The organism is Flavobacterium fluviatile (assembly GCF_010645065.1).
Lineage (GTDB): Bacteria > Bacteroidota > Bacteroidia > Flavobacteriales > Flavobacteriaceae > Flavobacterium > Flavobacterium fluviatile.
In genome coordinates, this window is record NZ_JAADZW010000021.1 from 1 (window position 1) to 57,671 (window position 57,671).

At 34.0% G+C, this 57,671-nt stretch carries 50 protein-coding genes, 1 tRNA gene and 3 pseudogenes (1 of these 54 running past the window's edge); 38 read left to right on the forward strand and 16 right to left on the reverse strand.

Annotated features, from left to right (window positions below; translation table 11 throughout):
- Nucleotides 1-174: 174 nt before the first annotated feature.
- The 3 genes from GXM17_RS17300 to GXM17_RS17310 all read left to right on the forward strand — a co-directional run bounded on the left by GXM17_RS17300 (nucleotide 175) and on the right by GXM17_RS17310 (nucleotide 2,585).
- On the forward strand, nucleotides 175-720 hold the full coding sequence (locus GXM17_RS17300) for a hypothetical protein (RefSeq protein WP_244307429.1): 546 nt from the start codon (nucleotides 175-177) through the stop codon (nucleotides 718-720).
- A gap of 105 nt (nucleotides 721-825) precedes the next feature.
- Nucleotides 826-1,542 (forward strand): hypothetical protein, encoded by a 717-nt coding sequence (locus tag GXM17_RS17305; RefSeq protein WP_163400633.1) that lies wholly within the window; start codon nucleotides 826-828, stop codon nucleotides 1,540-1,542.
- Nucleotides 1,543-1,607: 65 nt separating this feature from the next.
- A complete protein-coding gene (locus GXM17_RS17310) occupies nucleotides 1,608-2,585 on the forward strand; it encodes a CBS domain-containing protein (RefSeq protein ID WP_163400634.1) in 978 nt (325 codons plus the stop codon).
- Between the two features lie 289 nt (nucleotides 2,586-2,874).
- Here the strand turns inward: GXM17_RS17310 and GXM17_RS17315 are convergent, their stop codons facing one another.
- The 5 genes and pseudogenes from GXM17_RS17315 to GXM17_RS17335 form a co-directional block, all read right to left on the reverse strand.
- Nucleotides 2,875-4,125, reverse strand: coding sequence for a type II toxin-antitoxin system HipA family toxin (locus tag GXM17_RS17315; RefSeq protein WP_163400635.1), 1,251 nt, complete (start codon nucleotides 4,123-4,125; stop codon nucleotides 2,875-2,877).
- Nucleotides 4,126-4,213: 88 nt separating this feature from the next.
- Nucleotides 4,214-4,504, reverse strand: a complete 291-nt coding sequence (locus GXM17_RS17320) for a helix-turn-helix domain-containing protein (RefSeq protein WP_163400637.1) — start codon at nucleotides 4,502-4,504, stop codon at nucleotides 4,214-4,216.
- 315 nt (nucleotides 4,505-4,819) lie between these two features.
- A pseudogene (locus GXM17_RS17325) lies at nucleotides 4,820-4,995 on the reverse strand (histone H1).
- Nucleotides 4,996-5,071: 76 nt separating this feature from the next.
- Entirely contained in the window at nucleotides 5,072-5,905 is an 834-nt protein-coding gene (locus tag GXM17_RS17330) for a helix-turn-helix domain-containing protein (protein WP_163400639.1), read from the reverse strand.
- A 343-nt stretch (nucleotides 5,906-6,248) separates the two neighbouring features.
- Nucleotides 6,249-6,746, reverse strand: a complete 498-nt coding sequence (locus GXM17_RS17335) for a hypothetical protein (protein ID WP_163400645.1) — start codon at nucleotides 6,744-6,746, stop codon at nucleotides 6,249-6,251.
- A gap of 330 nt (nucleotides 6,747-7,076) precedes the next feature.
- Here GXM17_RS17335 and GXM17_RS17340 point away from each other — a divergent pair, with 330 nt between their 5' ends.
- The 21 genes and pseudogenes from GXM17_RS17340 (at nucleotide 7,077) to GXM17_RS17425 (ending at nucleotide 23,905) form a co-directional block, all read left to right on the forward strand.
- Entirely contained in the window at nucleotides 7,077-7,766 is a 690-nt protein-coding gene (locus tag GXM17_RS17340; protein WP_163400647.1) for a hypothetical protein, read from the forward strand.
- Nucleotides 7,767-8,069: 303 nt separating this feature from the next.
- Nucleotides 8,070-8,957, forward strand: a complete 888-nt coding sequence (locus tag GXM17_RS17345) for a helix-turn-helix domain-containing protein (protein WP_163400649.1) — start codon at nucleotides 8,070-8,072, stop codon at nucleotides 8,955-8,957.
- Between the two features lie 34 nt (nucleotides 8,958-8,991).
- On the forward strand, nucleotides 8,992-10,182 hold the full coding sequence (locus GXM17_RS17350) for a hypothetical protein (protein ID WP_163400651.1): 1,191 nt from the start codon (nucleotides 8,992-8,994) through the stop codon (nucleotides 10,180-10,182).
- 96 nt (nucleotides 10,183-10,278) lie between these two features.
- Nucleotides 10,279-10,476: a YqaE/Pmp3 family membrane protein gene (locus GXM17_RS21955; RefSeq protein WP_167522128.1), complete on the forward strand. Its 198-nt coding sequence runs from the start codon at nucleotides 10,279-10,281 to the stop codon at nucleotides 10,474-10,476.
- A 261-nt stretch (nucleotides 10,477-10,737) separates the two neighbouring features.
- Nucleotides 10,738-11,190: a hypothetical protein gene (locus GXM17_RS17355; RefSeq protein ID WP_163400653.1), complete on the forward strand. Its 453-nt coding sequence runs from the start codon at nucleotides 10,738-10,740 to the stop codon at nucleotides 11,188-11,190.
- Nucleotides 11,191-11,323: 133 nt separating this feature from the next.
- Complete coding sequence (locus GXM17_RS17360) at nucleotides 11,324-11,662, forward strand: DUF4134 domain-containing protein (RefSeq protein WP_163400654.1); 339 nt, start codon at nucleotides 11,324-11,326, stop codon at nucleotides 11,660-11,662.
- 103 nt (nucleotides 11,663-11,765) lie between these two features.
- The gene (locus GXM17_RS17365; protein ID WP_163400656.1) at nucleotides 11,766-12,080 is read left to right on the forward strand and encodes a DUF4133 domain-containing protein; all 315 of its coding nucleotides are present in this window, start codon (nucleotides 11,766-11,768) and stop codon (nucleotides 12,078-12,080) included.
- 33 nt (nucleotides 12,081-12,113) lie between these two features.
- A pseudogene (locus GXM17_RS17370) lies at nucleotides 12,114-14,582 on the forward strand (TraG family conjugative transposon ATPase).
- A 13-nt stretch (nucleotides 14,583-14,595) separates the two neighbouring features.
- Nucleotides 14,596-15,285 carry a conjugal transfer protein TraI gene (locus GXM17_RS17375; protein ID WP_163400658.1) on the forward strand — a complete coding sequence of 230 codons (690 nt, stop codon included), beginning with the start codon at nucleotides 14,596-14,598 and terminating at the stop codon, nucleotides 15,283-15,285.
- A gap of 14 nt (nucleotides 15,286-15,299) precedes the next feature.
- The gene (locus tag GXM17_RS17380; protein WP_163400660.1) at nucleotides 15,300-15,914 is read left to right on the forward strand and encodes a hypothetical protein; all 615 of its coding nucleotides are present in this window, start codon (nucleotides 15,300-15,302) and stop codon (nucleotides 15,912-15,914) included.
- A gap of 11 nt (nucleotides 15,915-15,925) precedes the next feature.
- Nucleotides 15,926-16,564 (forward strand): annotated as a pseudogene (locus GXM17_RS22035) (TerB family tellurite resistance protein).
- 2 nt (nucleotides 16,565-16,566) lie between these two features.
- Nucleotides 16,567-17,766 (forward strand): conjugative transposon protein TraJ, encoded by a 1,200-nt coding sequence (gene traJ / locus GXM17_RS17390; protein ID WP_163400661.1) that lies wholly within the window; start codon nucleotides 16,567-16,569, stop codon nucleotides 17,764-17,766.
- A 30-nt stretch (nucleotides 17,767-17,796) separates the two neighbouring features.
- Nucleotides 17,797-18,405 (forward strand): conjugative transposon protein TraK, encoded by a 609-nt coding sequence (gene traK, locus GXM17_RS17395; RefSeq protein ID WP_244307432.1) that lies wholly within the window; start codon nucleotides 17,797-17,799, stop codon nucleotides 18,403-18,405.
- 5 nt (nucleotides 18,406-18,410) lie between these two features.
- Nucleotides 18,411-18,863, forward strand: a complete 453-nt coding sequence (locus tag GXM17_RS17400) for a hypothetical protein (protein WP_163400665.1) — start codon at nucleotides 18,411-18,413, stop codon at nucleotides 18,861-18,863.
- Between the two features lie 4 nt (nucleotides 18,864-18,867).
- Nucleotides 18,868-20,160, forward strand: coding sequence for a conjugative transposon protein TraM (gene traM, locus GXM17_RS17405; RefSeq protein WP_163400667.1), 1,293 nt, complete (start codon nucleotides 18,868-18,870; stop codon nucleotides 20,158-20,160).
- A 16-nt stretch (nucleotides 20,161-20,176) separates the two neighbouring features.
- Nucleotides 20,177-21,010, forward strand: a complete 834-nt coding sequence (gene traN / locus GXM17_RS17410) for a conjugative transposon protein TraN (protein WP_163400669.1) — start codon at nucleotides 20,177-20,179, stop codon at nucleotides 21,008-21,010.
- A 28-nt stretch (nucleotides 21,011-21,038) separates the two neighbouring features.
- The gene (locus tag GXM17_RS21835) at nucleotides 21,039-21,242 is read left to right on the forward strand and encodes a hypothetical protein (protein WP_244307433.1); all 204 of its coding nucleotides are present in this window, start codon (nucleotides 21,039-21,041) and stop codon (nucleotides 21,240-21,242) included.
- 10 nt (nucleotides 21,243-21,252) lie between these two features.
- The gene (locus GXM17_RS17415; protein WP_244307434.1) at nucleotides 21,253-21,840 is read left to right on the forward strand and encodes a hypothetical protein; all 588 of its coding nucleotides are present in this window, start codon (nucleotides 21,253-21,255) and stop codon (nucleotides 21,838-21,840) included.
- 2 nt (nucleotides 21,841-21,842) lie between these two features.
- Nucleotides 21,843-22,127: a hypothetical protein gene (locus GXM17_RS17420; RefSeq protein WP_163400671.1), complete on the forward strand. Its 285-nt coding sequence runs from the start codon at nucleotides 21,843-21,845 to the stop codon at nucleotides 22,125-22,127.
- Nucleotides 22,128-22,187: 60 nt separating this feature from the next.
- On the forward strand, nucleotides 22,188-22,352 hold the full coding sequence (locus tag GXM17_RS21590; RefSeq protein ID WP_167522127.1) for a hypothetical protein: 165 nt from the start codon (nucleotides 22,188-22,190) through the stop codon (nucleotides 22,350-22,352).
- A gap of 2 nt (nucleotides 22,353-22,354) precedes the next feature.
- Nucleotides 22,355-23,905 (forward strand): recombinase family protein, encoded by a 1,551-nt coding sequence (locus tag GXM17_RS17425; protein ID WP_244307435.1) that lies wholly within the window; start codon nucleotides 22,355-22,357, stop codon nucleotides 23,903-23,905.
- Here the strand turns inward: GXM17_RS17425 and GXM17_RS17430 are convergent.
- Nucleotides 23,865-23,937, reverse strand: a tRNA-Met gene (locus GXM17_RS17430). The genes GXM17_RS17425 and GXM17_RS17430 overlap by 41 nt on opposite strands.
- A 117-nt stretch (nucleotides 23,938-24,054) precedes the next feature.
- On the opposite strand from GXM17_RS17430, the gene era reads away from it, so the two are divergent.
- From era to GXM17_RS17445, 3 genes are all read left to right on the forward strand, one after another.
- On the forward strand, nucleotides 24,055-24,936 hold the full coding sequence (gene era / locus GXM17_RS17435; protein ID WP_163400672.1) for a GTPase Era: 882 nt from the start codon (nucleotides 24,055-24,057) through the stop codon (nucleotides 24,934-24,936).
- A 386-nt stretch (nucleotides 24,937-25,322) separates the two neighbouring features.
- Nucleotides 25,323-26,633: a ribosome biogenesis GTPase Der gene (der, locus tag GXM17_RS17440; RefSeq protein ID WP_163400674.1), complete on the forward strand. Its 1,311-nt coding sequence runs from the start codon at nucleotides 25,323-25,325 to the stop codon at nucleotides 26,631-26,633.
- Between the two features lie 154 nt (nucleotides 26,634-26,787).
- Complete coding sequence (locus GXM17_RS17445) at nucleotides 26,788-29,565, forward strand: outer membrane beta-barrel protein (protein ID WP_163400676.1); 2,778 nt, start codon at nucleotides 26,788-26,790, stop codon at nucleotides 29,563-29,565.
- A 130-nt stretch (nucleotides 29,566-29,695) separates the two neighbouring features.
- Here GXM17_RS17445 and GXM17_RS17450 read toward each other — a convergent pair whose 3' ends face one another.
- The 8 genes from GXM17_RS17450 to GXM17_RS17485 all read right to left on the reverse strand — a co-directional run bounded on the left by GXM17_RS17450 (nucleotide 29,696) and on the right by GXM17_RS17485 (nucleotide 37,265).
- Nucleotides 29,696-30,439 (reverse strand): DUF2490 domain-containing protein, encoded by a 744-nt coding sequence (locus tag GXM17_RS17450; protein WP_163400677.1) that lies wholly within the window; start codon nucleotides 30,437-30,439, stop codon nucleotides 29,696-29,698.
- Between the two features lie 159 nt (nucleotides 30,440-30,598).
- A complete protein-coding gene (locus tag GXM17_RS17455) occupies nucleotides 30,599-33,166 on the reverse strand; it encodes a TonB-dependent receptor (protein ID WP_163400679.1) in 2,568 nt (855 codons plus the stop codon).
- Nucleotides 33,167-33,415: 249 nt separating this feature from the next.
- On the reverse strand, nucleotides 33,416-33,829 hold the full coding sequence (locus GXM17_RS17460) for an RrF2 family transcriptional regulator (RefSeq protein ID WP_163400681.1): 414 nt from the start codon (nucleotides 33,827-33,829) through the stop codon (nucleotides 33,416-33,418).
- A 162-nt stretch (nucleotides 33,830-33,991) separates the two neighbouring features.
- On the reverse strand, nucleotides 33,992-34,822 hold the full coding sequence (locus tag GXM17_RS17465) for a TPM domain-containing protein (RefSeq protein WP_163400683.1): 831 nt from the start codon (nucleotides 34,820-34,822) through the stop codon (nucleotides 33,992-33,994).
- 3 nt (nucleotides 34,823-34,825) lie between these two features.
- Nucleotides 34,826-35,263, reverse strand: coding sequence for a TPM domain-containing protein (locus tag GXM17_RS17470; protein WP_163400684.1), 438 nt, complete (start codon nucleotides 35,261-35,263; stop codon nucleotides 34,826-34,828).
- A 27-nt stretch (nucleotides 35,264-35,290) separates the two neighbouring features.
- Complete coding sequence (locus GXM17_RS17475; RefSeq protein ID WP_163400686.1) at nucleotides 35,291-35,875, reverse strand: LemA family protein; 585 nt, start codon at nucleotides 35,873-35,875, stop codon at nucleotides 35,291-35,293.
- A gap of 33 nt (nucleotides 35,876-35,908) precedes the next feature.
- Nucleotides 35,909-36,241, reverse strand: a complete 333-nt coding sequence (locus GXM17_RS17480) for a MerR family transcriptional regulator (RefSeq protein WP_163400688.1) — start codon at nucleotides 36,239-36,241, stop codon at nucleotides 35,909-35,911.
- Nucleotides 36,242-36,287: 46 nt separating this feature from the next.
- Complete coding sequence (locus GXM17_RS17485; protein ID WP_163400689.1) at nucleotides 36,288-37,265, reverse strand: M23 family metallopeptidase; 978 nt, start codon at nucleotides 37,263-37,265, stop codon at nucleotides 36,288-36,290.
- A 262-nt stretch (nucleotides 37,266-37,527) separates the two neighbouring features.
- Here GXM17_RS17485 and alaS point away from each other — a divergent pair, with 262 nt between their 5' ends.
- Entirely contained in the window at nucleotides 37,528-40,164 is a 2,637-nt protein-coding gene (gene alaS / locus GXM17_RS17490) for an alanine--tRNA ligase (RefSeq protein ID WP_163400691.1), read from the forward strand.
- A gap of 107 nt (nucleotides 40,165-40,271) precedes the next feature.
- Nucleotides 40,272-40,649 (forward strand): GxxExxY protein, encoded by a 378-nt coding sequence (locus GXM17_RS17495; RefSeq protein ID WP_163400693.1) that lies wholly within the window; start codon nucleotides 40,272-40,274, stop codon nucleotides 40,647-40,649.
- Nucleotides 40,650-40,706: 57 nt separating this feature from the next.
- Here the strand turns inward: GXM17_RS17495 and GXM17_RS17500 are convergent, their stop codons facing one another.
- Complete coding sequence (locus GXM17_RS17500; protein ID WP_163400695.1) at nucleotides 40,707-42,452, reverse strand: ABC transporter ATP-binding protein; 1,746 nt, start codon at nucleotides 42,450-42,452, stop codon at nucleotides 40,707-40,709.
- Between the two features lie 135 nt (nucleotides 42,453-42,587).
- Between GXM17_RS17500 and GXM17_RS17505 the strand changes: the two genes are divergently transcribed.
- The 5 genes from GXM17_RS17505 to GXM17_RS17525 all read left to right on the forward strand — a co-directional run bounded on the left by GXM17_RS17505 (nucleotide 42,588) and on the right by GXM17_RS17525 (nucleotide 52,833).
- Nucleotides 42,588-43,547, forward strand: coding sequence for a GSCFA domain-containing protein (locus GXM17_RS17505; protein WP_163400697.1), 960 nt, complete (start codon nucleotides 42,588-42,590; stop codon nucleotides 43,545-43,547).
- 182 nt (nucleotides 43,548-43,729) lie between these two features.
- On the forward strand, nucleotides 43,730-48,832 hold the full coding sequence (locus GXM17_RS17510) for a translocation/assembly module TamB domain-containing protein (protein ID WP_163400699.1): 5,103 nt from the start codon (nucleotides 43,730-43,732) through the stop codon (nucleotides 48,830-48,832).
- Nucleotides 48,816-51,131 carry a translocation and assembly module lipoprotein TamL gene (gene tamL, locus GXM17_RS17515; RefSeq protein WP_163400701.1) on the forward strand — a complete coding sequence of 772 codons (2,316 nt, stop codon included), beginning with the start codon at nucleotides 48,816-48,818 and terminating at the stop codon, nucleotides 51,129-51,131. The genes GXM17_RS17510 and tamL overlap by 17 nt, the downstream gene beginning before the upstream one ends.
- 143 nt (nucleotides 51,132-51,274) lie before the next feature.
- Entirely contained in the window at nucleotides 51,275-52,546 is a 1,272-nt protein-coding gene (locus GXM17_RS17520; protein WP_163400703.1) for a DUF2851 family protein, read from the forward strand.
- 59 nt (nucleotides 52,547-52,605) lie between these two features.
- Nucleotides 52,606-52,833, forward strand: coding sequence for a PspC domain-containing protein (locus GXM17_RS17525; RefSeq protein WP_163400705.1), 228 nt, complete (start codon nucleotides 52,606-52,608; stop codon nucleotides 52,831-52,833).
- A gap of 61 nt (nucleotides 52,834-52,894) precedes the next feature.
- Here GXM17_RS17525 and GXM17_RS17530 read toward each other — a convergent pair whose 3' ends face one another.
- Complete coding sequence (locus GXM17_RS17530) at nucleotides 52,895-54,343, reverse strand: amino acid permease (protein ID WP_163400707.1); 1,449 nt, start codon at nucleotides 54,341-54,343, stop codon at nucleotides 52,895-52,897.
- Nucleotides 54,344-54,588: 245 nt separating this feature from the next.
- On the opposite strand from GXM17_RS17530, the gene GXM17_RS17535 reads away from it, so the two are divergent.
- The 4 genes from GXM17_RS17535 to GXM17_RS17550 form a co-directional block, all read left to right on the forward strand.
- Nucleotides 54,589-55,476: a ComEA family DNA-binding protein gene (locus tag GXM17_RS17535; RefSeq protein WP_163400709.1), complete on the forward strand. Its 888-nt coding sequence runs from the start codon at nucleotides 54,589-54,591 to the stop codon at nucleotides 55,474-55,476.
- 13 nt (nucleotides 55,477-55,489) lie between these two features.
- On the forward strand, nucleotides 55,490-56,632 hold the full coding sequence (locus GXM17_RS17540) for an acyl-CoA dehydrogenase family protein (RefSeq protein WP_163400711.1): 1,143 nt from the start codon (nucleotides 55,490-55,492) through the stop codon (nucleotides 56,630-56,632).
- A gap of 134 nt (nucleotides 56,633-56,766) precedes the next feature.
- Entirely contained in the window at nucleotides 56,767-56,961 is a 195-nt protein-coding gene (gene rpsU / locus GXM17_RS17545) for a 30S ribosomal protein S21 (RefSeq protein WP_095954821.1), read from the forward strand.
- Between the two features lie 120 nt (nucleotides 56,962-57,081).
- On the forward strand, nucleotides 57,082-57,671 hold the 5' portion of the coding sequence (locus GXM17_RS17550; RefSeq protein ID WP_163400712.1) for a tyrosine-type recombinase/integrase. 304 nt of this gene lie beyond the right edge of the window; 590 of the gene's 894 nt are visible here — the first part of the coding sequence; it begins with the start codon at nucleotides 57,082-57,084; its stop codon lies beyond the right edge, outside the window.

Sequence of the window (57,671 nt, forward strand, 5' to 3'; positions counted from 1 at the left end):
ATTTTTTGAGCTTTTTAAAAGAGCTCAAATATTTTTCAGAATAACTTTTCAACTTACACAGTTAGTGAGACACTACCGAAATTTTGAAAACAGGTATTTATACCTGTTTTTTTTATGTTTTTATAAACTTATTTTACAGAGATTTATAAAAGTAATTTTTATAGTCTTTAAAAGATGCAAAATTATCAAACAAAAACTATGAAGATATTATATCAATTATTTTTAGCTTTTAATTCAACTTGGCTAATAGTTGTCGTTTTTTTAGTTAAAGAAAAATTTAAGTTTGATTTTTTAGACGAATACTCCATTTATTATTCGTGGGCCATTTTTACAGTTATTCCAATTATCTTAACGGCCTTAAGTTTTCTAATTGCAATTACTTTACCCAAGGATATATTAAATGCTAACTCGGTTAATGAAATTGAATTAGCAAATAATAATTTTCTACCAACATATTTAGGGTATTTTTTTGTATCTCTGGGAATAGAAGATATTCCTACTTTGATTGTAGTTTTCGCAATTATATACATTTTTACATTTCTCTCTCAAACACTTTATTTTAATCCTATTTTTTTGCTTTTTGGTTATCATTTCTATTTTATTAAAACTTCTCGAAACGTCAAAATTTTCTTAATTACAAGAAAGCATTTGAAAACACCCGGAGAAAATAGTTTTGAAAAACTAAGAAGAATTAATAACTATACATTTATCGAACTCTAATTAATTTCATATGGCAAATTACATTTTTGGAAAGGTTAAAAGAAAACAGAGCATGTTCGTATTATTGAAACAGAAACTGAAGTTTACAATACTGCCCATTTAGTTTTGAACGGTGTTGATTATAATCCAGCAACTCTAATAGAGAATGAAGAGCTGTATCAACTTAAAAGTTTTTCTAACTCAGAGTATATTTTAGATTTTCTTAGGCATGAGTTAGACACAGTTAATCAAGATCAAATATCAAAAGCAGATTTAAAGAAGCTGTCCTTCATCTGTACCGTACAAGCCAACCTTTATTTTTTCCAAATTATAAATTCAAGTTTTTTTATTAGTAAAAAATGGTTCTCAATTGAGGAATTGACTTTAGAAACTGAAAAACCAATTATTACTATAAATCCTTTTGCGGATGCTATATATGACAAAAATAGTGATATATTATATTTTAAAAAATTACCAGCCGCTCAAAAAATATTTAAGGGAATGGATCAATTATATAAAGAAGCGACAGAGGGTGAGACTCAAACATTCTTGGATAATGACTTTCTAGATGTAAATGTTGCCTTCGTTGCTAAAAATGTTACAGTTCCAAATAGAAAACGCATAGCTTTAGTAAATGAAACATTAAATAATTTATCCAATGATGAAAAACTAGCGATCTATGATTATACGAATGAATATGCGCAAGTAACATTCCAAGATGGTAAATTTAAAATTGAAAGCGATGATGATTTGAAATTTGTTTTATGGGGAATTGAGCAGAGGTTTTACACTACGAATATTGGTGGTGAAAAGAGAGTAGCTAATTCAATAATTAGTATTTAACTACCATCTTTATACAAACAATTAAATTGAGTGTTATCATAGATTTTTAATCAAACAACAAATATATGCCTAAAGATGAATTTCTTGAACTTGTTAAAGAAATCAAGGAAAACGAAAAAGAATTCGAAATTACTCCCAGAGAACTTTTGTATTTTTTCGGCTGTGAAAAAAGAACTTCCGGAAACATTGCTTACATAAATAGATTTCTAAATGATAATCAATTAGAAACTTCTCCCAATTTTGTAAATGGTTGGATGGATGGCAATATAGTCTTAAAGCATAAAAAGAAAGCGACCACAAAAAATGATGTTGACCCAATTCAAAGGATAAAATTACTTCCTTCATCAAACCGAGAACCAATTTCAATCAATCGTGATTCTTCATTAAAAGAGGCTATTACATTAATGATGATGCATAGTTATTCCCAATTACCTGTTTTGAATAGTCCTAGAAATGTTATTGGATATGTTAGCTGGGAAACTATTGGATATGCCGTAGCTAATGGGTGTCAGTCTAAAGACGTAAAAGACTACATAAATAATGATGTAGCATTAGTAAGCTATGAAACACCATTACTAGAGGCAATTTCAACTATAATTGAAAAGGAATTTGTTTTAGTTTATAAGAGTGATAAAACAATTACAGGTATCGTCACTATTGCCGATATAAGTTTTCAATTTTTATCAGTTACTGAGCCATTCATTTTACTTGAGCAAATTGAAAATCACATTAGACAAATTTTGAATAAGAAATTCCTTGTAGCAGATTTGAAAGAACTTTGCAAAATTGGAGAAGTCGAAAGAGATATTGAATTTATTGACGACCTTAACTTCGGAGATTATATTCAAATTGTTGGTAAACAAGAAAATTGGGATAAACTAAATCTCGCAATTGAACGCTCACATTTTATCAAGCAGTTAGATAAAATTCGTCAGATTAGAAATGATGTTATGCACTTTGATCCAGAAGGAATTACTCAAGAACAAAGAGAAGACTTAATTAAAATGGCCAAATTTCTAATGGAACTTCGCAGATTTAATTAATCAACAGCTATTCGAAGTGTTCCATTTTAACGCTATCCAAATTTTTCCGACGTGCAATTTTTTAAAGTTCTTTTAAAGTCAAACCCTTTTAAAGTCTCCGTCTTTAAATAATTGTTTATGCAATTTACCTTTGTTAAGTAGGGTAGAGGAATTTAAAGATTCTTTTGGTGGTTTGTAATACAACTGGCGCTCGTTTGCAACGATTACCAACAATCACATAAGATTCTGACTAATTTATAAATAAGACAAACAATGTGATCTGCGAACTGTTATTGCATTTTAAGGAAGTTTAAAAGCGAAATGCATTATTCATTAATTCCTGTTCAGCTCTTGAAATTCCTATTTCTTTAGCAATAGTTTTCCAAGCGCTTGTTGCCTTAAGAACTTCTTCCATAATAGCTTCCATTTGTTGCTTATTTAAACGGAAATATTCGCCAACGCTTTTTGCTAATTCAAAATCAAGGGCGTTATTATCAGTATCTATGTTTAAAGCCAAACCGTCTTTGTCAATAGAGGGATTAAGATCGTATGCCGGTGATAGTATCCAGCCTTCTTTGGTTAATATGAAACCGTGGTTTCTTAAATGGTCGTCTGTATTGGAAATAGCAATATTGAATATTATTCTGCGCCATAATTGGTGTAAATTTGCTTCGATGTTTGCACCGTAGTTGCTAATAAATTCAGCGATGTCCAAATAACTTGCGTGATTGTCACGAATCGTATCTTCATTATTAGCCGTCATTGTCATGGCAGAAGCAAAATGGATTCTTTCTCCGTTTTCACGGTCAAATCGTTTTGTGAAAAAGGTATTATAATTGCCCATTATTTTTTCTATTCGGCATGGTGCCATTTCTATTCCGGCATTTATTGCCAGTTGATAAGCCAGAAATTCCCATGCAGCTTTATCTGTCGTATCAGTTTTAGAAGGAAATTTAGCAATCCAAAGACTTTTATCTGTGTCTAAAACATTGGCTTTTGGCCTTGCTCCCCCCAATGAGGAACCAGGAGCCATTAAAACGGACAACCATTTTTTTGTCTCATCACTATCATCGTCATTTTCAAAATTGGCTGCCGCATTTTGCAGCTCACGAATCGATGACCAGGGCGGGGTAGAAGCTGTTTTATTATTGTCCAGAAAATCTTCTTCGGGCTTTATCTTAAAACGCAGTGCTCCCATTCGACTTTCATCGTACACTCCTAAAAGAAAATCAATATCGTAGAGTGTTTTAGGTTTTTCATTATTTTCTCTTGCTACCTGGGCTTCTCTGCGTTTCATTAATGTTTTTCCCCAAGTGTCGGGCATACTGTCGAGAAAAATACCAAAGTTTTCTTTTTGGTTTGGGTATTGTGGACCGCCGTACAATTGAATATCAGGATCAAGTATAAATTTTTGTTCAGATTTGAGCCAACTCGTATCGTATTCAAAGCTGAATGCTTTTTTACCTTTGGCTTGTTGTGCGGACAAGACACCAATTATTTTTGGTTCGGGCATTCCTTTCCAATGTGCGTAAACGTATATGTTGGTTTTATTAGTGGACATTTTGGATCATTTAAATTATTTGATGGTTTCAGGAGATTGGCTAACGATGTGTTTTCTTTGCTTAGGGTGCTTGGTTCCTGCAATGAAATTATTTCAGCAGTTCAAGATCCTGTAGTTTTCTTCCTAATTCATCATCTGAAGCTAGTTTAAGAAAATCATCCTGAAGTCCTAATACTCGAAGTACATTAAAATAAGCACCAATAGCAACACCAGGGTTACCTTTTTCTATTTGATATAAAGTAGTCCTAACAATATCTGCTCTTTCTGCTAATTGAACAGCAGTTAGTTTTCTTCTTTTCCTTGCTAATTTTATATTTTCTCCCATCTGTTCTAATATCAGTTGGTGCTTAGGAAAAATGGTTTGTTTTTTGCTACTCATTTTATTTATGTTTATTATTATGTACAAAAATAGCATTTATGTTCATAATAACATACATTATGTGTATTTAGTTTCATTAGTAATATCATTTTAAGTAGGAATAGCAGCTAGTATTTCAAGTATTCTTTTATTATCAATTATATCTTCATACTTTATTTACTCTTATTATATGATGTCAATTTTTGTATTGTTTTATCAATAATAAAAAATGCGGCAATACCTTAATAGTATCACCGCATTTTGCATTTATTATATTGGCTATTAAAAAAAGATACTTCTCAATTTAAACAGCTTTCGCTTTCCTATAAGATCTGGCTATTTTTTTGATTCCGCAATAGAAACTTTTCTAAACTCCTTTAAAAGTTTTTCAATTTCTAAAGAAGATTTACGGGCTCTTGCTCCTGCTGCTTTCACACCTTTTTCGGATAGTGATTCAGCTTCTGTTTAAATGTTTCGATTTCAGCGTTGATTTTTGCGATTAGATCTTTCATGGTTATTGCTATTTTAAAATTACCATCCAAATGTAAATGTTTATCGCAAATATTGAAAACACTTTTCAAAAAATAATCAAAGTTGTTCTTTTCGGATCTGCCTGATGAAAAAACTAGGCGGCATTCCGGTCTTTGCTAAAAAAGCATTGGTGAACCTCTGCGTGCTGCTAAAACCTGCTTCTTCTGCCAAAGCAGTATATGTGTAATTGCTAAATTTTCTTTCAGTATAAAGAAGTGTAGTGATGTAATCAATGCAAATTTCATTTATATAATCTGTAAAGCCCTTCTCTCTGTAATGACTTATGATGCTGGATAAATACTTTGGATTTGACTTTAAGGCAGCCGCAAGTGTTACTAAAGTCCAGTCCCTTTCAAGAAATTTTTTATCTTTTTCAAATTTTTCAAGCTGTTTTAAAACAGCTGAAACTGTATCGGGGTTGATATTAAGAATTTGTGGTTTTTCAGGTATAGCAGTTGGGGTATTTTTAGCATTTACGAACTGAGCTTTTTGCTTCTTGTAGTTGTTTTTGTAACGATTTCTGTTTTTGGTATAGCGATATGCAAACCAAGTTGCAACGATAAGGATAATTGAACTTATACTTATCATAATGATTGTATAATATTTCTGTCTAAGAGTTTTGTTATCTATTTTTTCTTTTTCAGCAAGAAGTTTTTCTGTGCTGTATTCTTTGTGTATTCCTATCAAATATTTGTAAGTGTCATCCAGTACGGCATCTACTTTAAGAAGCTGATTAATATAATACAATTGTGTTTTATAATCATTTTTATCTTTATAATATTTTATTAAAAGCTCATACATCTCCCTGAGATCGGGGCGTAAATAATTTTTATTGTTAAAGGTCTGATCAACTTTTACAAAATACGGAAGTGCCAAATTAATCTTTTTCATGGCCCAATAACTTTTTCCTATATAAAAGTGGCTGATCGATTCAATTGCAAAATTCTTGCTTTTTCGGATACTATCCAGTGATTGTTTAATTTTTGATATGGATAGGCTATATTTTTGCTTAAAGAAATCATTTATACCATCCGAGTTTATAAAATAAGGTTCCATTTCTGGAATTTTTAGTCTTTTGCATTCTGAAAGTCCCCTGATGTTCGTTTTTGAGCACAACTCGTAGTTACCGGTTCTATTGTAACAAAGGCCTAAAGAGTGAAGTGTATTTATATATGCTCTGGGATTTTCATTTTTAAAATAATCTAAACAGTCACGAAATAATGAAGTTGCCTCATCATAAAAACCAAGGTAAAATTTGATTTGGGGCCATCTGATGTTTTACTTTATAGATGAGATATTTATCACCGGATTTAGATATGTAATTGTTTGCAATACTATAGTTGTCAGACGCGAGGTCATATTGTTTACGTCCATAAAAAGCAATTCCTTTCGATAGATATGCTGACCCAATAAGTCCATTATCATTTGACTTTTTGGCTGCATAAATCATGCTGTCTGCATATACCAATTTTAATTTTTCAGGAGATTGATGTAAAAAATTCTGGTAAGCATGTACAACTTCTTTCCAGTTTTTTTCATTTTTAGATTTATGGAGATAGGCAAGCAGGTAAATGGCTGCCATTTTATTGTCGTCCCTAAATTCATAAATTTTATCATCTAAATAGGTGTAATTTTTCTTTGCTAAAGAATCTGGAACTTTAAAAGTATTTTTTTGCGGAATTCCAAAGTAAGGAACGCATAAGCACATAACAAAAATTAATTGCAGTTTCATAGGTTAATATTTTTTGGGTAAATCTTTTTTGATAGATTGATCCTGAAAAAAAAATTCTTATCTGAGAGGATAATCTTATAAAAGATTAAATCAAAAATAAGATAAACAATTGGTTTTTAATGATTTATATTGTTAAAACTATGGAATTCTGTGTATTCCATAGTTTCAATACTCGCAATCCATACAAATTGTGTTGCAGGACGGTTTGCATAGAAATAGATTTGCTTCGAATTCAATAGCAAAATGTTCAGCATGGTGCTGAATAAAAGTTCTGCTTATCCGGATGAAATGAACTGAGAAGCGATTCTCATTCACATTCAAAATTAAAACATGAAAAATTTTGTATTATGTATTGTAGCCCTTTTTTTAGTATTCGCTTGTTCGCCTGATGAAGATGTAAGGCCTGAAGAAAATAACAAGCAAAGTTCGACATTGATGAGTGAATCCTCAATTGCGCAAAACCTGGCAAATCCCTATGAACAAACAGGTATAGACTATTATAATCAGCTGAATTTATACACTAAGAGTCATGGATATCCTAACTCTGTACAGCAATTGACAGATCAAATGCTTTATCTTTCAAATAATTCAAGGAAAGATACTAAGTTTAGTAAAAGTGCTATCACTATTACCCCTGAAATGATAGCATTAATATTAGCTGAACCCGAAGTTAAACTTGCTGAACTCATTGAGAATTCTTCCCTTAGTTTAGAAGTAAAAAGTAACTTAAATGGATTTGTTTCCGACCTGATTGAACAGCAAGAAGATGATTATGATGAGGTTTGCAGTTTTATAATTTCTTATGAAACAAGCGTGATTGAGAATATACTGTTACAAGAAGATGAAAAAGATACCATTCTAAAGGTTGCTTCTATTTCCAGATATTCATTGTATGCCGAGGCACGTCGCAGGGACAGGGACTGGGAAACCGCTATTACCACAAAGCCAACTAAACCGCTTTTTGATGGTGATGAGATTACCATAATTGCCCTCGCGGTACTTTTTAATACACTTCAATAATAACTTTTTATTAATAAGGTATTGTCAAATGAAACTTAGAACCGTTTTATCTTATTTCTAATCATGGTTAATGGTTAATTTGTTCAGTCTCTATTTCATCATAGCTAAAAAGAGCTATGATGAAATAGGAGGCTATTTTAAAATGGCGAAAGGAAAGTGAAGTCTGTTTAGAGAATTTCATACTTGCTCTATATTACAACTTTATTAAATCTCTATTTCTTGTATTATATAATTAGAAATTCTTTTAAGAACGAATTATATCAGTCCGGTTTTTATTCTTTTCCACCTTTATACTTAAAGATCATGATGAAAGATCTGTTAAATATTGAATTAAAGGGGTTGCCAATTGAAGGTTTGGATATTCATATTATTAAAAAGTATGTAGTCAAAACTCCTTCTGATCAATCTTTTAACGTTAAGAATTTATCTATTTTGTTAATTAAAGCAGGCAGGTTTAAGATTCAGTTACAAGAAGCCGTTCAGGATTTGTATCCCCGTGACATAATTGTCATCCCAAAGAATTCATTCTGTACTTTACTGGAGGTGCAGGATAAACTACAATTTTTTTTGATCACTTTCTCATCAGAGTTTGCGATAGAGAATTGCCTAAACAAGAAGCTGTTAGATTCCTTTTATTTTTTCATCATAAAGGAATCATTGAAAATTACTTTGGATGAAAAGGAATTTCTTGTCCTTTCACTTATTTATAAGCTTATTTATTTTTTGAGTAAAGATGATAAACTAAGTCGTTTTGATTACGACCTGCAACGCATCAGCTTTAGTCTGTTCTTATATGAATTGAAGTTTATTTATGCCAAACATGATACAATGGCAGCATTAAATTTTTCCAGAAGAGAAAGTCTTGCAATGGGGTTTCTAACAGTTTTGTCCATCCATTGCAGAAAACAGCACCACGTGAAATTTTATGCAGGAACTTTATCTGTGACTCCCGCACACTTGAGCAAAATTGTTAAGTCAATTACAGGAAAACCAGCTAAAATTTTAATAATAGAAGCAATAATAATAGAAGCCAAAAATCTGCTGGATAATTCCCAATTATCAATTTTGGATATTGTAGAAGAATTAGAATTTGACTCCCTGTCAAGTTTTAGCAGTTTTTTTAAAAAATACACTTTCTTTTCTCCATCTGAATATCGTTCGAATGCTATCGAGAGGTTTAAGAGTCGTTAGTTTTCGCTGTATCAACTACAATTAAAACAATAAAATGATGAATAATAAATATCCTTTAGAATGGCTGGATTCGTTGATATTGCAGCATTTTAATCCTCGCAAAGCAGATATGAAAATTTTATCAGAAACTGATCTGAGGCTTATCGCAGAAACTGTTTTGAAAGAATCGAACAGAATTCAGGTTCGCATTAAAAATGAAATTTTTTCATTAAGAAAGAAGAGGCAGATCCGTCTGCAGATTAGGAAGTATCATTCGACTTTAATATTTCTTCTTGATAAGATTGTGGAGCACAATAAAAGTAAAGAATTCAAGATTCCGGGTTTGTCTAAAATTGCCGAACTTATTATCCGAATTCTTGATGAATTGCTGTCATTTATTGAAAACAGATTTTCAATGTATTTAAGCCTTGATGAAAGAGTGCCAATAACTTATTTGGCGGTTTCCAGAAATGAATTGCAATTTAAGCTTAAGAAACTAAAATCAATGGAACTAAATTCAGAACAAGATAAAATTACGTTAGGAATTATCGTTAATAAATTGTCAAACGCAAACACTATAAAGACCAACTATAAAGTTACTTTTAGACAGATTGTCTATGAAAGAGCTCTTTTAAAAAACCTGGAGCAGATGGATAATCTGGAAGTAAACGCAACTATTTTTTCGATATTGGATACCGTGTTAATTGCTATGAACTTCAATAGCCCGGATTATATCCATATTCTAATTAATCGTTTCTTTAATCAGTTAAATAAAATTGAAACTCCCTCTCAAAAGTTATCGGAAATATTACTTTACTTCAAAGAATATAGCCAGTTAAACCTAAATGAAAAAATAACTTTTGATGCAAGTCAGCAAAACATAAAAACGGTACTGGATAATTGGTTTAAACATGAGATCGCTTATTTGGAAAGACAAATGGAATTAACAGGAAATCCGAATATAAAATCCGTGATAAAAAATGATAACCCGGAAAATAAACTGCAATGCGATTTATCTGCAGATCAAATTGGATTAATACTAAGAGCGGCGGACGAAGCAAGAATAGTAAAATCCCGATCAATGAGTTTGGTTTTTAAAACCATTGTACCTTATTTGTCGACAGCTTTTAAAAGCGAATTATCGTACCAGTCAGTTCGAAGCAAATCCTACAATGCTGAGGAAATTGACAAGAATGTGGCTATTAAGACTCTGGAGAAGATTATCAAAAAAATTGAGTCCTACTAGGTAGGGAAGTATTAAGTATTAAATTTGAACAGATCAAAACTCATATTTTTACGAATTTTAGAATACAAAATTTCAATTATAAATCAATATATCATGATGACATTAATCGCAATATTTTTTCCGTGTATTTCTTTTCTTTTGAGAGGGAAGATCTTCACTTGTATCATCTGTTTAATTTTGCAGATAACACTTATCGGCTGGATTCCTGCCGCTATCTGGGCAGTTCTGTCTTTACAAAATTCAAGAGCAGATAAACGCAATTCGAAATTAATAAAAGCCATGAGAAACAGGTAAAATATTTTGTTTCCCATTAATAATACAGCCTCTGAAAGCATATCATTGCTTTAAGAGGCTTTTCATATAATATTGATTTATTTTATTATGTCGCTTTCCTCTTTGAATTTATAACCTAATATTTTGGGGTACAAAAGGGTACAACAAAAAGTTGTACTTGTAGAAAATGCATTCTAATCGTTTCTTTGACCTGTAAATAAATCACAAGTTCAAATGATTTATTTAACAGTAGATGAAGTTTAACGATTAATGAAGATGATTATGCTATCAACAATTTCATGGAGTGATTACACCATTACAGTTTTAATATTGCTTTTAGTCTGGTATATTTATTTGATATTCAGATTTTATTCTTCCCAAATTAAAGATTTTATAAACGGGAAAAGAAAGATTGACTTTTCGAAAAAAAGAGGAAATTCAAATTCTTTACAAGACCATTTATTCTCTGAGTTTGCAGCACCTTTTGATACTTTGGATGATGCCAAAGAATTATCAGAAAAGCTGATAAATGCAATTGAAGAAAGTGCAGAAAGAAATTTATCTCAAAATGAATTTCAAAATTATATCATATTTATACTTAATGAATATCCGTATGTAAAGATCTCTGCTTTACGTGAAAAGATAAATCAATTAGCAGTCTCTGAATGTAAAAAACATCCTCAGTTGGTTTTAACTTATGAGCTGGTGGATTCACTGTGGGAAGAGACTATTTAATAAAATAGAGTGGAGGAATGCTTCCCTGTTCTGTCTGGTGCGGTATGGCTTTATGTGACAGGAAATAGAGTTGTAACAGCGAAATTCCTCTGCTTTATTTTCAAATGAAATAAATCTTTAAAATTAATGTGTGATGAAAAAATGTAATTGGAGGTTAAAGGATTTAAATAAGAAAAAGGTGCTGTCTTACGGTATTTTGGTTTTGTTGCTAGTCTATCAATTTAAGGTTTATGGACAAGATGGTGTAGCCGGAATCAATGAAGCGAACCAGAAGGTCAGGAGTTATTTTGATGCCGGCACAGAACTCATGTATGCTGTTGGAGCCTTGCTCGGATTAATTGGTGCCGTGAAGGTTTATCAGAAATGGAATGCCGGTGATCCTGATACGGGAAAAGTGGCGGCAGCCTGGTTTGGAAGCTGTGTTTTTTTGGTGGTGGTTGCTACTGTAATCAAATCATTCTTTGGAGTTTGACGCCTTATTTTAATTAAAGTATAAGTTTTAATAAATGTCACAAAGTACTGTTGTTTAATATTTTAATAATAAACAACAGTTTTTGTTTATAGTAGTTAATTACATGAGCAACAGTGTATATCAAATCAACAAAGGAATCAATCAGAGCATTGAATTTAAAGGTTTAAAGGCTCAATATATTTGGTACCTGGGTGGGGGAGTAGTGGGCTTAATGATCTTGTTTGCTATTCTTTATATTATTGGAATTCCTTCAATTTTCTGTGTAGGTTTTATTGGGATTTCTGGTGCATTATTAGTTTTCAAAATTTATAAAATGAGTAATCAGTATGGAGAATATGGAATGATGAAAGCGTTGGCCAAAAAACAAATTCCAAAACATATTAAAGTGTACAGCAGAAAAATATTCGCAGAGATATAGCTATTAGACGTTAATGATGAAAATGAAAGAAAGATGGAGAAAAGGATGGATGACGTTTTACCAATTATGGCTGTAGAGCATGATTGTATTTTATCAAAACAAGGGGATATAACAGTAGTTTTTAAAGTTGAGCTTCCTGAGATTTTTACACTGTCTGATCAGGAATATGAGGCTTTTCATCAATCATGGATAAAGGCCATTAAGATACTTCCAAAGTTCTGCGTGTTTCATAAACAGGATTGGTTTTTACAGAGCAGTTATCAGGCAGATTTCACAAGTGATGACAGTAGCTTTCTAACCAGGAGCAGCGAAAGGTTTTTCAATGAAAGACCCTTTTTGAATCATTCATGTTATATCATGCTTACTAAAAAGCCGATAGGACGAAAAAATTCAGGTTCCTTATTTTCTAATTTGATTAGAAGTACTATAGTTCCCGAGGAAACTTTGAAAGCACAAATGCTTCAGGATTTTATTGACAGTGCAAGTCAGTTTAAGAGGATTATGGAAGATAGTGGTTTTCTCAAACTTCAAAGGCTAGGGAATAATGAACTCAAAAGCCAAAGTCGAAAAATAGGACTGGTCGAGAAGTACTGCTTTTTATCCGACAAAGAAAACTCATTTGAGTACAACAATGTGAAATTTGAAAATGGACTGCAGGTCGGGGATAAGCATTGTCAACTATTCACATTAGGTGATGCAGCAGATTTACCGGCTTTGTGTGGATCAAGAATCAATTATGACCGTTATTCTACTGATAAGACAAAATTCAGTATCGGATTTGCCTCTACACTCGGACAGCTTTTATCCTGCAATCACATTTATAATCAGTATCTGTTTATTGAAGATGTGCAAAAAACGATTCAGAAGCTGGAGAGTAAAAGGCTTCGGTTACAATCGCTATCAGCCTATAGCCGGGAAAATATGATCGCCCGCGATGCCACAAATGATTTTTTAAATGAGGCTATTTCACAACAGAGATTACCGGTCAAAGCCCATTTTAATGTACTGGCCTGGACAAGCGACCAAGATGAGCTCAAGGAAATCAAAAATAAGGTCTCTTCAGCATTGGCTCAGATGGATTCCGCAGCGAAACAAGAGACGGTTGGAGCAGCTCAGATTTATTGAGCTGGAATGCCCGGCAATGAAGCAGATTTTCCAATGAACGATACTTTTGACACGTTTACAGAGCAGGCGGTTTGTTTTCTAAATATGGAAACGGGATACAAATCCTCACTCAGTCCGATGGGAATTCGGTTAGGGGATAGGCTTACTGGTAAACCTGTACATGTAGATATCAGTGATGAGCCTGTTAAAATGGGAATTTGTACCAATCGCAACAAATTTATATTGGGACCTTCCGGAAGCGGAAAATCATTTTTTACCAATCATATGGTCAGGAGTTATTATGAACAGGGAACACATGTCGTACTTGTAGATGTTGGCCACAGCTACAAAGGTCTGTGTGACATGGTAAAGGGATATTACTTTACCTATGATGAAAAGAATCCAATACGTTTCAATCCGTTTTACATTGGAGAAGGGGATAGCCTGGATACAGAAAAGAAGGAAAGTATAAAGACTTTGCTGCTCGCTCTCTGGAAAAAGGATGACGAAACATTTAACCGAAGTGAATATGTTGCATTGTCAAATTCATTGCAGTTGTATTATGAAAAAATGGCTATTAATCAGGGTATTTTTCCCTGTTTTAACAGCTTTTATGAATTTCTGAAGGATGACTTTGTTCCAATTTTACAAGGTGATAACGTGAAGGAGAAAGATTTTGATGTCAATAATTTTCTGTACGTTCTTAGACCTTACTACAAAGGCGGGGAATTTGATTATCTGCTCAACGCTACCGAAAACCTTGAACTTTTAAAAGAACGTTTTATTGTTTTTGAACTGGATAATATCAAGGATCATCCAATACTATTTCCGGTGGTGACCATTATCATAATGGAGGTTTTTATCAGCAAGATGAGAAAACTTAAAGGGATCCGTAAAATGATTTTGATCGAAGAAGCCTGGAAAGCAATTGCAAAAGAAGGAATGGCCGAATATATCAAGTATCTTTTTAAGACGGTAAGGAAGTTTTTTGGAGAAGCAATTGTTGTCACCCAGGAAGTGGAAGATATAATTTCGTCCCCAGTTGTCAAACAGGCTATTATTAATAATAGTGACTGTAAAATTCTCCTTGATCAAAGCAAGTATCAAAACAAATTCGATCAGATTCAGGAGTTATTAGGACTGACAGAAAAAGAGAAGGCATTGGTACTTTCTGTCAACAGGGCAAATGATCCTGATAAAAAATATAAGGAAGTATTTATTTCACTGGGAGGGATGTCTTCAAAGGTGTACAGAACTGAAGTTTCGATGGAAGAATATTTAGCTTACACAACCGAAGAAAGTGAAAAGGTAAAGGTTAATGCTTATGCCAAAAAATTTGACGGCGATATAAAAAAAGGGATAGCAGCATTGGCTTTAGATATGAGAAACGGGAATTAAATGAAGAGGAATAATGAAAGCAAAAACAAAAGTAATAGCATCTATGATATGTTTACTATTAGTTAGTACACCAGCCAGGCCGGCAAATACTGAAGCGGTTCTTCCAATTTTGGAAATTGTGAAGTTTGTTACCAAAAAAGTAATCAAGGCAATTGATCTTCGGATTCAGCGATTGCAGAACAAAACAATCTGGCTTCAAAACGCACAAAAGAAAATTGAGAATATTTTGTCTAAACTAAAGCTGGATGAAATTTCAGAATGGACAAAAAAGCAACGGGATCTTTATAAAGATTACTACGAGGAGTTGATGAAGGTAAAATCAATTATAACGTATTATCAGCGGATAAAAGATATAACAAAGAAGCAGACAAGACTTATTGAAGAGTACGAAAGGGCGTGGAATCTCATTAAGCAGGATAAACATTTCACCACGGCTGAACTTGATTATATGGAAAAAGTATATTCAGGAATTCTGGAAGAAAGCGTAAAAAATATAGATCAGATTTTCTTAGTTCTGGATTCCTTTACAACCCAAATGACAGATCTTAAAAGACTTGAAATTATTAACGAAGCTGCTGATCAGGTTGATGCTAATTATGATGATCTGACTCTTTTTAATAAACAGAATGTGATGCTAAGCCTACAAAGAGCCAAAACTTCCAATGATGCAAATAAGGTGAAACAATTTTACGGAATTCCGTAATTAATACAATTATTATGAAAAAGATTGTTTTGTTGTTTTTGCTATGCTGCCTTGCAAATTACCAGATGCAGGCCCAGGCAAAATGGCGCAAGGAACTGCTCCTGCAGATTGCTGCACTTAAGGTTTATATTGAATATGCCCAAAAAGGATATAGTACCGTAAAAAAAGGTCTCAATTTTATTGGGGATCTTAAAAAAGGAGAATTGAATCTTCACAGTGATTATTTTACTTCTTTGAGAAAAATTAATCCAAAGATTAAGAAATACTATAAAGTAGCCGGGATTATTTCACTACAGCTCAACATCATCAAAATCTCCAATAATACTTTTAAGGAACTTAGAAAGGATGATTTGTTTCATGGTGATGAAATAGATTATATAGAAAAATCATTTGACAGGCTCTTTGATAACTGCAATAGAACCTTAGATGAGCTATTAACGGTTACAACAGACAGTAAGTTTGAAATGAAAGATGATGAACGTATAAAGCGTATTGATATCCTTTATAAAATGATGATGGACGATTTTGTATTCTGCCGAACTTTCAGCAATGAATCAAAAATACTAATGATCAATAGAGCTAAGGAAAAAAGTGATGTTAAATCGAATCACTTGTTATGTGGACTTTAAAACGAGTAGCGATGAGGAACATAATAATCCCATTAACAATTATAATATTAATGTTATTTCCAAACAAAGGAAACTCCCAGTCACAGGAAATCCAGCAACTGATACTCAATATTGAAAAGCTTGCTCAGTTCAAACAAATATTGAGCGACATGAAAAAGGGCTACGAAATTTTATCGGGTGGTTATAAAGTTGCTAAAGATATGTCTCAAGGGAACTTCACACTTCATAAGACATTTTTGGATGCGCTAATGCAGGTCAGCCCAGTTGTGAGGAATTATAAACGGGTAGGTGATATTGCCAATTTTTAAATTGTTTTGGTCAGGGAAAGTAAAACTGCACTTAATCGCTTTGCCGGTAGCAATAGTTTTACAGAAAAAGAACTCAGATACTTTGAGAATGTATATGACAATTTATTAAACCAGAGCATTCGAAACCTTGATGAGCTCCTCACCATAGTTACTGCAGATAAGCTTAGGATGTCTGATGATGAGCGATTGGAGGCAATCGATAAGATTTATTTCGATATGCAGGAAAAACTTTTGTTTCTGCGAAATTTTAATTCTTCATCCAACATTCTGGCACTTCAAAGGGCTAAAGAGAGTAAAGATACAGATGCCACAAAAAGACTATATGAATTAAAAGACCAATAGTTATGAGCACTTTTAAATTAAACAAAACGGTTATTTTCATAATCGCCTCATTTCTGCTGCCTTTTAGGATTTTGGCTCAGAGTTCAGATGCCCAAAGCCTGCATGGCATATTGGAACAGCTTTATGATGAGATGATGCCATTATGCAGTAATTTAATTGCGGTGGGACAGGGAATAGCAGGATTTGCAACAATCTGGTATATAGCCTCACGTGTCTGGAGGCATATTGCCAATGCAGAACCCATAGATTTTTATCCATTATTCCGACCTTTTGTTATCGGCTTTTGTATTATGATTTTCCCATCAGTCCTTTTTATGATCAATGCCATAATGAAACCAACTGTTAACGCTACTGCTGCTATGGTGGAAGGTTCAAATAAAGCAATTGAAGTACTTTTAAAAGAAAAAGAAAAAGCCATCAAAGAAACCAATCCATGGAAAATGTATGTAGGGGTTACCGGAGCCGGAGATCGGGATCAGTGGTATAAGTACACACATGAAGGAGCTGATTCTGGCAGTGAAGGCATGCTGGAAGGGATTGGAAACGATGTAAAGTTTGCTAAGGAAAAAGCATCGTATAATTTTCGGAATTCTGTAAAGGAATGGATGAGCGAAGTATTAAGAGTACTTTTTGAAGCTGCGTCACTATGTATCGATACGCTTCGGACATTCCAACTTGTAGTGCTATCTGTTCTTGGACCTCTTGTTTTCGGAATCGCTGTTTTTGATGGATTTCAGCATACGCTAACCATATGGCTGGCGCGGTATATCAATATTTATCTGTGGCTTCCGGTAGCCAATATTTTTGGAAGCCTAATTGGTAAGATTCAGGAACTGATGCTTAAGCTGGATATAGCACAGGTAAATAGTAACGGTGATACATTTTTCAGCAGAACAGATATGGCTTATCTCATTTTTATGATCATCGGGATTGTTGGATACTTTACCGTTCCTTCAGTAGCGAATTATATAGTTCATGCCGCAGGAGGAGGGGCTTTAGGTCAGAAGGTTACCAGTCTATTTGGAAATACAACCAATATGGTCGTTAGCAGTACATCACAAGGAGCCGGAATGGTTCTCGATTCGATGGGTAATGCAGCAGGCAGAATGTCACAGAGCATGTCTTCGTCTTCAGGGAACTCCCCTTATTTTGAGGAAAAAGGAAATTATATGAGCGATAGGCTTAAAGGAAATTCAAAGTAATCTTAAAAAATATCCCAGATGTTTACTAAAATGAAAAATATTGATACTGCCTTTCGGTATGTTAGAGGCTTTACCATGCTGATAATCGTAGGATGCATCATAATATGCTGCTACACGCTGTATAGCAGTTTTGCAACCGTAGTTTCGATGCAGGACAGAGTTTACATACTGGCAAATGGAAAAGCTCTGGAAGCCTATTCTTCAGACCGAAAGGATAATGTACCCGTGGAAGCCAGGGACCATGTAAAAACATTTCATGTCTATTTCTTTACTCTGGATCCGGATGAAAAGGTTATAAAAGCAAATATAACCAAGGCACTTTATCTGGCAGATGACAGCGCAAAACGAACTTATGATGACTTAAAAGAGAATGGATATTACACGGGAATTATTTCAGGAAATATAAGCCAGACTATCAGTATTGACAGTATTCAGGTTGATGTCAATGAATATCCATATTCTTTTAAATGTTTTGCCAGGCAGAAAATTATTCGAAGCACCAGCATCGTAAACAGAAGCCTACATACAGAAGGCACTCTGCGAAATGTTTCCCGAAGCGATAATAACCCACATGGATTTTTAATTGAGCGCTGGAATACTTTGGAAAATAAAGATTTAAGTATAGAGAATCGAAAGTAAAAAGTATGAAGCCTTTATTTAAAAAACAAAAACAAAATCAGATAAGCAATAAATATTGGTTGATGGCTCAGGATAAATGGGCAAAAAAGATGAGCGCATTAGCTTCGGGATTATCCAGAGAAAAACTGATTTTCTTATTAATCGGTTTTGTCATTTTTACTGGAAGCATCAGTATTTGTATTGTGTGGAACGGATTTAACGAAGGAATTTCTCAAAAGATAAATATTCTTCCAATTGCTATGCCAGCTAATGTAAATAAGGAATTCAAGACTGCTAAAACAGCTTCTGTTTCATTTCAGGAATATAAAAGAATCTTACGATTTAGATTCTATTTAGACAGTCTTGCTTCAAGTTCATCAGGAAGAAAAATGTATAACAGTATTCAGATTTTTCGTCCTGGACTTTTAGATAGTCTTGTTTTTATTGAAAATTATTATAAATCAAATGTTAAAGATTAATGTCATGGAGAAAAAAACAATTTCATTAAAAGAATTAAAAAAAAGAAAAATGCTTTTGGTGCTGCCTATTCTGGCTCTTCCGTTTATAACAATGCTTTTTTGGAGTCTTGGAGGAGGTAAAAATACGATTTCAGATATCATAGTGGATAAGAAAAAGGGATTTAATAGTGATCTGCCAAATCCAAAATTTAAAGAAGACAGCACATTTGATAAAATGAGCTATTATGATCAGGCCGCAGTGGATTCCATTAAACTTCTGGAACAAATAAAAAAAGACCCAAATTATTCAAACGAGGTATTTCTTGAAGATTCTTTACAAATTAGAGAATCGAAATTTGGAGATCAAAGCTTCAGAAGTAATAAAATTGGTTCCCTCAATACAGTTTCCTATCAAGACGCTAATGAACAAATAGTATATAAGAAATTAAAAGTCCTTCAACAGGCATTAAATAAGCCTGTATCTGTTACTGATAAAGATCAAGATTTGAGAGAATTTCAAAATTACGGAGCAACAGATGAAGAATCTCCAGAGATTAAGAATCTCGAGAATATAATGTCCGCAATGAATGAAACTCCTGAACCAGATCCGGAATTAAAACAGTTAGGAGGGATGCTCGAAAATATATTGGATATTCAGCATCCTGAACGAATGCAGGAGAAATTAAGGCAGTCTTTAGAAAGTAAAAAAGCGAACAGCCATAAGGTTGATCTAAAAACCAAAGAAAATAACATTACTTCTCTTGGACAGTTTACTGCCGAACAAAAAAACACTTCTAATCTAAATGCCTTTTATTCTTTAGATGAAACGGATATTTTGAATAACCAGCAGAATTCTATTGAGGCTGTGATTCATGAAACACAAACCATTGTAGATGGTTCAACGATAAAACTACGTTTAACCAATGATGTTTTTATTAATGGAATACTGATTCCGAAAAACAGCTTCTTATTTGGAATTGCAGCGTTAAAAGGGGAGAGGCTTGAGGTTAAAATAAATAATGTCAAATATGGCAGTTCTATTTATCCTGTTGATCTTTCTGTTTATGATATTGATGGAATAAACGGCATTTACATCCCTGGAACAATAAACAGAGATGTTGCCAAGGAATCTGCAGAACGTTCTATCCAGACTCTGGGACTAGCCAGTTTAAACGATTCTTGGGGAGCCAAGGCTGCAGGCATGGGTGTAGAGGCAGCCAAAAGTCTTATGAGTAAAAAAGTTAAGCTTATAAAAGTTGTTGTCAAGGCCGGATATCAGGTGCTTCTTTACGATGAAAAACAAAAGAATTCTAAATAATATAAAAACATTAAAAATGAAAAATAATAAGTTATGGTTTTTAGTTTGTCTATTTCAGATGGGATTTTATACATCGGCTCAGGTAATTAGTAAAGAATCTGGGGTCACAAATATGCAGATAGGATATTCTAAAACTACAAGCATCGTTTTTCCTTATCCCATTAAGAGCATAGATAAAGGAAGTCAGGAAGTTTTAATCCAAAAGGCAAAAGGTTCTGAAAACATTCTACTGGTTAAAGCAGCACAGAAGAATTTTGTTCAGACCAATATCACTGTAGTAACAACAGATGGAAAGTTATTTGGGTTTGTTTTAAATTATGATGAGCAGTGCCCTGATTTAAATTTAATTGCTGAAAACTCGATAGCACTTAATCAGGAAATTCTGTTTTCCATGGAAAATGAAAATCAGAAGAAAATAGAGCATTATGCTGATTTATCACTCACCAAACAAAAAAAGGTAAACGGTCTAACCAAATCAAAGTACGATATTAAACTTCAGCTTACTGGCATATTCATCCATCAGGATGTGATGTATTTCAGGTTAACCCTTGCAAATAAATCGAAAATAAATTTTGACATCGATCAGTTTCGTTTTTTTATACGCGATCAGAAAAAATCAAAAAGAACAGCTTCCCAGGAAATTGAAATTCTGCCAATATTCTGTAATTCCAAAATATCAACTGTTTATGATAAATCTGAAGTAATGGTTGTATATGCTATATCCAAATTTACAATTCCGGAGAAAAAATACCTGACTATACAGCTAATTGAGAGAAATGGAGGAAGACAAATCGAACTGAATATTAAGAATCATGATCTAAATAATTTGGAAATATTGAATAGTCTTTAAGTGAGTAGTAACATTAAAATTAAATATTATGAATCAGAAAAATTTGGAATTTTTAAAAGACCAGCTGAAATATACAGGCTTTGGTGAAACGTTCGATACAGTACTAAGAGAAAGTATTCAGAAAGGACAAAAGGAATTTAAAATCGAACATAGCGGTGTCTATAATAAGGATACTATGTCAGTTGAATTAAATTTTAAAAAGTCAGACCAGACCGATATGTATTTTTTTTAATTCTTATCATGTGAATCTAAAAAAAGAAGATTCAAAAGAGGCATTACAACAGACATTTTACATTAATAAAGATAGTAATATCACTTTAAAAGAAGCTTATAATTTAATGGAAGGGAGTTCTGTAAATAAAGACCTCAAAACTAAAGAAGGAGAGGATTACAATGCCTGGCTAAAAATGGACTTTAAGGTAGCTGATGACAATGGTAATTTTAAAATTAATCATTACCATCAAAATTACGGTTACGATCTTGAGGCTAGTCTTGCTAAGCATTCCATTAAAGAATTGGCAACTCCTTCCTATAAAGAGGATTTAATGAACTCTCTAAAAAAGGGAAATCTGCAATCAGTGACATTTGTTGTCAATGGTGTTGAGACAAAACATTTTGTTGAAGCTAATCCTCAATATAAAACGCTTAACGTTTATGATGGAAATATGCAGAGAATCAATCATCGTGAAAGTAAAGAACAAAAGAAGGTTGAAGATGAAGGAAAAACTCAAGGAAAAGAAGTCAAAGAGAAACAAAATTCTGCCTCTGAAAAGTTAGATGAAGATGAGAAAAAAAAATCAACAAGAAAAAGTAAGGCTAAATCTCCGTAATAATGGAATCGTTAAACCCCCTATCGGATTTCTTTTCTGCGATTGAAAAAGACTTTCGAATAAGTACCACTCATATTGCGATTTATGCAGCATTACTTCAATATAGAGTTAACCTTGGTTTTGTTAATCCAATTCAGGCTTACAGACATGAAATAACAGAACTTGCTAAAATATCTTCTCCTTATACATATCATAAATGCATCAAGGAATTAAGTGACTATGGATATATCAGGTATGAGCCATCTTTTAAAAAGAATGAGGGGAGCAAGATTTATTTTACAGTATAAGATAACACTAAAAATGACTAAAAGCCCTTAGAAGGGCTTTTTCTATTTATATCTATAAACATGCAAGATGAAAAAGAAAAAGTAAGTGGAAAAATTACTCCAGAGAAAGCTATGCAAATGTTGCGCTCTGAAGGATTGGATGTTACAATTGAAGAAGCATCCGAAATTTTGGATTTTTTAAGGAAAATGGCTAATATAGCCGTATCTAAATTTTTGAGATTATGAAAATGATAGCTGATCTATATATTAGAGTAAGTACAGATGAACAGGCAGAGAAAGGATATTCTCAGAGAAATCAGGAAGAAGTGCTCCGTAAGTATTGCGATTTAAATTTCATTGAAATACGAAGTGTCATTTTTGAAGATCATTCAGCAAAGACTTTCGATAGACCTCAATGGAAGAAGTTTCTGCTTAATTTGAAGAAGCATAAAAATAAAACAAATTTAGTTTTATTTACAAAATGGGACAGATTCAGCAGAAATGCTGGTGATGCATATCAGATGATAAGTGTTTTAAGAAAACAAGGTGTTGAGCCACAGGCTATAGAGCAGCCACTTGACCTTTCTGTTCCTGAGAATAAAATGATGCTTGCTTTTTATTTGGCCGCACCTGAAGTAGAAAATGACAGAAGAGCTCTCAATACTTTCCATGGAATGAGAAGAGCAAGGAAGGAGGGTAGATATATGGGTATTGCTCCTGCGGGTTATATCAACCGCGTAAAACAAGATGGAACAAAGTATATAGCATTTGATGAGCCTGAAGCATCTATTTTGAAATGGGCTTTTGAAGAGCTTTCACGAGGAATTTTTAACACTGAGCAAGTTCTTCATATGGCAAAAGAAAAAGGACTCAAAGCAGGTAAAAACCATTTTTGGAGAGCGATTCGTAATCCTTTATACTGTGGAAAAATAGCTGTTCCTAAACACAAAGATGAAGAATTCATGTATGTAAAAGGGCAGCATGAGGCCTTAATATCGGAAGTATTGTTTTATAAAGTACAGGATATTCTTGATGGTAGATCAAAAAAATATCTACCTAAAGTAGTTGCGGCGAAGCCTTTTCCGTTACGAGGATTTTTTAAGTGTCCCGATTGCGACAAAATACTCACTGGTAGTATTTCGAAAGGGCGCCATAAATATTATCCTTATTACCATTGTAGTGCAGGGTGCAAATTCAGGATAAATTCAGATATGGCCAACGAGGTATTTATTAATTATTTAAAGCAATACGTTCCAATTCCAGAAATTAAAAGCTTATATACATCGTTATTATGTGAAGTTTACAAGGAACAGACAAAAGATGTTTTTGAAGAACGAAATAAAGTCATAGCACAGCTTAAGGATTATGAAAACAGAATGGCACATGCCCGTGATTTACTTTTATCCAAAGACATAGAAGCATCCGATTATAGAGAAATGAAATCTGACTATGGAGATATAATACAGAGGCTGGAACTAAAATTAACTGGGCTTGAAAAGGATAGTAAAGATGTGGAGAAGCTTTTAAATAATGGTGTAGAGAATCTCTTAAAGCTTAATGAATGTTACGATATTGGTAACTGGATAGAGTCAAGACACTTAATTGGTTCTATTTTTCCTGAAAATTTCACAATTTTAAAAAATGAGTTTCGAACCGCTAGGGTTAATGAAGTAGTAGCTCTAATATATGTGATAAACAGTGTTTTATCTCTAAATAAGAAAGGGACAAAGAAGAATTTTTCCTCTTTGTCCCGTCAAGTAGCGGGAACAGGACTCGAACCTGTGACCTTCGGGTTATGAGCCCGACGAGCTGCCTACTGCTCTATCCCGCGATGTTTCGGGTGCAAAGATACGCCCATTTTTTAGATTTCCAACGAAAACTTTAAAAAATGTTTTATTTTTTGTATTGACTTGATATGACTACCTTTGCGGTTTAAAATAATACACAAATGTCACACAAAGCAGGATTCGTAAACATTATCGGAAATCCAAATGTTGGAAAATCAACCCTGATGAACGCCTTCGTTGGAGAACGGTTATCAATCATTACCTCAAAAGCCCAAACTACACGTCATAGGATTTTAGGAATCGTAAACGGAGAAGACTTTCAGCTGGTTTTGTCTGATACTCCCGGAATCATCAAACCGGCTTATGAAATGCAGGAATCGATGATGAACTTCGTTAAATCGGCTTTTGAAGATGCTGACATTTTAATTTACATGGTCGAAATAGGGGAGCAGGACTTAAAAGACGAAGATTTTTTCAAGAAAATTATCCACGCTAAAATTCCGGTATTACTGCTGCTAAATAAAATCGACAATTCGAATCAGGAACAATTGGAACAGCAGGTTGCTTTTTGGAAAGAAAAAGTGCCCAATGCGGAGATTTTCCCAATTTCAGCTTTGCAGAATTTTAATGTACCGGAAGTTTTCGGAAGAATCATTGAATTATTGCCGGAATCTCCTGCCTATTATCCAAAAGACCAGTTAACAGATAAACCGGAGCGTTTCTTTGTAAACGAAACCATCCGTGAGAAAATCTTATTGAACTACAGCAAAGAGATTCCGTATGCGGTTGAAATCGTGACAGAAGAGTTTCATGAAGACGAAAATATTATCAGAATCCGTTCGGTAATTATGGTCGAACGCGACACGCAAAAAGGAATCATCATTGGTCATAAAGGTGCAGCTTTAAAGAAAGTAGGAACCGATGCCCGTGCTGATTTAGAGAAATTCTTCGGAAAACAAATTCATATTGAATTGTATGTAAAAGTGAACAAAAATTGGAGAAGCAATGCTAATATGCTAAAACGATTTGGTTACAATCAATAGTTTTAATGGTTTCAGGTTTCAAGTTGTAAATATGAGATGGGAAAGGAGAACCAAATTTCCTTATGAACTTGAAGCCTAGCCCTGATAGAAGTGGAAATCCTTTTTTATTGTTTTTTCTACAATAAAAAAGATTGTAACGGATAGCAGGAAATTGCTCCTAAAAAAATAATTAATTTTTAGTTTTAAGTCAAAGTTTTAAAACCTGAAACCTGAAACCTGAAACAAAAACAATAAAAACAGAGGTACTTAGAAACTTAGCAGCTTAGCAGCTTTTTTTAACTACCTTTGCAAAAAATTTAAATAAGGCATTTTAGATTTATAATTTACTGTGATTTAGTTAAAAACGAAATCTGAAATTGTGAGTCTGAAATCTAAAATTCAAAAAAATGAATAACATTGTTGCGATAGTAGGAAGACCTAATGTAGGGAAATCAACCCTGTTTAATAGGCTGATACAAAGAAGAGAAGCTATTGTAGATTCAGTTTCCGGGGTGACCCGCGATAGAAACTATGGTAAAAGCGAGTGGAACGGAAAAGAGTTTTCTGTCATTGATACAGGTGGATACGTTCGGGGGTCTGATGACGTTTTCGAAGGGGAGATCCGTAAACAGGTTGAGCTTGCTATCGACGAAGCCGATGTTATTATTTTTGTGGTTGATGTTGAAGAAGGAATTACACCAATGGATGAAACGGTTGCTAAATTGTTGCGTAAAGTAACGAAACCTGTTTTATTGGCTGTAAATAAGGTTGATAACGCCATGCGAGAAAAAGATGCAGTGGAGTTTTATAATCTTGGTTTAGGCGATTATTACACATTTGCGAGTATTTCAGGAAGCGGGACTGGGGATTTATTAGATGCTTTAATTGAAGCTTTTCCGGAAAAACCAGAGCCTGTTAAAGAAGAAGTAGTTTTGCCTCGTTTTGCAGTTGTAGGTCGTCCTAATGCAGGAAAATCGAGTTTTATAAATGCACTTATTGGTCAGGACCGTTTTATGGTTACTGATATTGCAGGAACTACCCGTGATGCGATTGATACAAAGTTTGACCGTTTTGGTTTCGAATTTAATTTGGTTGATACTGCAGGAATCCGCCGTAAAGCAAAAGTAAAGGAAGATTTAGAATTTTACTCTGTAATGCGTTCTGTTCGTGCGATTGAACATGCTGATATTTGTATTTTGGTGATTGATGCAACACGCGGATTTGAAAGTCAGGATCAAAATATTTTTTGGCTGGCAGTAAAAAACCGAAAAGGAGTGGTGGTTTTGGTAAACAAATGGGATCTGGTAGAAAAAGATACGATGTCTTCTCGTGACTATGCCGAAAAAATCAAAAAAGAATTAATGCCATTTACAGATGTGCCCATTTTGTTTGTATCCGCATTAACCAAACAACGTTTGCTGAAAGCGTTGGAAACTTCAGTTCAGGTTTTTGAAAACAGAAAACAAAGAATTTCTACTTCAAAATTCAATGAATACATGCTGAAAGTTATCGAATCTTATCCGCCTCCAGCCACAAAAGGAAAATACGTGAAAATTAAATATTGTATGCAATTGCCAACAGATACGCCGCAATTTGTGTTTTTTGCGAATCTGCCGCAATATGTAAAAGAACCATACAAGCGTTATTTAGAAAATAAGATTAGAGATAATTGGGATTTTGCAGGAGTGCCGATTGACATTTATATCAGAGAAAAATAAAGTTTAAAAGTCCCGGTTTTTCGGGACTTTTTTTATGCTTCAAATTAAATCCTAAAATTGGAAGGTTATAAATGGTACACTATTTGAATAAATGTGAAAACCACAATTAAACCTTTTTATTTTTTTGTGGTCTAATCAGCTTAACCAATTTTTTATGACCAGATTATATTACGTTTTATTTTTTTTAATTTTCGCTTATTCTGCTAATGCTCAGAATGATATAGTTCTTAAAGGTACCGTACTTGATATTAATACACAGTTGCCGGTCGAACTTGCTACGGTTTATTTTACCACCATTAAAGATTCCACAGTTATTGATTATGCTACAACAGATAAAAACGGTTTTTTTAGGTTAAATACAAAAAAACTGGATCAGCCGGTTTTTCTTAAAATAAATTATTTAGGATATCAAACTTATACCGAAGAACAAAAGGGACTTTTGGAAAGTAAAGATTTTGGTAAATTATATTTGCTTGAAAGTGTAAATACTTTAAATGAAGTAATTGTTAAAAGTGAAGCGCCGCCAATCCGGATGAAGCAGGATACTTTAGAGTATAATGCGGCTTCTTATAAAGTTCGTCCGGATGCAAACGTAGAAACACTATTAAAACAACTGCCTGGTTTTGATATCGATGAAGCCGGAAAAATGACTGTTAACGGAAGAGAAGTAAATCAGCTGCTGGTAAACGGGAAACCCTTTTTTGACAGGGATGGTGCAATCGCACTGAAAAATTTACCTGCCGAAATTATTCAAAAAGTTCAGGTGTCTGATTTTAAAACAAAAAAAGAAGAATTATCCAAACAGGAATCCACATCAGATTATTCGAGTATCAACCTAACAATTGATGAAAAGAAAAACAAAGGTTATTTCGGAAAAATTCTTGGAGGATATGGCTCTGATGATCGGTATGAAAGCAGTCTGATCATGAATTTCTTTAATAATAAACAGAAGATAAGTATTTTGGGTTCTTCCAATAACATCAATTCGACTGGTTTTGCCCAGGATGAAGTATTTGATAATATGGGTGGAGGAAGAAACAGTCAGGGCAGCGGTGGTAATACCGGGAGAGGAATTACGCAGTCTAACTTATTGGGAATAAATTATTCTGATGACTGGAATAAAAATCTGAGTGCCACTGGGAGTTATAATTTTGATAATAAAATTAATAATAATGAGAGTACAGTTCGTGAAACCAGTATTTTGCCAACCGGAAACAATTATACAGAATCAAATTCGAAAACCAGAAATGAGAGTACGGGTAATAAAGCCAATTTTGAATTAGAATATAAAATTGACCCGACAACACGTCTTGTTGTTACTCCAAATGTAAGTCAGACACGTTCTAATTCAAAATCAGATTCTTTCAGTAAAACTACTAGAGATGATGCAGATGGAGAGATTTTAAATACAAGCGAATCACATCCATATAAAGAAAACACGTCAACCAATTTCTCAAATACAATCAATTTTAATAAAGCTTTCGAAAAAAAAGCCAGAAATGTCAGCCTTGTTTTTACCAATAATAATTCAGGTACGGATTCTGATGGTATAGTAGACTCAGAAACAATTTTGTACAAGGACGAAGGTGCATTTTTAGATAAGAGGAAACAAAAAACAAAAGGACGAAATGTCTCAGATTCCTATTCTTTGGACCTTGAATATACAGAGCCCATTACAGATTCTTTGAGAATAAGATTTGGAACCGATTTTGACTGGCAAAACACGTCAAACGATTTGAAAACTTATAATAATGATGACGAATCTGAATTTTATGGAACTCTGGTTGATTCTGTAAGTAATTATTTGAGTTCGAAGCGAAACTCGATAAGTCCAAAAGTAGGTCTTACTTTGAAAAAAAATAAATTTACATTCAACCTGAATTCGAGAACTGCCATTATTGATTTTGACAATCATTCGTTATATAGAAACAATTCAACCGATTTAGAAAAAAGATATGCGCTGCCTTTTGCAAATCTTCAGCTGCGATACAAATTCAGCAGGTCCAAATTTTTTACTTTCAAATATGATTATTCAAATGCACTTCCGTCAACGACTCAATTAATGCCAGTTGTAGATTTGAATAATTCATTAAACACGGTTACCGGAAACCCAAATTTGGATCCGATTGAAAAAAACAGTGTAAATTTTGATTTTAAGAATTTTGACTTCCGGACACGTTCGGGGTATAGTTTATATATCAGGGGTGATTATTTCAATAACGATGTTGTGTCAACTTCTATTTTTGATGATGAGACAGGAAAAAGATTTACAACTTATATCAATATTTCGGGAAATTATAGTGCTACAGTCGGTGGAAACTGGACTCAGTCTATAAAAAAAGACGCTCATACGCTACGATATGGTTTAGGTTTAAACGGTAAGTATTCTTTTGACAAAGGATTTACAAATGCAATTTTATACAATGCTAAATCTACAGCAATTTCGCCAAAAGTATATTTTACCTATGAATATGGCGAAATTCTAACGATTTCTCCTTCTTATGGATTTTCGTATAATCAAACAAAATATGAAAACACATCCAGAGATGCAACTTCAAATGTGGTGCATAGAGCCAATTTGCAAACAACAATGTACTGGCCGGCAAACTTAATTTTTGGAAATGATTTTGGATACACCTACAATTCGAATCTTTCAGATGATTTCAAAAAAGATTTTTACCTGTGGAATACCAGTTTATCGTATGGTTTTTTAGATAAAACATTATATGCTAAAATAAAAGTCTATGATGTTTTGAATCAAAATCAAAGTGCAACCAGAAGTATTTCTGCAACCTCAGTTCGTGATGAAGAAAGTACTGTTTTAAAGCGTTATGTGATGTTTTCTTTGGCCTATAAAATCGGAAATTTTGCTGCTGAAAAAGGTTCGAAAAGAAGAGGGGGAGACCGTGGAGGAAGAGAAAGGGAAGATTAATTTGGAATTTTAATCTTAATCAAAATTTAAAACAAAAATATAAACTCCGGATTAGCCGGAGTTTTTTTATTACCTGCTCCTAGTGACTTACAATATCGGAATTTGGAATTTCAATAATTGGAATTCGGTTCTACGATTTTATTTTACGATTAATTCTATGATAGACAGTAAAACGAATAATATCACGATCATAAAAATCAACACCACTTGCACGTCTCTGGAAGCTTTTCAGATAACCTAATTCCACGCCAATATTTGGGTTGAAGTGATAGCGTAATGCAGCATAAATTCGATTTTGGTCGAAAGTATTTTTCTTGTTGTCTTTTCCGTGATTGAATAAAATTTCATCAGAGATGTTGCCTTTTAAGTTTCTTTTTTCTTTCTCCCAAAGTGTAAAAGTCGATTGCAGGCGATATCTGAATCGGAAAGAAAAAGAAAATTCGTTTAATAATTCGGTTTTGGTTGCTTTTTGTATAAATCGTTCTTCAAGCTGAAAACGGTTATGGAAAGTAACTTTTGCGAGCTCATGAATAAGGGTAACATCCTGTTGAATGCGATATTCGGGAATTGAAAAATCAGGGTCTGATAGAGGAGTTTGCGTATTTATGCTAAAATAAGTAAATCCACTGCCTGTGTCAACATGCTGACTGGCACGGTATCTTCCCTGAGTCCTGAAAACAAAAATATTTTGGTGAATAGGATCTACAAAACTCCGGTTGTCAATTTCAGAATGGAGAGACCATTTCTCAGACAGGGGGAAAATATTGTAATACCTAATCCATGTCAGGGTTTGGTGTTCAATGTTTTTTTTGCTTTGCGCTAAAGAAAACTGATTAATAAATGCTAGAAAAAGTATGAATTTTAAAAATTTCATTTGTGCCTTAAATTCAGGCTGCGAATATATACAAATGGCAGATAATTTTGGGCAGAATAAAATTGTTTTAAACTCTATTTTGTGAATTTAAAAATAAAAAAACGAGATGCATTTTATAAGTGCATCTCGTTTTAACCAAATTAACTACTTAATTTTTTATTATAGCGAATATTTTAAAGTAATTCCATATGTTCTTTGATCTCCTAACACAGCTGCATAATGTCCTGCATTCCCACCAGCTGGTAATAATTGTTCATAATAATCTTTGTTAAAAATATTACGTCCCCAAAAATGAACCGATAATCCTTGTGATGCACGGAAACCTAAACGGGCATTAAAAATTGCATACCCAGGAACTACTAAGTATTTTGAAGCCGACGGGCTTGAAGAAAATTCAGATCTGGCGTAAGAATCTATTCCAAGGAAAATTTTTCCAGCATTCCCAAAGAATCTTGCATTATCCGAAAGTTCACCGCCTAAAGATCCTGCCCATCTTGATACACCCGGTAAATCAGTTCCGGAAACATCGGTATAAGCTACCTGGACACCATTTTCAACTTTTCCTGTATCTTCTAATGGAAGCGGTGCATTGGTAAATTTAACATATATACCTTCAGTATAAGTTGCAGCTGCATTTACTGTTAAATGTTTACTGAAAACAAAGCTGGCATCCAGTTCAGCACCTCTTACACGTACTTCATCAGCATTTGCCAGATATCCACGGTTTACACCAAGTTCAGCTGCCTGAACATTGGTTTGATAGTCTTTTATATTAGTATTAAAGAACGTTAAGTTGAAGATCGAGTTTTGAAACGGAGCTGTTTTAACTCCAACCTCATAATGATGCACTTTTTCAGGCTTAATTACTGCAAGTCCGGTCATTGGCTGTCCTGTTTTTGAGTCTGTCGGAAGTCCTGCTACGTTAACTCCAACAGGTTTGTAACTTTTAGCGTAAGTCCCATAAATATTAATTTTATCTGAAGCCTTATAAGTAAGCGTTATGTTTCCGGAAAAGTCAGTTTTATCTGTACTTGAGTCAAACGCCTGATCTGAATAAACCAATTTTTTTAATGCTAATAATGCAGGATCTGTTGTTTGAAGACCTCCGTATGTTTTACGTGCATAATGTGCATCTTTTTTGTCAAAGTTATATCTTAGGCCTGGCAAAAGGTGGAAACGATCTGTAATCGCCCAGTCAATCTGACCAAAGACTGCAGCACTTGAAGCTCTGATTCTGGCATCAGTTGTTATTCCGTATCCTTCAAAAAGACCAGGGGTTTTCCATAATGGGCTGGTAGTACTTTGAGAGAATCTCCACTGTGCATTACCTGATTCTTCAGTACCGTCTGTTTGCGATGTCTGGTCGATAAAGAATACTCCTGCCACACCACTAATTTTAGATGTAAGCTGACCAGCATAACGAACTTCCTGAGTTATTTGTGTCTGTCTTGTTGGGTTTTGTGATTTTGCCAAAACCTGTAATCCTGTAAAATCCCTGTCATTTGACGGATCCCAGTTCCAAAAACGCCAGGCAGTTGTTGATGTTAAAGTTCCGCCCCCAATTTTTGTGTCAACGTTAAGCGATACACCTCCCATGTCTTGTCCTGAACGCCAGGGTGTATCCTGATCCATTTTACGGTCAAAAGCGTTTCTGGTTGGTAATTCATAGTTTAAATCGGCAATAATAGCATCGAATTGACGATAAGCAGCTCTTTTGGTGGGTGCAACACCGGCTACTACCTGAGCATATCCGTCTGGACGCTGTGTTGTAATATCAGCAGCAAATATAATGTTCGTGTTTTCTGATGGGGTATAAAGCAATTGTCCCCTAATTCCCTGGTTGTTTAAAGTATTTGTAGCTCTTCCTGTTGCAATATTGTCAACTAAGCCATCACGCTGTGTGCCTGAAAAAGACAAACGGCCGGCTATTTTTTTTCCTAGAGGACCTGTAACAGAAGCTTTCGCCTGAAGGAAAGCATAGTTTCCATAGCTTACTTCGAAATCAGCTGCTGAGGTAAAACCTGGTTTACGTGTTGTGATGTTAAAGGCTCCAGAAGTAGTATTTTTACCAAATAATGAACCCTGTGGTCCACGTAATACCTCGATTTGCTCAACATCAATAAAGTCTAAAGTTGTGGCTGCAGGACGGGCATAATAAACACCGTCAACATAAAAACCAACACCCGGATCGATACCATCATTAGTAAGTCCGTATGGGGAGCCTAGACCGCGAATATTGATTCCTGTATTTCGTGGATTGGATGAATATAATTGTACAGATGGAACCAGTTCTTTTATACGATTTACGTTAAAAGCTCCGGCTTGTTCAGCTTGTTTACCTGTGACAACTGAAACTGCAATTGGAATATCCTGAGCTTTTTCTATCCTTCTACGTGAAGATACAACAACTTCAATAAGTTCATTTTCTTCTTTTAAAGCTAGTTCTAAAACGGGTACAGGCAAGGTTGTTACTTCAACCTCAATAGTTTTATAGCCTACATATTGTACTAAAAGAGTAAAAGGAAGTTTTTTGCCATTTGAATCAAGACTAAATTTTCCACTCTCATCTGTAACAGTGCTTATAGTTGTTCCCTTAATAACTATGTTGGCAGCCACTAAAGGCTTCTTTTGTGAATCTGTAATTGTACCTTCAATGTTTTGTGCAAATGATATTGAAAAAGCTAATACTGATAGTATTGTAAATAAATTTTTTATATAATTTTTCATATTTATATTATGTATATGTGATTAGTAGAATTTAAATTAAAATTTTTTTTACCAACACATGCACATGAAAGAATAACTGATTTTCACTTCACTTAAATTTGTATTATTACTTTTTTCCAAAAGATTTTTCGAGGCATAAGACTTGCTTAATTTTACTTTCATCGGTCAAAAATTTGTAAATGATTTATTGATTATTTCGGCAAATATATATAAAATCTATCAATATAGTAGAGTTTTGAAAAATATTTTTTATTTTGTAATCAATGAAGCGATAGTAATGTTATGCATTGCCTTTAAAGTTTCATCACGAATAATCATCAAACCGTGACGCAGGCTGCATTCTTCCTCGGTTTTACAATCTAAGCAGCGTTCATAAAAATTTAAAGAAGCACAAGGCAAAAGTGCAATTGCCCCATCAAATAAACGATGAATTTCGGCTAAAGTAATATCATTTTTAGATTTTATCAGATAATAGCCGCCGAATTTTCCCTGCTTGCTGCTTACAAAACGACCTCGTTTAAGGTCTAATAAAATTTGTTCCAAAAACTTTTTAGGAATATTAGCACCTTCAGCAATTTCTATAGTTTTAGAAATGTGATTTTCGTCTTGTTCGGCTAAATAAAGTAAGGCCTTAAGGGCGTATTTTGCTTTATGTGATAACATCTGTTTTTTTAATTATGAATTCTGAATTGTAAATTGTGTAATTTAAATCTTACTTGTGTTGGGTTAGCATTTCTTTGTCAGGGTGAGCGGAGTAGAAGCCACGCCTTGTTTGAAACCTGAAACCTGAAACCTGAAACCTGTGAATCAAAAGAAAAAAAGTATTTACCAGCCACCGCTTGAACCTCCACCGGAGAATCCGCCTCCGCCAAATCCTCCACCGAAGCCACCGCCGCCAAAACCACCTCCCGATGATCCACCGCCGAAGCCTCCAAATCCGCCTCCGCTGCTTCTGCCAAGGCTGCTTAGAAGAATCACATCCATCAGGCTGGGACCTCCGCCACTATTGCCTGAATTTCCTCCTCCGCCTCGTTTGTTTCGGGAGAGTAAAATTAACACAATTACAACAATAATGATAAATGGAAGTATAGGGAAATTTTTGCCTTTGCTTTGTTTGCGCTCGCCTTTAAATTTTCCTTTAAAAACATCAATTATTGCGTCTGTTCCTTTATCAAGGCCATTATAAAAACTTCCTGCTTTGAACTCTGGAATGATGATATTTCGAATTATGGTTCCGCCAATTCCGGCTGTTAAGCGGTCTTCAAGACCATAACCCGGATTAATTGCGATTTTCTTTTCGTTTTTAGCCAATAAAATAATTACACCATTATCATCTTGCTTCGTCCCTCCAATACCCCAGGTTTGTCCCCACTTTGTGGCTAACTGACTTACATCTTCTCCTTTTAAACTTTCAATTGTAATAACCACAATTTGGGTTGTGGTAGAATCAGAATAACGAATTAGTTTTTCTTCCAGCTGTGTTTTTTCGGATGCACTTAAAACATTCGCATAGTCATAAACTGAGGTTTGTTTTGCAGGTATTTTTGGTATTTCAAACTGTGCAAAAATACTATTACTAACAAATAGTGCTATTAACAATAAGGTAAACTGAAAAATTCCGCTGGAATTTGATATTTTATTTTCGGAAATTTTCATTATTTATCCTTTTGATATTTCGTTAGATAATTCGTTTGCATCGCCTTCAGACCAAGGGAAATACTTTTTTAACTGCTCACCGGCATTTAAAATTCCGTCAACAATTCCCTGTTTGAATTTACCGGATTTGAATTGTTCTGCCATTTTGTCTTTGGTGCAATCCCAAAAATCGTCGGCTACAACATCGTTTATGCCTTTGTCCCCGCAAACAACAAAATGTTTATCATCAACTGCAAAATAAAATAAAACACCATTCTGAAGCTGGGTTTCATCCATTCGTAATTCATGAAAAACTTCTAAAGCCCTGTCAAAAGGAACTTTAGAAGTTGTTTTCTCTATATGAACTCTAATTTCGCCAGAAGTATTTTTCTCAGCCATGCGAATAGCTTCAACAATTTCCTGCTCTTCTTCTTTGGTTAAAAAATCTTCTACTTTTGACATTTCAATTGTTTTTAGAGTTATGTTTTTTTAGAATTTTACTTCAACTGGTTTGTCTGCTCCTGTAGAAGCTTCAAAGTATGGTTTTTCTTTGTATTCACTCAGGAACCAGCTATTAGGGATTTTTAGAATATATCCGTTATAAACCTGAACAGATTCATTAAAACGTGTTCTGGCTGTTAAAATCTGGTTTTCAGTACTTGCTAATTCATCCTGCAATTTAAGAAAGTTCTCATTCGCTTTTAATGTAGGATATTGCTCCACAGAAACTAGTAATCTTGATAATGATGATGATACACCGCTTTGTGCCTGATTGAATTGAGCTAATTGTTCAGGAGTTACATTGCTTGGATCAACAGTAACAGAAGTCGCTTTTGCACGGGCTTCGATTACCGCCGTCAAGGTTTCTTTTTCGAAATTTGCAGCGCCTTTTACTGTATTTACTAAGTTCCCGATAAGATCATTACGTCTTTGGTAAGCTGTTTGTACATTTCCCCAATCTTTATTTACTGCCTGACTGTGCTGCAAAGCCGTATTTTTAATTCCAATTGACCAAAATGCGATAATTGCAATAAGTGCAACAATAATTCCTACGGGGATTAACCACTTTCTCATATTTTTTAAATTTAAGTTTATTTCAATTTTTAATTACAATTCGTTTTTTATGTCTGTTAATTGTGTTTTTATGGTTTCTAATTTACGTATTATTTCGAATTTATCTAATGTTTTCTTCTGACCCTCTTTTAAATGTGTTTTGGCTCCTTCAAGTGTGAAACCGCGTTCTTTGACCAAATGATAAATCAATTGTAAATTTCTTATATCCTCAGGCGTAAACATTCTGTTGCCTTTAGCATTCTTTTTGGGTTTCAGAATGTCAAATTCACTGTCCCAAAATCGTATCAAAGAGGCATTGACATTAAAAGCCCGGGCAACTTCGCCAATGCTGAAATATCTTTTATCTTTAGAAAGTTCAATATGCATGATCTTTAATTTTCTTTTTTATTCAAACTTACTAATTTTTACAGTATTAATCTAATGATTGATTTTCCTGATTAGCTAAATGTGAAATCGCAACATATTCTACAGCCGAAATATTTCCGTAATAAAAATTCAACGGATTCACGACTTTTCCGTCTTTATGCACTTCATAATGGCAATGCGGGCCTTCGGATCTTCCTGTGCTTCCAACGTATCCAATCACATCGCCACGTTTGACACGTTGTCCGGGTCTGCAGTTGTATTTGCTTAAATGCGCATACAAACTCTCATATCCAAAACCATGCCTGATGACTATATGGTTACCAAAGCCTGATGCCGAATTGTCAGCTCTTGCCACAATGCCATCTCCGGTAGCGTAAACCGGGGCTCCCGTATTAGCAGTAAAATCCATTCCGTTATGCATTTTTCGTACTTTCGTGAAAGGGTCGATTCTGTATCCAAAACCGGACGCCACCCGTTTTAAATTTTCATTTTTTACTGGCTGAATGGCAGGAATTGCTGCCAGAAAATTCTTTTTTGTACTGGCCAGCTTTAAAATGTCATCTAATGATTTTGACTGAATTGCCAGTTGTTTAGAAAGCTGATCAATTCGTTTGGTGGTATTTAGTACCAACTGCGAATTATTATAGCCTTCTAAATCCTTATATCTTTTGATGTCTTTGAATCCTGCTTTTCTAATTGAATCCGGGATTTCGGTTTTGTTGAAGTAAGTTCTGTAAATATTATTGTCCCTGTCTTCCAAGTCCTCGGCTACTTCATCAATTTCATCCATTCTCTTGTTTAAAATGGCGTATTGTAATTTTAAATTCTCGATTTCCCTTGCCTGTAAACGATCTTTTGGCGTTTCAAAATAGGGAGTATTAATTAATACCACAAATATTAAAAAACCGAACAATGCCGAAGCCAGTAAAAACAGCAATCCGTAACCAATTTTGATTCTCTTTTTTGTTTTTATTTTCGTATAAGCCAGATTTTCTGAGTCGTAATAATATTTTACTTTCGCCATATTTTAAAATACCCTATTTTTGCAGCTTGTAAAATGAGTTGGCCGAACAAAATAACTAAATGTTTCAGTTGTCCGGGCTTTTTTCAAGAACTAAATTAAATAGATAATTGGGCAATTAGATAATTAGATAATGCGCAAAATAAGGAATTTATTGTTTTAAATTTTGAGTTTTTTAATTTCAGTTTTAAAATAAATGCATCATCAAATCAACTAAATTATCTAATCATCTAATTTTCAAATTGACACATTTTCTAATTATAATATGAAATCACAAGACGTACGTAAACAATTTTTAGATTTTTTTAAAAACAACGGACACTTAATCGTTCCGTCGGCTCCTATTGTACTTAAAGATGATCCGACCTTAATGTTTAATAACTCCGGAATGGCCCAGTTTAAAGAATATTTCTTAGGAAACGGAACACCAAAAAGTCCAAGAATAGCCGATACGCAAAAATGTCTTCGTGTTTCAGGAAAACATAACGATCTTGAGGATGTAGGTTTTGATACTTATCACCATACGATGTTTGAGATGCTGGGAAACTGGTCTTTCGGGGATTATTTTAAAAAAGAAGCTATTAACTGGGCCTGGCAATTATTGACAGAAGTTTATAAAATTCCAAAAGAGAATCTGTATGTTTCTGTTTTTGAAGGCAACGCCGAAGAAAATGTTCCGTTTGACCAGGAAGCCTGGGATATCTGGAAAACTTTAATTGACGAAGACCGTATTATCCTTGGAAATAAAAAAGATAATTTCTGGGAAATGGGAGATCAGGGACCATGCGGACCATGTTCTGAAATTCACGTTGATTTACGTTCTGAAGCCGAAAAAGCTTTGGTTACAGGAAAAAGTCTGGTAAATAACGACCACCCGCAAGTAGTTGAAATCTGGAATAACGTATTTATGGAATTCAACCGTAAAGCAGACGGATCTCTGGAAAAACTTCCTGCACAGCACGTTGATACCGGAATGGGATTTGAGCGTTTGTGTATGGCTTTGCAAGGAAAAACATCAAATTACGATACGGATGTTTTTACACCGCTTATCGAAAAAGTAGAGCAGATCACAGGTTTAAAATACACGTCTGATGAAGTTAAAAATATCACAGAAGAGCAAGACAAAATTAATATTGCGATTCGTGTTGTGGTAGATCACGTTCGTGCAGTAGCATTTGCAATTGCAGACGGACAATTGCCATCTAACACGGGTGCAGGTTACGTAATTCGTAGGATTTTGCGTCGTGCAATTCGTTACGGGTTTACATTTTTAGGTACAAAAGAGCCTTTTATCAATAAACTGGTTGAGGTTCTGGCAAACCAAATGGGAGAATTTTTTCCTGAAATCAAATCACAGCAGCAATTGGTAACGAATGTGATTCGCGAAGAAGAAGCTTCTTTTTTAAGAACACTTGATCAGGGATTGCAATTGTTAGAAAATGTTGTTGCTGAAACTTCCGGAAAAGAGGTTTCTGGAGCCAAAGTTTTCGAATTGTACGACACATTTGGTTTTCCAAAAGATTTAACGGCTTTGATTCTAAAAGAAAAAGGATTCGCTTATAACGAAGAAGAATTCGAATCTGAATTACAAAAACAAAAAGCGCGTTCCCGTGCCGCTTCTGAAGTTTCTACGGAGGACTGGAATGTTTTAATTCCAGGAAATGTAGAAACGTTTGTTGGCTATGATAAAACAGAAAACGAAGTAAAAATTACACGTATCAGAAAAGTGGATTCTAAAAAAGATGGTATTTTGTACCAAATCGTTTTAGACAACACGCCATTTTATCCGGAAGGAGGAGGACAAGTTGGAGATAAAGGAACGCTTGTTTCTGCAAACGAAACGATCGAAATTATCGATACAAAAAAAGAAAACAACTTAATACTGCATTTTGCAAAACAGCTTCCGGAAAACATAGAAGCAGGTTTTGCAGCAAAAGTGAATACAGATTTAAGAACATCAACTTCAAAAAATCACTCGGCTACGCATTTGATGCACTTAGCTTTGAGAAGCATTTTAGGAAAGCATGTGGAGCAAAAAGGATCGTTGGTAAATCCAAATTACCTGCGTTTTGACTTTTCTCATTTCAGTAAAGTTTCTGATGAAGAAATTAAGCAGGTTGAAGCTTCTGTAAACGCGCAGATTGAAGCGCAATTGCAATTAGTGGAGTACAGAAACATTCCGATCAAAGAAGCTTTAGATAAAGGTGCAATGGCTTTGTTTGGTGAAAAATACGGAGACAATGTCCGCATGATTGAATTTGGTGAAAGTAAGGAATTGTGTGGAGGTATTCACGTAAAAAACACGGCAGATATCTGGCATTTCAAAATTATTTCTGAAGGTGCAGTTGCCGCGGGAATTCGACGCATTGAAGCAATTACCGGTGATGCAGTGAAGAATTTCTATGTAAATCAGGAGAATACTTTGGCTGAAATAAAAGAAACACTTAAAAACCCGCAGGATATTTTAAAATCTGTTGCTTCGCTTCAGGATGATAATGCTAAACTGAAAAAACAGGTTGAGCAATTACTTAAAGAAAAAGTAAATGCTTTAAAATCGGAATTAGAGAAAGATTTTAAAGAAATAAACGGCGTAAATTTCCTTGCAAAACAAGTAGATTTAAGTATGGCCTCTACTAAGGAATTAGCGCAGGCTTTAGGAAGTTCAAAACCAGATTCGTTTGTGTTTTTAGCTTCTATTGAAGATGGTTTACCAAATATTCACTGTTATATTTCTAAAGAATTGGTTGCAAGTAAAAGCTTAAATGCGAATGCAGTTATCAAAGAATTAGGAAAATACATTGAAGGAAACGGAGGAGGACAGCCTTTCCTCGCTTCCGGAAAAGGAAAAAATGCAGCTGGAGTTGCAGAAGCTCTAGTTCGCGCAGTCGATTTTGTGAAGTAAGTTTTTTTATTTCGCGCAAAGACGCAGAGTCGCAAAGTTTTTATAAGCTTTGCGATTTTTTTGTTTTATAATTGTATATTTGTAGGTTTTTACTTTAATTTGTGCAAGTGACTGAAAATGAAATCTCGGCTATTGTAGTTGATGTTTGTTATAAAATGCATGTAAAACTTGGACCTGGTTTGTTAGAATCAGTTTATGAAGCAATTCTATTCTACGAATTAGCTAAAAAAGGATTATTTGTAGAAAGGCAAAAAATACTACCCGTTATTTGGGATGAGATTAAACTTGATATTGGTTTTAGAGCCGATTTAATAATTGAGAATAAACTGATTTTAGAAATTAAATCAATTGAAAAAATCACAGAAGTTCATGCAAAACAAGTGATGACATATTTGAAAATTACAAACATCAAATTAGGTTTGTTGATAAATTTTAACGTGCCTTTGATTAAGTTTGGTATTACAAGAATTGCTAACAATCTTTAGAGAAAAAGATATATAATCAAAAACTTTGCGGCTCTGCGCCTTTGCACGATTAAAAAATCACTTTCTTTCCCCAATCTGCTGACGCCACATAGCATAATACAAACCTCTTTCTGCAATTAAATCATCATGCTTGCCATTTTCGATGATTTTTCCCTGTTCTAAAACAAAGATTCTGTCAGCGTGCATTACGGTTGATAATCGGTGAGCAATTAAAACTGTAATTCTGTTTTTGTCGGATATATTACGAATCGTTGCATTAATTTCCTCTTCTGTAATAGAATCCAGAGCAGAAGTAGCTTCATCAAAAATCAATAAATTTGGATTTCTTAAAATTGCCCTTGCGATTGACAAACGCTGTTTTTCACCACCGGAAACTTTTATTCCGCCTTCTCCAATTGTCGTGTTTAAACCATCTTCGGCACGAATTAATAATTTTTCGCAACTGGCTCTTTTTAAGGCGTCGTGTAATTGTTCGTCGGTCGCGTTTGGTTTTACGAACAATAAATTTTCACGAATTGTTCCTGAGAATAATTGGGCATCCTGAGTTACAAAACCCAATTGTTTTCTTAGGTCTAACAAATCGATTTCAGTAGAATCGATATCATTGTAGAGCACCTTGCCTTCAGCAGGAGTATATAATCCAACTAATAATTTAACCAAAGTTGTTTTTCCGGAACCGGATGGTCCCACAAATGCTACAGTCTGACCTTGCTTGATTTCAAAATTAATATTTTCAACAGCTTTAAATTTAGCCGTTTTATGTTGGAAACTTACATTCGAGAATAATAAAGACTGAATTGCTCCAACATGTTTTGGGGTTTTGGGGCGAAATTCTTTTGGAGCATTTAAAAGAACCCTGAAATTTTCCATTGAAACTTTGGTTTCGTTAAGCACTATTATAAAGTTACCTAACTCCTGTAAAGGTCCAAAAATGAAAAAGGTAAAAAATACCATCGTCAATAAATCACCCACAATAATTTTTCCTCCAAAAAGAAAATAATATAATGTAAAAACAACGCAGGTTCTTAAAAAGTGAACCGTTGTGCCCTGAATAAAACTCAAACTTCTGATGAAACGGACTTTTTCTAATTCAAGATGAAGGATTTTAAAGGTGTTTAAGTTCAGACGCTTTTCTTCCTGATAGGTTAATCCAAGACTTTTTACCAATTCAATATTTCTTAAACTTTCAGTCGTAGATCCGGCTAATGCGTTAGTCTGATTAACAATTTTTCTTGAAACGATTTTTATTTTTTTGCCAAGATAAGAACTGACCAAAGCAATAATTGGAGCCGTTACTAAAAAGATAATAGAAATTCGATAATCAATTCTTGCGATATAAATAATGACGAATACAAAACCGATAATAGTCTGAAAAATTAGTGAAATCGAAAGCGTAATCAGTTTTTCAGAGTCAGAACGCACTTTGGTCAGTTTGCTTAAAGTTTCACCGCTTCGCTGATCTTCAAATTCGGCATAAGGTAAATCGAGTGATTTTTTAATTCCGTCAGTGTACATTTGGGCACCAGTTCGCTGAATCACAACGTTGGTAAAATAATCCTGAAAGTTTTTGGTGATTCTCGAAATCATCGCAGCACCAAGGGAAAGTCCGAGCCAGAAAGATAATGATTTGATAAAACCATTCACATTTCCGTCATATTTATGCAGGCCAACGCCACAGTCCTGCATCAATTTACCGGTAATAATAGAGTCTGACAAGCTGAAACAAATGTTTATAGTAGCCATAATCAAAGCAAAAAATAAAAGCATTTTATGTTTGATTATGTAGGAGTATAATAATTTCATAGTGAGTTATAAATTAAAAAAGAGGGAGTACAAAAATACAAATAGCGAGGCTTTGTTTAGCAAATGTTATTGTATTTAAAAGTTAATTTTTTTGTTTATACGAAATTGGCGTAATTTGTTTTAAAACAAAGTAAGATGCAATTCAGAACCCAAATCCCAATATCAAAAAGTAACATTCCAATCGATTATAATTCGAAAGTACTTTCTGTAGGTTCCTGTTTTGCAGAGAACATGGCGGCTAAATTCGATTATTTCAAATTTCAAAATGAAACAAATCCGTTTGGGATAATTTTTAATCCGGTTTCAATTGAAAAAGTTTTCAGTAGAATTTGTGAGCAGAAATTATTTGAAGAAAAGGATGTTTTTTTTCACAATGAGCGCTGGCATTGTTTTGAAGTGCATTCGGATTTAAGCAATTCGGACAGGGAAGAATTGCTGGAAACATTGAACAAAGTTATTGCTGAAACTCATAAAAAACTTCAGGAAGCAACACATATAATTATCACATATGGAACTTCGTGGATTTACAGAACTATTGAGAGCGCTCAAATCGTTGCCAATTGCCATAAAGTACCACAAAAGCAATTTTCAAAGGAATTATTATCAGTTGAAATCATTCAAAAAAGCATTCAAAATACAATTGAACTGATTCAGAATTTAAATCCAAATATAAAATTCATTTTTACTATTTCTCCGGTTCGTCACATCAAAGATGGTTTTGTAGAAAATCAACTAAGCAAATCACATCTATTTACCGCCCTTCATCAGATCTTAAAAACTCATAACCCACAACTTACAGCTCAAAACTATTTTCCTTCATACGAAATCATGATGGATGAACTTCGGGATTATCGTTTTTACAGCGAAGATATGCTTCATCCCAATCAAATTGCTATCGATTATATCTGGAAGCTTTTCAGCGAAAATTATATTTCTCAAGACAGCTTTTTTATAATGAAAGAAGTTGATGAAATCCAGAAAAGCCTCGGTCACAAAAGTTTTAATCCTGAATCGGAACAACATTATAAATTTTTGAATAAGCTACAATACAAGATAAAGTCAATTAATGAAAAGCTGCCAAATATAAAATTCTGATATTCCTTCCACATTACATTAATACAACTTCTTAAGTAGAAATTAACTATTTAGAGTGGAATTTTAGAATAATTGCACATAATTATGTAAATTGTTAAAGCGTAAATTTTTACATTTTTGTAAAATGTATAATTGTGTTTTATCACAAAATTTATTTTAATCAAAATGTGTTTTATTGACGTATGAATAAGAATTCCGTTCATTTTCTAAAAAAAACACTACGTGTACTTCTTTGGTGCGTGGGTTCTGTGATTGCACTTTTATTACTTCTCATTATTTTAATCCAGGTCCCGTCAATTCAGAATTTCGTTAAGGATAAAGCGGTAACTTATCTTCATAAAAAGATTAAAACCAAAGTTTCTTTAGATCATATTTCAATAAAATTTCCAAAAGATGTAGTGCTGGAAGGTTTTTATTTTGAAGACCAGAAAAAAGATACTCTATTGGCCGGAAAACGTCTGGAAGTTGATGTTGATCTTTTTAAGCTGGTAAGCAGCGAACTCGAAATCAATTCGGTTTCACTGGAAAATGTAAAAGCGAACATTTCCAGAAATAAAGATGGTGTTTTTAATTTCGATTACATTATTAAAGCTTTCGAATCAAAAGAACCAAAAGTTGAAGATCCGGATGCTAAACCTTTTAAAATATCAGTTGTAAAAGTTAATCTGGATCATGTGAAATTCAATTTTAAAGATGATTATTCTAAAAATGATATTGCGGTAAACCTAACACACTTTGACACAAAATTCAATGGTTTCGATTTAGATAAAATGAATTTTGATATTCCAAACATTAATCTCAATGGATTAAAATTGATTTTAGATCAGGAGGCGGTGGAAAAAGTTGCCGAAGTTTCTGTGGAAACCGTTGATACTATTTCAAAAAGGAAAGATTTTAAATTAAAATTAGACAAAATTTCCTTGTCTAAAATTGATGTTTTATATGATAATAAAGATTCCGGATTAGATTCCGGAATCAGGTTAGGGACTTTAAATTTAACAGTTAATGAAATCGATCTTAATAAACAGCTTTTGGATTTTGATACTTTTGAAGTTGAAAATCTTAAAGGAAATTTACGACTGGGTGCAAAAGATAAGCAGATTCAGGCACCAAGCCTCGACACAACCGCAATAAAACAAGCAGGCTGGAAAGTAAAACTTGCCGACGTGGATATTCAGAATATAGATTTCAAGTTTGATGATATGCAGTCAAAAGCTGTTCCAAAAGGAATTGATTACAGTCATTTGGATCTGGATAAATTCAATTTGAAAGCCAGTAAATTATATTATGCCAATGATACGATTTCGGGAAATATCAAAGGACTTGCCGTTACAGAAAAAAGCGGATTAAATATTCAGTCTTTAAAAACAGATTTTTTCTACGGTCCTAAAAATGCATCTCTCAATAATTTATATTTGAGAACCCCTCAGACACTTGTAAAAGATAAAATTATAGTGGAGTACAAATCGATTGCCTCTCTGAAAAAAGAACCTGGAAACCTTTCAGTTGATGCCAATTTGAATCAGTCTAAAATTGGATTTAAAGATATTTTGCTTTTTGCTCCGGATCTTCAAAAACAAAATCCGTTTAAAAGTAATCCAAATGCAATTTTATATTTGAACACCCGTGTCAGGGGAAAAATAAAAGATCTGGATATTCCAAAGTTTGAGATGAGCGGGATTGGAACTACCAGAGTTTCCCTTTCGGGGAATATAAAAGGACTTCCTGATGCTCAGAAATCATACTATAATCTGGATATAAAAAATATATCAACTACTTCAAAAGACATCACTACGTTTGTACCAGCCGGAACAATTCCGAAAAATATTCAATTGCCTTCAAAAATTAATTTAAAGGGAAAATTTAAAGGTTCTGTTCAGAATTTCAAAACCAATCTGGCTTTAAGCAGCAGTTTTGGAAATGCAAAAGTTGACGGAATGTTTGATCAGCGAGTAAAAAACCGTGAGCGATATGATGCTTCAGTAAGCCTTACAGAATTTGATCTCGGAAGATTAATCAAAAATGATTCGATTGGAAAAATTTCGCTTAAAGCAAAAGTAAAAGGGAACGGCCTTAATCCAAAAACAGCAAACGCAGCAATTGACGGTTTGGTGCAAAAAGCAGTTTTTAACCGATATACTTACAGGGATTTAGCTTTAAAAGGGAATATTGAAAATGGTTCGTTTGCGGTGAAATCAGGAATGAAAGATCCAAACCTTAATTTTGATTTGACAGCAAGCGGTGATACCAAAGAGAAATATCCAACGATAAAATTAAAACTTAATCTAGATATTGCCGATTTAGAGAAACTGAATCTGCACGCCGGACCAATGAAACTCCGGGGAAATGTTGATGCTGATATTACCAATAGCAATCCGGATTTTTTAAACGGAAAAGTATTTCTTTCGAATATCCAGATTTTACAAAAAGAGGAACCAATTGTTCTGGATTCTATCAGGGTTTTGGCTTTTGCAGATAAAGACAGCAATTCGATAAAAATTTCATCTCAGTTTTTAAAAGCTGAAGTAGTTGGAAAATATAAATTGACAACATTGACCACAGCAATTAAAAAGTCCATTTCTAAATATATTGATCTTAAAAACCCAAAAGTAAATGCTGAATCTGATGAACAGCGCCTTGCTTTTACATTAAAAGTAGATAATGATCCGGTATTATTTAAGCTAATTCCTAAACTTACAGGTTTAGAGCCTTTAACGATTACAGGGAATTACAATAACCAAACAGACTCACTGCAGGTTAAAGGAACTATTCCAAGAATTGTGTATGCAAACAATACCATTTCTGACGGAAGAATAAATATCGAGGCTCAGGAAAATGCTTTGGTATATTCAGTTTCCGTAGCTACAATAGAAAGCGGATCGCTAAAAATTCCATATACAAGTCTATCCGGTCAGGTACAAAATAATATTTTGACTTATGCGCTTGAAGTTCAGGATGCAAAAGAAGAACAACAATATTTTATAGCAGGGGAATTAAAAGCAGAAGATTCAAAAAATATTTTTAAGATAAATGCTGAAAATTTTGTTCTTAATTATGAAAAATGGAACATTGATCCTGAAAATGCTGTTGAATTTGGCGATAAAAGACTTTACATCAATAAATTTTATCTGTCTAATGCAGGAAATGAGTTGAAAATCCAATCTCAGGGAGATCGCAATAATGCTCCATTGCAGATAGACTTTGTAAACTTCAATATTGAGACCATTATGAATATGGTCAAAAAGGATGAAGTTTTAATGGAGGGCTTAATAAATGGTTCTGCATTAGTTGAAAATGTAATGACTAATCCAACTTTTACATCCGACTTAAAGATTGATGATTTTACTTTTAAAGGAGAAAAGGTTGGCGATCTTGAAGTCAAAGTGGATAATAAAACAAGCAATACACTTGCTGCTAATGTGCAATTGACCGATGAAGGGAATGATTTAAAACTCGATGGTGATTATAAAACAGACTCAGGAATTTTTGATTTAAATATCGATATCAATAAACTAAATATCAAAAGTATTCAGGGTTTCAGCATGGATAATATTTCAGAAGGAAGTGGTCATCTCTCAGGTAATTTTAAAGTTACCGGAACTACGAAAGCACCACAGATTAACGGTGAATTGAATTTTAATGATGCAGCGTTCAGGGTTACCCAACTCAATTCCTATTTTAAAATAGGAAGAGAAAAAATTACGTTTGATAATGAAACCATTTCGTTTGAGAAATTTTCTGTGTTAGACGAAAATGACAATGAATTGTTTTTAGACGGAACAATCAAATCACCAGATTTTACCAAATTTGATTTTGACCTGATAGTTCAGGCAAACGATTTCAGGGCTGTAAACTCCAAAGCGAAAGACAATGATCTGTTTTATGGTGATTTATTTTTGGACACCAAATTAAATATCAAAGGAAATCTGGACAGTCCGGTTGTTGATGGTACAATTAAAATCAACAAAGAGACAAATTTTTCAGTTGTGTTACCCCAGTCTGATCCTTCCATTGCAGACAGAGAAGGAATTGTAGAGTTTGTCAATGAAGATAATATGTATCTCAAACAGACAATTGATATGAAAAAGCAACTCAACGAGTCTGAATTGAAAGGGATGGATGTAAATGTTGCCATTACAATCGATAAGGAAGCAGAGCTGAATTTGATTATCGACAAAGGAAACGGGGATTACCTAAAATTAAAAGGGGAAGCCGAATTGGTTGGAGGAATTGATCAGTCCGGAAAAACAACCTTGGTTGGGAAATACGAATTTTCAGAGGGAGCTTACGAAATGAATTTTAATGGAATAAAAAGAAAATTTGAAATTCAGAAAGGGAGTTATATTACCTGGAACGGCGAACCAACAATGGCAAATGTGAGCATAACAGCAGTTTACAAAGTTGATGCAGCGCCAATTGATCTGGTTGGTTCACAATTAGCGGCAGAAAGCAGTGCTGTGAGAAACACCTATAAGCAAAAACTTCCAATACAGACTCTGCTGAAAATGAATGGAGAATTGTTGAAGCCTGAAATTTCATTCGGAATTAATTTACCTGAGGGAAATTATAATGTTTCATCAGATGTTGTTGAGGTTACTCAGGCAAAACTTAAACAGCTGGAACAGGACCCTGCAGAAATGAACAAGCAGGTTTTTGCTCTTTTGTTACTAAACAGGTTTGTAGGAGAAAATCCTTTTGCAAGCGAAAGCGGAGGTACAAGTGCAGAATCTATTGCAAGACAGAGTGTAAGCAAGATTCTTTCACAACAATTAAACAATCTGGCAAGCGAACTCGTGACAGGGTTTGAAGTAAATTTTGACTTAGAATCGACAGAAGATTATACTTCCGGCACGCTGGAAAACAGAACTGATCTGAATGTCGCGGTTTCTAAAAATCTGCTGAACGACAGATTGAAAGTAACCGTAGGAAGCAGTTTCGGGGTTGAAGGACAGGAAAGAGCTAATGAGGAAAGTGCCAATATAGCTGGAGATGTCGCATTGGATTATCAGCTTACTAAAGACGGACGTTATATGGTAAGGGCCTATCGAAAAAATGAATATCAGGTAGCTTTTGAAGGTCAGGTAGTAGAAACTGGTATAGCATTCATTATTACAATGAGTTATAATAAATTCAGAGAACTTTTTCATCGTTCCGAAAAAGAAAAAGAACTGATAAAAGAAGAAAAGCTTCGTAAAGAAAAAGAGAAACAAAAAAAGAAAGAGGAGAAAGAAAAAGAAGAAAATCAACCCGAAAATCAAATTGAAGGAAATGAACAAAAAACATAATCATATAAAAAAACAATATGTAAAGTATTTTGTACTGCTGTCTTTATTTTTTGTTTTGGGATGCAGCAATACTAAATATTTACCTGAAGGGGATTTATTATACACAGGAGGATCTGTAACTATAAAGGATTCTGTGATAAAGAGAAAAGACAGAAAGGCACTTGAAAATGAGATGGAAGGAATGTTGCGGCCCAAACCCAATAAGCAGATATTAGGCCTGCGTCCCAAATTATGGATTTATAACATAGCCGGCGAGCCTAAAAAAGAAAAAGGATTTAGATATTGGCTTAGAAATAAAGTAGGTGAACCGCCTGTCTTATTTAGCAAGGTTGATTTGGATTATAACGCTTCTATTTTACGGAATTTTTCTGAAAACAGAGGGTATTTTAAAACGCGTGTAAGTGCCGACTCGACAGTTTCAAATAAAAGGGTTACTGCTGAATATACTGTCGAGCCGAAAAAACAATACATCATAAAAAGTGTAACATTTCCGGATGACTCTTTAAAAATGTCTAAAATTATTGGCAGATCAAGTAAGAGAAGTTTATTGAAAGCAGGAAACCCGTACGATCTGGATATTATAAAAGCTGAAAGGGAAAGAATCGATGCCAGATTAAAAGAACGTGGATATTACTATTTTAATCCCGATTACATACTGGCCAAAGTTGATAGCAGCAAAGGAGATCATGAAGTAAACATTAGATTGGTTATAAAAGATGATGCTCCTGTAAAGGCTCTTACTGCTTACAAAATTGACAAAATTTTCGTGTATCCAAATTTTTCTTTGTCTAATGATAGCATCGTTTACAGAAAAAAAGATATCACCCAATATAAAGATTTCACGATAATTGATACGGCTGATACTTTTGAGCCCAGGATTTTCGACCGTACTATTTATTTTAAAAAAGGGGACTGGTATAACCGAAAAGATCATAACCTGACTTTGAATCGTTTTGTAAACCTGGGTACATTTAACTTTGTAAAAAATGAATTTAAGGTTTCAGACAGTATTCCAAAAACATTGGATTCCTATTACTATCTTACATTGTTGCCTAAAAAGTTTATTCGGGTTGAGGTCTTGGGGAAAACGAATTCTGCCAGTTATACCGGGTCTGAAATTAATGTAAACTGGAATCACAGAAACTTTTTTCGTGGAGCAGAACTGTTCACGCTTTCTGTGTTTGGTGGTGCCGATTTCCAGCTTGGAGGACCCAATAAAGGAAGAAATATTTATAAAATTGGAGCCGAAACAAGTCTGACATGGCCAAGGTTTATTTCTCCGTTTAATTTGCAGGGAAGCAGTGAATTTGTTCCCAGAACCAAGGCTACTTTACGTTATGAATATCAAAAAAGAACACAGCTTTATGCACTAAATTCCTTTAATGCTTCTTTTGGTTATTTATGGAAAGAAAATATCCGTAAAGAACATCATTTAAATGTAATGGACATTACGTATGTAAGTCCAAATCATGTAACAGCTGAATATTTAGAAGATATACAACAGGATCCCGCACTCGCCAGGGTAATTGAAAAACAGCTTATTTTTGGCCCTACTTATAATTATACCTACACCAATACCATGCAAAAACGCCGTAAAAACACCATTTATTTTAATGGTGAATTAGATTTGGCGGGAAATATAACTGGTTTGGTAACCGGGGCTAATGTTAAAGAAGACAATCAAAAAACCATATTTGATGTTCCCTTTAGTCAGTATGTAAAGATAAAAACCGATTTCAGGCACTACTTAAAACTTGGAAAAGAGAGTGAACTGGCGAGCAGACTAATTGTTGGGGCTGGATTTGCTTACGGAAATTCGTCTATGCTGCCGGCATCAAAACAATTTGTAATTGGAGGGACAAACAGTATAAGGGCTTTCCGGGCAAGATCACTGGGGCCTGGTAGTTATGTGGTTCCGGAAACAACAAGTACTTATGTACCGGATCAGTCTGCCGATTTAAAACTGGAGTTTAATACAGAATACAGGGCTACTCTTTTTAGTATTGTAAAAGGGGCAGTTTTCCTGGATGCGGGTAATATCTGGCTCTTAAATACAGATCCTAACAGGCCTGGTGCCGAAATTTCAAAAGATTTTATGAAACAGCTTGCCGTTGGAGCAGGAGTTGGACTGCGCTTTGATGTTTCTTTTTTTGTTTTAAGAACGGATTTAGCTATTCCGCTTAGAAATCCTGCACTTCCTGATGGTCAGCGATGGGTTATTGATGATATTAATTTTGGAAGCGGCTCATGGCGAAAAGACAATCTTATCTTAAATATAGCCATTGGATATCCTTTTTAAATTCACAACTATTATTTTCAAATTGAGAATAGTAGTGTCAATAGGAAATAATGGATAAATTACTTAACTTTTAATTTAAAATTGTAGTATTAATACTAAATTTAGTACCTTAGAGAAATAATTATTTCTAAAAGTCTATTAAAATGAAAGAAGATTTTCTTCATTATCTCTGGAGGTTTAAGAAATTTGACACCCTGAATTTAAAAACTATAAGCAACGAAGAAGTTACAATTATAAATACTGGGAATTATTTAGAACTTGCCGGACCTGATTTTTTTAATGCACAAATTAAAATAGGAAATCAAAAATGGGCAGGAAATGTAGAGATACACTTAAAAGCTTCTGACTGGTATTTGCATCTTCATGAAAAAGATAAAGCTTATGATAATGTCATATTACATGTTGTTTGGGAATATGATGCTGATATTTACAAAAGAAATAATGCTGAAATTCCAGTTTTGGTTTTAAAGGATTACGTATCTCCTGAAACCATTTTGAATTACAACAGACTAAAATCTCCAAAATCGTGGATTTATTGTGAAAAACAAATCGCCAATATACCGGGATTTGTTTTTAAAAATTGGCAGGAACGTTTATTCTTTGAACGTTTAGAAAGAAAATCACAAGCTATTTATGATTTACTTAAGGAAACAAATCAGGATTGGGAAGCGGTTTTGTTTTGTTTATTAGCGAAGAATTTTGGTTTGAATACTAATGGAAATGCATTTTTGCAATTGGCAAAAGCAATTCCGTTTTCTATTATTCGGAAAGAAAGTTTCGAGCTTGAAAACCTTGAAGCTTTATTTTATGGAATAACGGGTTTACTGGATGCGGATAAAGAAGATGTTTATTTTAAGGATTTAAAATTCAGGTATTTTTATCTGCTGCATAAATATCAGATCCCAAAAGTGTATGTTGAGCCAGTTCAGTTTTTTAAGCACAGGCCGGATAATTTCCCTACAATTCGTCTTTCGCAGTTAGCGGCATTATATCATCAGTATCAAAACCTGTTCTCTAAAATAATGGAGTTGAAATCGATTGATAGTATTTATAAGTTATTTGATGTTTCAGTCAGTTTATACTGGAAAAATCATTATCAATTTGACAAAGAAAGTCCAAAGAAAGCAAAATCATTATCTAATTCATTTATAGATTTATTGGTCATAAATACAATAGTCCCTTTGCAGTTTGCCTATGCTAAAACCTTAAATGAGTCAGTAGCAGAAGATTTAATTTCTATTTTGGATGGCATATCACCGGAGAAAAATTCCATTATCGAAAAATTTAATTCATTTGGGATCACTTCTCAAAATGCTTTTGAAACTCAGTCTTTACTGCAGCTTAAAAGTCAATATTGCGATATTAGCGGCTGTATGAAATGTGCAGTTGGTATAGAGTTGTTAAAAAGCAATTAGGATAACAAATATATCAACTGGAAAATTTTGTATTTTTGCCAGACTTTATAACTTGAAAAATGTCACTAATTTTAAAACTGAAATTCTTTTTCGAAAAATACGGTTTTCATGTATCTTCCAGATTAGCAGATAAGCTGGGAATGCGTGTTACAAATGTTCGGCTTTTTTTTATTTATATTTCTTTTGTCACAGTTGGTTTGGGCTTTGGTGTTTATCTTACCCTTGCTTTCTGGATTAAGCTAAAAGATTTAATTAGGGCGAAAAGAACCTCGGTGTTTGATTTGTAAACAAAAAAAGGATTATAAAGTGTAAGCTCTATAATCCTTTTTACATATAAGAAGAATATCCTTATTCCGGATTATTCAGTTTACTGTTTTTCTTTCCGTAAATGAAGTAGATAAGAATTCCTAATGCCATCCATATTATAAGTCTGGCCCAGCTTTCGTTTGGCAGCGAATACATTAACGCAAAACAAATAACAATACCAGCTATCGGCACAAATGGAACCCACGGAGTTCTAAAGGCTCTAGGGGCATCCGGCATTTTTTTACGCATAACCATAACACCTATACAAACTAATACGAATGCTAACAATGTCCCGATACTTACCATATGTCCTAAGTCACTAACAGGTACCAGCCCTGCAAATAAGCTGACAAATATTAAAAAGAAAAGATTTGTTTTCCATGGAGTACGGAATTTTGCATGGATTTCGCTAAAGAATGGAGGCAGTAAGCCATCTTTACTCATTGTATAAAAGACACGGCTTTGTCCCATTAACATTACCAGCATTACAGAGGTGTAACCAGCCAGAATAGCAATAATTAAACCAGTCTGCAAAAAGTCATATCCGGTTACAGCAAAAGCTGTAGCTGCTGGTTTCGCATCACCTGCAAATTTATAGTAAGGTACAAGTCCGGTCATAACATGAGAAAACAATACATATAGCAAGGTACAGATTACTAAGGAGCCCAAAATACCAATAGGCATTCCTTTCTGTGGGTCTTTGGCTTCCTGAGCGGCAGTAGAAACAGCATCAAAGCCAATAAAAGCAAAGAAAACAGTACCGGCACCTGCAGCAATTCCTGACCATCCAAATTTTCCAAAAACGCCTGTATTTTCAGGGATGTAAGGAGTATAATTGGTTGTGTCTATAAATTTCCATCCTAATACAATAAATATAACAACTACCGCAACTTTTACCACTACTAATATATTATTTATTGTTGCGGATTCTTTTGTTCCTTTAATTAATAATAGGGAAAGTAATGAAACGATAAAAATCGCGGGTAAATTGACGATTCCTCCTTCTATCACAGTGCCATTGCTTAATGTCAGAGTTTCCCAGGGAGAACAAATTAAGTCAGGAGGAAGATGAATATTAAACTTTGCCAATAGTTCAAGCAGGTATCTCGACCAGCTTACGCCAACTGTAGCAGCTCCTAAAGCATATTCTAAAACTAAATCCCATCCTATTATCCAGGCCATAAATTCTCCCATTGTAGCATAAGAATAGGTATATGCACTACCGGCAACCGGAATCATTGAAGCAAATTCAGCATAGCACAACCCCGCAAATGCACATCCTATTGCGGCTAAAACAAATGATAATGTTACGGCAGGACCTGCATGGTCTGCAGCTGCAATTCCTGTTAGGGAAAATAACCCTGCCCCAATAATTGCTCCAACTCCAAGTGCAACAAGCGAACGTGAAGATAAGGTTCTTTTTAATCCTTTTTCAGATTCGGATGCTTCACCAAGCAATACCGAAAGAGGTTTAGTTTTCCAAATTGACATATATAATATTGGTTTATTGTTATTAAGCTTCAAATGTATTGTTTTTTGTAAAAAATAAAAACAATTATAAACTTTTAAGTTATAAAATATTTAATTTTTAGTTAGAATACGATACAAAAGTTCTGATTTATCTTCAATACTTCATAGCACTAACAAATGTTTTTTCATTTTTTTATTTTTGCAAACATCATATTGCGGTATTTTCTTATAAATTAGCACATGTTAAATTTGCTAAAAGCTTAAAAATGAATTTTAAAGATGTTCTGAGAGTTTTAAAATATACTAGCCAACAACGTAAAGGCATTTTTTATCTGCTAATTTTAATTATTGTTTTACAGCTGTTTTATTTTTACTCTGATTTCAGTCAGTCTGACAAAGTAAATCCAGAAGAACAGAATTGGCTGGCTTTGCAATCTGAAATTGACTCCTTAAAAACACTCAAGAAAGGTTATAAACTTAAAATTTATCCTTTTAATCCCAATTTTATTTCAGATTATAAAGGATACAAACTCGGAATGTCAATTAAGGAAATCGACAGGTTTTTGGCTTTTAGAAAAGAAAACAAATATGTCCGTTCTGCAGAAGAGTTTCAGAAAGTAACCAAAGTTTCTGATTCTTTATTAGATGTTATTTCACCTTATTTCAAATTTCCTGATTGGATTCGGGATAAGAAAACTTTTAATAATTACAGCAAAGAATATGCTACAAAATCATTTTCTAAAAAGGAAAAAATGGTTGTTTTGGATATCAATCAGGCAAGTCAGGAAGATTTAATGAAAATTAAAGGAATTGGTGAAGCATTGTCATTGCGGATTTTAAAACAAAAAGAAAACATGAAAGCTTTTGTTTCTATGGAACAATTAAAAGATGTATGGGGGCTTTCTCCGGAGGTTATAAATGAATTACAAAAGTATTTTAGAGTTTCTTCTTTCCCGGTAATTAAAAAAATCCCTGTAAATGATGCATCCTTAAAGGAGTTGTCTCAGTTTCCATATTTTAGATATGCTTTGGCGAAGCAGATTGTAACTTACAGGAGCATGAACGGAAATATTAAAAATATTGAGGATTTAATAAATATTAAAGGCTTTCCTGTTGAAAAAGCAAATATAATTAGTTTATATTTGGAGTTCTAAAACCAGGTTACAAATGAATTTTGATTTTAATGAAACGCAGTCTATGATTGCGCAGTCTATAAAAGATTTTACCGAAAAAAACATAAGACCATATATGATGGAGTGGGATGAAGCGCAAACATTTCCAATTCCATTGTTTAAAAAATTAGGTGAAATGGGATTTATGGGAGTCTTGGTGCCTGAGGAATATGGTGGATCTGGTTTAGGATACCATGAATATGTTACAGTAGTCGAAGAAATATCAAAAGTTGATCCGTCGATTGGATTGTCGGTTGCAGCGCATAATTCATTATGTACAAATCATATTTTGACTTTTGGTAATGAACAACAAAAGAAAAAATGGCTGCCAAAGCTCGCAACAGCAGAACATATTGGTGCTTGGGGACTGACAGAGCACAATACAGGTTCTGATGCGGGAGGCATGAACACAACAGCTGTTAAAGATGGTGATTTTTGGATTGTAAACGGAGCGAAAAATTTTATAACACATGCGATTTCAGGAGATGTTGCAGTTGTTGTAGTTCGTACCGGAGAAAAAGGTGATTCCAAAGGTATGACGGCTTTTGTATTTGAAAAAGGTATGCCCGGATTTACTTCAGGAAAGAAAGAAAATAAATTAGGAATGCGTGCCAGCGAAACAGCTGAACTGGTTTTTGATAATTGTCGGGTTCCGGATGAAAATAGATTGGGGGAAGTGGGCCAAGGGTTTGTTCAGGCTATGAAAATTCTGGATGGAGGAAGAATTTCTATTGGAGCCTTGTCACTCGGAATTGCAAAAGGAGCTTATGAAGCAGCACTTAAATATTCAAAAGAAAGGTGTCAGTTTGGTCAGCCGATCAGTAACTTTCAGGGAATTTCATTCAAACTCGCTGATATGGCTACTGAAATCGAAGCATCTGAATTATTATTGCATAAGGCAGCTTTCTTAAAGCAACAACACAAGCCAGTTACTACTTTAGGAGCAATGGCAAAAATGTATGCTTCGGAAGTTTGTGTTAAGGTTGCAAATGAAGCAGTTCAGATTCATGGCGGATATGGCTATACAAAAGATTTTCCGGTAGAGAAATTTTACAGGGATGCTAAATTATGTACTATTGGTGAAGGAACGACAGAGATTCAAAAATTAGTTATTTCCAGAAATTTATTGAAAGAATAAAGAATATTATGAGTTAAAGTCTATTGTCTTTTATCTGTGTTCTTTTTTCTTTTTAAAATAATTTATAATTTATAAGTCGTAATTCAGAATTAATATTTACTTTTGCAGCCTTAACGAAAGGAGGTGTCTATATTATGTTAATTATACCAATTAAAGACGGAGAAAATATCGATAGAGCATTAAAGCGCTATAAAAGAAAATTTGATAAAACAGGAACTGTTCGTCAACTAAGAGCACGTACTGCTTTTATTAAGCCTTCTGTTGTCAAAAGAGCTCAAATTCAAAAAGCGGCTTACATTCAGGGCTTGAAAGATAGTTTAGAGAGTTAATATCAGCTTTTTTTAAAATAATTACCGTTAGTCATCAAAATAAATTAACTTTGATGCTAACGGTTTTTTTTATGCTTAATTTTTAAGTAGTGATAATGTAAAAAAAATATTCTGTTTCTTATGAAGTCAAATAAAGATGCATTTCGTGATTATCTTCAGTTGGAGAAAAAGTATTCAGAACATACTGTTAATGCTTATCTGAATGATATTTCGTTTTTTGAGATGTTTAATAAAGCTCGTTTTGATCAGGATGGTATTGAAGGTGTGAATTACAGTCAGATCAGGAGCTGGATTGTTTCGTTGGTAGATGAAGGTGTTTCAAATGTGTCTGTTAACAGGAAAATGGCTTCCTTAAAATCCTTTTATAAGTTTATTTTAAAAACAAAACAAATTGAAGTTAGTCCAATGCTAAAGCATAAAGCATTAAAGACTCCTAAAATTGTTCAGATTCCTTTTTCTGAAAAAGAATTAACTGATTTGATGCGCGAGGTTGGAACTCCTGTTGGTTTCGAAGAAATAAGAGATAAGTTAATCGTGGATCTTTTCTATACGACTGGAATGCGAAGGGCTGAATTGATACATTTAATGCTGGTTAATGTGGATTTGTCTTCAAACGTTGTTAAGGTTTTAGGTAAAAGAAATAAAGAACGTATCATTCCGGTTTTGCCAATCATTACCGAGCAGTTTAAAATGTATTTGTGTGAGCGTTC

Excerpts from the sequence above, each read along its gene's own strand:
- GXM17_RS17300 (WP_244307429.1), top strand. The coding sequence starts at position 175 with ATGCAAAATTATCAAACAAAAACTATGAAGATATTATATCAATTATTT.
- GXM17_RS17310 (WP_163400634.1), top strand. The coding sequence starts at position 1,608 with ATGCCTAAAGATGAATTTCTTGAACTTGTTAAAGAAATCAAGGAAAAC.
- GXM17_RS17315 (WP_163400635.1), bottom strand. The coding sequence starts at position 4,125 with ATGTCCACTAATAAAACCAACATATACGTTTACGCACATTGGAAAGGA.
- GXM17_RS17320 (WP_163400637.1), bottom strand. The coding sequence starts at position 4,504 with ATGAGTAGCAAAAAACAAACCATTTTTCCTAAGCACCAACTGATATTA.
- GXM17_RS17330 (WP_163400639.1), bottom strand. The coding sequence starts at position 5,905 with ATGAAAAAGATTAATTTGGCACTTCCGTATTTTGTAAAAGTTGATCAG.
- GXM17_RS17335 (WP_163400645.1), bottom strand. The coding sequence starts at position 6,746 with ATGAAACTGCAATTAATTTTTGTTATGTGCTTATGCGTTCCTTACTTT.
- GXM17_RS17340 (WP_163400647.1), top strand. The coding sequence starts at position 7,077 with ATGAAAAATTTTGTATTATGTATTGTAGCCCTTTTTTTAGTATTCGCT.
- GXM17_RS17345 (WP_163400649.1), top strand. The coding sequence starts at position 8,070 with ATGATGAAAGATCTGTTAAATATTGAATTAAAGGGGTTGCCAATTGAA.
- GXM17_RS17350 (WP_163400651.1), top strand. The coding sequence starts at position 8,992 with ATGATGAATAATAAATATCCTTTAGAATGGCTGGATTCGTTGATATTG.
- GXM17_RS21955 (WP_167522128.1), top strand. The coding sequence starts at position 10,279 with ATGACATTAATCGCAATATTTTTTCCGTGTATTTCTTTTCTTTTGAGA.
- GXM17_RS17355 (WP_163400653.1), top strand. The coding sequence starts at position 10,738 with ATGCTATCAACAATTTCATGGAGTGATTACACCATTACAGTTTTAATA.
- GXM17_RS17360 (WP_163400654.1), top strand. The coding sequence starts at position 11,324 with ATGAAAAAATGTAATTGGAGGTTAAAGGATTTAAATAAGAAAAAGGTG.
- GXM17_RS17365 (WP_163400656.1), top strand. The coding sequence starts at position 11,766 with ATGAGCAACAGTGTATATCAAATCAACAAAGGAATCAATCAGAGCATT.
- GXM17_RS17375 (WP_163400658.1), top strand. The coding sequence starts at position 14,596 with ATGAAAGCAAAAACAAAAGTAATAGCATCTATGATATGTTTACTATTA.
- GXM17_RS17380 (WP_163400660.1), top strand. The coding sequence starts at position 15,300 with ATGAAAAAGATTGTTTTGTTGTTTTTGCTATGCTGCCTTGCAAATTAC.
- traJ (WP_163400661.1), top strand. The coding sequence starts at position 16,567 with ATGAGCACTTTTAAATTAAACAAAACGGTTATTTTCATAATCGCCTCA.
- traK (WP_244307432.1), top strand. The coding sequence starts at position 17,797 with ATGAAAAATATTGATACTGCCTTTCGGTATGTTAGAGGCTTTACCATG.
- GXM17_RS17400 (WP_163400665.1), top strand. The coding sequence starts at position 18,411 with ATGAAGCCTTTATTTAAAAAACAAAAACAAAATCAGATAAGCAATAAA.
- traM (WP_163400667.1), top strand. The coding sequence starts at position 18,868 with ATGGAGAAAAAAACAATTTCATTAAAAGAATTAAAAAAAAGAAAAATG.
- traN (WP_163400669.1), top strand. The coding sequence starts at position 20,177 with ATGAAAAATAATAAGTTATGGTTTTTAGTTTGTCTATTTCAGATGGGA.
- GXM17_RS21835 (WP_244307433.1), top strand. The coding sequence starts at position 21,039 with ATGAATCAGAAAAATTTGGAATTTTTAAAAGACCAGCTGAAATATACA.
- GXM17_RS17420 (WP_163400671.1), top strand. The coding sequence starts at position 21,843 with ATGGAATCGTTAAACCCCCTATCGGATTTCTTTTCTGCGATTGAAAAA.
- GXM17_RS21590 (WP_167522127.1), top strand. The coding sequence starts at position 22,188 with ATGCAAGATGAAAAAGAAAAAGTAAGTGGAAAAATTACTCCAGAGAAA.
- GXM17_RS17425 (WP_244307435.1), top strand. The coding sequence starts at position 22,355 with ATGATAGCTGATCTATATATTAGAGTAAGTACAGATGAACAGGCAGAG.
- era (WP_163400672.1), top strand. The coding sequence starts at position 24,055 with ATGTCACACAAAGCAGGATTCGTAAACATTATCGGAAATCCAAATGTT.
- der (WP_163400674.1), top strand. The coding sequence starts at position 25,323 with ATGAATAACATTGTTGCGATAGTAGGAAGACCTAATGTAGGGAAATCA.
- GXM17_RS17445 (WP_163400676.1), top strand. The coding sequence starts at position 26,788 with ATGACCAGATTATATTACGTTTTATTTTTTTTAATTTTCGCTTATTCT.
- GXM17_RS17450 (WP_163400677.1), bottom strand. The coding sequence starts at position 30,439 with ATGAAATTTTTAAAATTCATACTTTTTCTAGCATTTATTAATCAGTTT.
- GXM17_RS17455 (WP_163400679.1), bottom strand. The coding sequence starts at position 33,166 with ATGAAAAATTATATAAAAAATTTATTTACAATACTATCAGTATTAGCT.
- GXM17_RS17460 (WP_163400681.1), bottom strand. The coding sequence starts at position 33,829 with ATGTTATCACATAAAGCAAAATACGCCCTTAAGGCCTTACTTTATTTA.
- GXM17_RS17465 (WP_163400683.1), bottom strand. The coding sequence starts at position 34,822 with ATGAAAATTTCCGAAAATAAAATATCAAATTCCAGCGGAATTTTTCAG.
- GXM17_RS17470 (WP_163400684.1), bottom strand. The coding sequence starts at position 35,263 with ATGTCAAAAGTAGAAGATTTTTTAACCAAAGAAGAAGAGCAGGAAATT.
- GXM17_RS17475 (WP_163400686.1), bottom strand. The coding sequence starts at position 35,875 with ATGAGAAAGTGGTTAATCCCCGTAGGAATTATTGTTGCACTTATTGCA.
- GXM17_RS17480 (WP_163400688.1), bottom strand. The coding sequence starts at position 36,241 with ATGCATATTGAACTTTCTAAAGATAAAAGATATTTCAGCATTGGCGAA.
- GXM17_RS17485 (WP_163400689.1), bottom strand. The coding sequence starts at position 37,265 with ATGGCGAAAGTAAAATATTATTACGACTCAGAAAATCTGGCTTATACG.
- alaS (WP_163400691.1), top strand. The coding sequence starts at position 37,528 with ATGAAATCACAAGACGTACGTAAACAATTTTTAGATTTTTTTAAAAAC.
- GXM17_RS17500 (WP_163400695.1), bottom strand. The coding sequence starts at position 42,452 with ATGAAATTATTATACTCCTACATAATCAAACATAAAATGCTTTTATTT.
- GXM17_RS17505 (WP_163400697.1), top strand. The coding sequence starts at position 42,588 with ATGCAATTCAGAACCCAAATCCCAATATCAAAAAGTAACATTCCAATC.
- GXM17_RS17510 (WP_163400699.1), top strand. The coding sequence starts at position 43,730 with ATGAATAAGAATTCCGTTCATTTTCTAAAAAAAACACTACGTGTACTT.
- tamL (WP_163400701.1), top strand. The coding sequence starts at position 48,816 with ATGAACAAAAAACATAATCATATAAAAAAACAATATGTAAAGTATTTT.
- GXM17_RS17520 (WP_163400703.1), top strand. The coding sequence starts at position 51,275 with ATGAAAGAAGATTTTCTTCATTATCTCTGGAGGTTTAAGAAATTTGAC.
- GXM17_RS17525 (WP_163400705.1), top strand. The coding sequence starts at position 52,606 with ATGTCACTAATTTTAAAACTGAAATTCTTTTTCGAAAAATACGGTTTT.
- GXM17_RS17530 (WP_163400707.1), bottom strand. The coding sequence starts at position 54,343 with ATGTCAATTTGGAAAACTAAACCTCTTTCGGTATTGCTTGGTGAAGCA.
- GXM17_RS17535 (WP_163400709.1), top strand. The coding sequence starts at position 54,589 with ATGAATTTTAAAGATGTTCTGAGAGTTTTAAAATATACTAGCCAACAA.
- GXM17_RS17540 (WP_163400711.1), top strand. The coding sequence starts at position 55,490 with ATGAATTTTGATTTTAATGAAACGCAGTCTATGATTGCGCAGTCTATA.
- rpsU (WP_095954821.1), top strand. The coding sequence starts at position 56,767 with ATGTTAATTATACCAATTAAAGACGGAGAAAATATCGATAGAGCATTA.